This window comes from Kaistella gelatinilytica (assembly GCF_015679325.1).
In the GTDB taxonomy this organism is placed as follows: domain Bacteria; phylum Bacteroidota; class Bacteroidia; order Flavobacteriales; family Weeksellaceae; genus Kaistella; species Kaistella gelatinilytica.
In genome coordinates this window covers 1-57,671 of the sequence record NZ_JADPVI010000004.1, presented here as the reverse complement: position 1 = coordinate 57,671, position 57,671 = coordinate 1, and the positions used below count along the sequence as shown (strand labels likewise).

Genomic DNA, 57,671 nt, shown 5'->3' with positions numbered 1-57,671 from the left:
GATGTAAATCCGCCGGTTCATGCGTGGTCTACTTTCCGGGTATTCAAAATTGATGAGAAGTTAAATGGAAAACCCGACATTCCTTTTCTGGAAAGCGTTTTTCAAAAACTATTATTAAATTTCACCTGGTGGGTCAACCGAAAAGATAAGAACGGAAATAATGTTTTTGGTGGCGGTTTCCTCGGACTTGATAACATCGGCGCTTTTGACCGAAATATGGAGTTTAAAAATGGTGACCATTTAGAACAAGCCGACGGAACAAGTTGGATGGCGATGTTTGCATTAAATATGATGCGGATTTCTATGGAGCTCGCTTTATACAATCCAATTTATGAAGATATGGCGATCAAATTTTTCGAACATTATCTTTATATCGCCGAAGCCATGGAAAATCTTGGAGATCCTAGCAAAGGTTTATGGAACGACGAAGATGGTTTTTTCTACGACGTTCTTCAACTCAATAATGGTGATGCCGTTTCATTGAAATTAAGAAGCATTGTTGGTTTAATACCGATGTTCGCTGTAGAAGTGATTGAACATTCCGTATTGGAAAAACTCCCCGCTTTCACCGAAAGAATGGAATGGATCCTGAAAAACAAACCCGAACTCGCTAATTTAGTTTCACACTGGGAAGTAGAAGGTAAAAGCAGAAAACATTTGATGAGCATTCTTCGGAAAAACAGGCTGAAAAGAATTTTGGAACGAATGGTCGATGAAAACGAATTTCTCTCCGATTACGGAATTAGATCGATGTCGAAAGTTTACGAAAAAGATCCTTTTAAATTCTCAGTCGATGGCAAAGATTTCATCGTGAAATATACTCCCGCAGAAAGCGACAGCAGCATGTTTGGCGGAAACAGCAACTGGCGCGGTCCTATTTGGTTTCCCATTAATTTCCTGATTGTGGAAAGTTTGCAGCGTTTTCATTATTATTATGGTGACAGTGTTCAAATCGAATATCCGACAAACAGTGGAAAAGTGAGAAATCTGGAATTTATAGCGGATGATCTGAGTCAGCGACTCTACTCCATTTTTAGTAAAGATGAAAACGGCAACAGACCTTTCAACGGTGGAAACGAATTTTTAAATCACAATGAATTCTTCAAAAACTACATCATGTTTCACGAATATTTCAATGGTGATACGGGTGAAGGAATCGGCGCATCTCACCAAACAGGATGGACGGCGACGATTGCGAAACTTATTCAACCAAGAATGGGTTCGAGACCAAAATAAATATTTTTATAGATTTAAACGCCTACTTTCTCTCCATTCACAAAAACCTCATAATTAACCGTTACATTTGGTTCTAAAGTTTTGGAAACCGAACAGTATTTTTCAAAGGAAAGTTCTGCAGCTTTCTGGGCTTTTTTCGGATCGATTTTCCCTTCCAAAAAGAATTTTACATTGATGGTTTTAAAAGGTTTTGCTTCATCCATCTGAACTCTTTCCCCTTCGGCTTCTGCAGAAAAATTGGTAAGTTCCTGTCTTTGTTTTTTCATGATGGAAACCATGTCGATTCCGCTGCAACCGGCAACTGCCATTAATAGAGATTCCATGGGAGAAACGGCTTTTGTTCCTTCTGATTGGGAAATATTATCTAAAAGGATGGAGTTCCCAATAGAATTTTTACATTCAAATAAATAATCGTCGTTGATTCTATTGAGGGTAATTTTCATATTGTATATTTTAAAAGATGATACGTTTAAAAGTTTAATTTGAGGATTTTAATTATAAAATTCCTCTTGCTTTTATTTCCAGATACTTATTAATGACTTCCAGATTTAAATTTTCGGGAAGCGTATAAATGGTATATATCCCAAATTTCTTTAATTCCTGAATAATTAATTTCTTTTCGTACTCAAATTTCTCTGCAATAATTTCATCGTAAACTTCCTGAATATTTTCCGGATTGGTATTCATTAAACTTTGGAGTTCAGAATTTTTAAAGAAAATAATGACTAATAAATGATTCTTGGCGATTCCACGAAGATATCTCATTTGTCGGTTTACCGCATCTAAAGTTTCAAAATTGGTGAAAAGCAAGATCAAACTTCGTTGTCCAATATTAAATCTCACTTCCTGATACAATCTGCTAAAATCACTTTCGAAAAAATTGGTCTGAATATTATAAAGTGCTTGCGAAATCTTTTTCAGCTGTCCAGATTTATTATCTGCGGCGACTTTATTTTCAGCCTTTTTAGAAAAAGTCATCATTCCGGCGCGATCATTTTTTTTCAGGATAATATGACTCAAAGCCATCGTTGCATTGATGGAATAATCGAGTAGACTCAAACCATTGAAAGGCATTTGCATGGTTCTGCCAATATCGATGAGCATAAAAATTCGCTGCGATTTTTCGTCCTGAAACTGATTCACCATCAATTGATTTCTCTTCGAAGTCGCTTTCCAGTTGATCGTTCGCACATCGTCGCCGGGAACATATTCTTTGATTTGCTCAAATTCCATGGTATGTCCCAACTTTCGGATTTTTTTAATTCCGCCCAAAAGGAATTCATTTTGAAGTGCCATTAATTCATATTTTCTTAAATGAATAAATGACGGATAACTCGGTACCAAAGCATCTTTTTGAAAGGTAAAACGTCGGGAAACAAATCCTAAAGTTGATTGTGCAAAAATATTCAAATTCCCAAAACTATATTCGCCGCGTTCTTTCGGTTCTAAAATATATTCGAAAAGAACATTGTTTTTAGGTTTAATGATTCTTTCAATATTAAAATCCCTCTTTTGAAACTGAAAAGGAATTTCATCAATCACTTTGGTTTTAATTTGAAAAGGATAATTATTTTTTAGATCAATTTTTATTGAATTTTGATCGCCATTCGATAATTTTTCAGGTAAAATTCTTTGTGCCTGAACTGCATTTTTCTGATTGAATAAAAGCAAGTAATCAACGGTAAATGCTAAAAAAACTAAAATCAAAAACCCGTGCGCCACTCCCATTAAAACCGGAAAGAAAAAAGCCAGAACATAAGTAATTCCCACGCCGAAAAGTGTGAAGAAAAAACGGTTATTGAGGTATAAATTTTTCATATAGATTGCTTTAAATAATTGCTCATTACCAATTACTTATTGCTTATTTTTCTATCTCGGAATTTCAATCGCTTCCAATATTTGTCGAATGATTTCATCTGCGGTCAAACCTTCCATCTCTCGTTCAGGCGAAACCATAATTCTGTGGCGCAGAACGGCGTAACTCGCTTCTTTAATATCTTCCGGAGTTACAAAATCTCTTCCCCGAATGGCAGCAAACGATTTCGACGCCGTCAACAAAGCCAAACTTGCTCGTGGAGAAGCTCCCAAATAAAGGAATTGATTTTCTCTTGTATTAACAATGATTTTTGCAATATATTCCAGCAATTGAGGTTCTACAAGAATGTTTTTTACAATCTGCTGGTAGTTTTTGAGCTGAACACCAGAAATTACGCTGTGAACTGCATCGGTTTTATCTTCTAACCTGTTTGCGTGTTGATTTTTAATAATTTGAACTTCCTGCAAAAGATTCGGATAACCCACATTTATCTTAAAGAGAAAACGGTCGAGTTGCGCTTCCGGAAGACGATACGTTCCTTCATGCTCAATCGGATTTTGAGTTGCAACGACAAGAAAAGGCTCCTGCATTTCGTATTGCTTTCCATCCATCGTGATTTGGCGTTCTTCCATGACTTCAAACAAAGCAGACTGCGTTTTTGCAGGCGATCGGTTAATCTCATCAATCAAAATAAAACTGGAAAAAATGGGTCCTTTTTTAAATTCAAATTCAGAATTCTTGACATTAAAAATGGAAGTCCCCAAAATATCTGAAGGCATCAAATCGGGTGTAAACTGAATTCTACTGAATCCAACATCAACTGTTTTCGCTAATAATTTTGCTGTAATCGTTTTCGCAACTCCCGGAACACCTTCAATTAAAACATGTCCGTTAGATAAAAGTGCAACCAAAAGATGTTCAATCATTGATTCCTGACCGACAATTACTTTACCGATTTCAGCTTTAACAGCTTCCAGACTTTGCTGAAGTTCCGTCATATCAAGTCGCGGCTGAAATTCAGGAATTATATGCTCTGAACTTGGGTTTTCAAAATTTTCCATACTTATTTTTCGAGGTGAATTCATCGTTTTATATATAATGAATTCGTGTTTTTTTACTTTAATATTCCGTCGAGCAATCGGTTCATTTTCACCAGATCTTCTTTCATTACACTTGCATAAGGATCTTGTCCTCTTTTGATGAAATCAATTGCTTCATTAATTTTTTCAAGACTTTTTCCTGTTTTCAAATGTAAAGTTTGAGCGAATTTTTCATCTAAATTTTGCGTATCGATCATGAGATCAAGTCGTACACGATTTAGAAAATACTGTGCTTTTTTCGCCATCATATCGTGGAAATCACCTTCCTGTAAATATAGATTTCCGATGCTTTTCACAAATTCAACCGATTTATTTTTTAAAGGTTCGATGATGGGAACAATTCGCTGTTTTCTTTTCGCATTAAAAATAACAAATAATAAAAGTCCGGCCAAGAATAACCACCACGCAAATCGAAGCGCAGGTTTGGATAAAATAAATCTCAAAGGCGATTGCGATTCTGTAGACTCTTTATTAGATTCGGTAAACCAAACCGTTTCCCGTTTCGGCAGATAAGAAAACACATCTTGAACATACTTTTGGTTTTCCGGATTTAAGAGATAATAGTTGGTTACAATTAAAGGTTCGGTATGAAGATACAAATGACCTTTTCCAAAATTAACTTTAATAAAATTCACTTTTCCTCCATCGAGAACTGCTTTTCCTAAAATCTCGTGGTTTTTATCAATCCTCGAAAAACCTTGATTTGCAGGTAACTTATCAATCTTAATAGAATCTGCAGAAAATTTCTCGTCGGTAAGTTTAAACACATTCTCACTTCGAACACTTACGTAAGATGGCGTAAAGTGGTTAGAATCAGCAATTTTCGGGTGAAAACCTTCGGCAATGATCAATGCATCTGAACCTGATTTTACGGTTTCCAGTATTTTTTTCCAGGATTCAAAATCGATTTCGGATTGGATGATCAAAATATTGTGTGGCTTTTCCTTATTGGTTTTATAGTAATTATAAGGAGAAAGTTCCGTTCGTTTCACTTCATTATTGAGAAAATGATTTACTTCTTTATTAAAAACAAAAAGACCGAAAGGAGATTTCTGATTCACATCAAAATTTTTACGCCAATCCGTCACCTCCGTTTTATTGATTTCCAGCAAAGCCAAAATCAACATCACGAAGATGAAAATAATACCGTATAATTTGACTGTTTTGTTCATATTCTTTGCAAATCCTTCAGCTTAATAACTATATTTTAAATTGTAAAAACTTTTGTTTAAAGTGGTTGTAGCGCTCTTCATTTACTTCAAATTCTCCATACCAAACGTAATCGAAAATATAACTCAATTCCTGAAAACTGGTTTTCAAATCGGCAGTTTTTAATTCACCGAAATAATCTTTATTTGTTTTTTCCGGATTCCAATTGATGAGTTCTTTATCCGCTAATTTCTTTAAAACAAAAAGAAAATGATAACGGATCGCCGAACGATACTCTTTTTCCTGCTCAAATTTTTCGATGGATTCTTTAAAATTAATCTCATGAATATTCTCCTGTAAATCCTGATTCGCAATATTAAATTTCTTATTCTTCTTCCCAAAAAAGAAATTCCCGTCTTTATTCAGCAAAAATTTAAGTAACAAATAAAGCACAAAACCAATAATTACAATGGCTGAAAGTCTCAAAATAATTTCGGTGTACGAAGACGCTTTATTCGGATCAACTTCGCCAAAAATAGACTCCAGAAACTTTCTGATTCGCTTTGTAAGTTTCTGCCAGAAAGATTCTCTTGGTTTTATCGTCGTGTAATCGAAATCGGGTCCTTTATATTTTGACTGAAATTTCTCCTCAAAACTTTTAGGAAAAACAACATTATTCGTGGTAGGATTTTTTTTAAGAAGAGAATCTGCACGATATTTTGGTGAAGAAGAAACCAATGAATCAACCTTTACCGCAAACGGCGCCTCCGGAATTTTCTGAGAAATCCCGAAGAGTGAAAAATGTAAAAAAAGTAAAAATATTCTAAATTTCATTCGTACCAATCGTGTCGATTTCGGAAAGATCAAGATTCCGGTGAAGATCTGTTCTGCTGTCATAATATTGCAAACCGGAGTTCACGAAGATCACATTGATCATTAAAAAAGAAATTAATATTGAAACTCCGTAAATAGAGAAAAATAAAATTCCCATTGAACCTTCCATAATGTTTTGCGGTCCCTTTTGCGGAATTGTAACCATTGCACCTGAAATAATCATAAGTGGAATTATTGCAAACACCGAAGTTATGGTCTGAATCAGTAAATACATCACCGTTGTTGAGCCCCAATATTTCCAAAACGGAGATTTGTCGCGGCCATTTTTATAGGAAAACTGGGCTCTTACAGCATAACTGAGTGATTCGAAAAAACCTTTTTTGGTGTTGAAATAATCGAACATTAAAAAATTGACAACATTCATGATTATTGGTCCCATTAATATCAAGAGAAAAAATCCGATGACGATAATTATTAACATTGCAGAAATGCCAAAAAGAATCACGGCGAGTGGCATAACGATAAAAACCAATCCTAAAAAAAATTTAATAAATCGACCGGAATTATTTTTTAAATCACTTAAAATTTCGTCCGCTTTAATATTTTTATTTCCGGTTTCGGTCAATCTTTTCATATATAAAATCGGGTACGAATAGGAAATCATCATTACCATTAGGAAAAGAATAAACATGATCGCAGAAACTAACGTCAAAACCACACTGTTTTCCTGGAAATAAGCCTGAAAATAATAATTTTGACCCTGGATATTTGAACCCATCATTTGAGAAAATAATTCGCGGTAACCAAATACAAAAATGACTACCATCAGAATTAATAAAATCCCGTTGATCATTATATAATTTTTGAAATAGTTTTTACCGTTCTCTTTGAAAAACGTAAAAGTATCGCTAATGAACGTTCCGAAGTCGCGTTTCTGATAAAACTGCATCATTAAGGTATTTTTTTGAAATGTAATATGGATAAATAAAATAATAGGAACCAATGATTACAAAGGCACCGAAGATCATTATGAAGTTTAAAATTCCGGGCATTATCAAGGCATATCTCGTCAGATAACCTTCGATCATTCCTGCCATAATGGTAAATGGAACGGTGCTAAGAAATATTTTAAAAGCATCTTTGAAACCTAATTTAAAGGAATTAAATCTGGAAAAAGTTCTTGGGAAAAGAATGGACGCTCCTAAAATTAATCCCGCCATTGTTTCTACAACCATGCTGAAAATTTCAAAAACGCCGTGAAGCCAGATTCCTTTTGCACTGTCTTTTAAAGCGCCATGTTCGTGAAAAAAATATTGAAACGAACCAAGCATTATACAATTCTGGAGCAAAGCATACAAAGTCCCTACACCGCCGAAAACCCCATAAAGAAATAGAATGGCGCCAACTTTCAGATTATTTACGGTAATTCCAATTGTACTTCCCCAATTAGAACCTTGCTGATAAACGCCGACTGCATTGCCTTTTTTGATGTTTTCAATCGTTTTGTTTACATATTCTTCTCCCAGAATAACATTCACAAATTCCTTATCATAATACGCGGAAATAAATCCAATTAAAGTGAATAATATAAAAAAGCCAAACGCATAAAATAAATATCTGCGATACTGATAGACCAACAGCGGAACTTCAGTTTTAAAAAAATACAGGAGGCGGTTTTGTTCTGTCCGTTTCGTTTTATAAATTTTCTGAAAAATAAGGGAAGAAAGGTTGTTCAGATAAATTGTGGTTTTGCTTTTCGGATAATACGTTTGTGCAAAAGACAAATCATTCACCAGATTAATGTACAAAGAAGAGAGATCATCAGGATTTTTTTTCAATTTTTCTGCGATAACCTGCTCGATTCCCAACCATTTTTCTTTATTTTGTTTGATGAATGCCACTTCTCTCATAAGGAAGCTAAAATAATAAAAATATGTCGCTGATCGCCATAAATACTTCACAAAATGTAAATATAAATTTCAATACCGCGAGTGTTGGCGAGAGAATATTGGCTTTTGGCATCGACATGCTCATCAAAGGTGCTTATTTACTGGTCACCTATCTGATATTTTTTCGCGTTTTTAATCTTGGGGCTTTTTTTAATACGCTCGATAACTGGTCTGTCATGGCCGTGATCATCATCATTACTTTGCCCATTCATATTTATACTTTGGTTTGCGAAAGTCTTTTGGAAGGACAAACTTTCGGAAAAAAAGTGGTGCGGATCAAAGTGGTAAAGATCGATGGTTTTCAGGCTGGATTTGGGGATTATCTAATTCGGTGGTTTTTCCGCTTGGTAGATGTGTTTTCAAATTCAGGCGTGGTCGGTTTGATCACCATGATCGTATCGAAAAATAATCAGCGTTTAGGAGGAATTGCTTCCGGAACTGCCGTCATATCTTTGAAAAACCACGTTACCATTTCGCACACGATTTTAGAAAATTTAAAAGAAGATTATTTGCCTGTTTTTCCACAAGTCATCGCGCTTACCGATAATGATGTGAGAATCATCAAAGAAAATTATCAAAAGGCACTAAAAAGCGATGACAGACAGATCCTTTCAAAACTTTCGAGTAAAATTAAAGAAATTCTAAAGTTAGATATTGATCCCACGAAATTCACGGAGCGCAGATTCATCGATATCATCATTAAGGATTACAATTTTTACACAGGAAAAGATATTTAAATTTCAATTCTTTTTGGGGCAACTTCATCCATCTTCCGCTCCCAATCTTTTTTGTTTCGTCAGATGACGACCCAAAAAAGGATTTCCGCTCAAGCTGGGCTGCAACAATCGCGAAAAACAAAACGATTTATTAAATCTAAAATCCCGCTTCCATTTATTTTCCTTAAATTTAAAGTACAAAATCGAAAGAAATGAAATACACCAATGATCGATCAGGAAACGGCGGAGTTTTTAAGTTAAATAATGATGAAGACGAAGTTGGAAGATTAACTTACACCATTTTCCCGGAGGAAAATAAACTCATTATTTCCTTTGTTTTGGTTCATGCAAAATTTGAAGGTCGTGGAATGGGAAAATATTTGGTCGAAGAAGCCATTAAATTCGCTCGGGAAAACAACTGGAAAGTTTATCCACACTGTTCTTACGCAAGATCTGTAATGAACAGGATGACTGATGTGGAGGATATTTTACTGGAAGGTTAATACTTCATTAAGTAAGATGTCTTCAATATCATCTGGATAATCAACTGTAAAATGATGATGATGATCGACCCATTTTCTGATCTCTTCGGCATTTAAAATTTTGGAGGTCGGAAATCCCATTTTCTCTAAAGCAAAAGCATTACATTCTTGCTCATATTGGTTATGAATAGGAATAACAAATAACTTTTTACCCATAAACAGCGCTTCTGCCGGAGTTTCAAAACCTGCATTGCACAAAATTCCTTCGCAATTTTCGAAATATTTTAAAAACTGAATGGTATCGATGGGAAAGATCTCCAGGTTTTCTTGCCTATAATGTAATTTGCTGTCTTTCGAGAACACCTTCCATTCAACCGGAATATCCTTTAAGATCTGAATGATATTCTGGTCTGAAAAGCTGGGTAAGTAAACAAGATAATATCCTTTCCGCTGAGGATTTAAATTTCTGATCTTCTTTCTAATGACGGGTTTCTTGATCTGCGGATGATAATTTTCAAAATGAAATCCTATTTTCCGCTCGCTTGGGACGTAATAATTTAAAATCAGCTCGCCTAAAAAGTCTTTTTTTTCAGGTTTCGGAGTTTCTTTAAAACACAGGGAAGCTTGATGACTCAGTTCAATCATGGGCAAATCTCTTAATTTGCAAGCCCATCCTGTCAAAGGTTCGAAATCATTGATAATTAAATCGTAATGGGAAAGTTGCAAGTCTCTGCCGTTTTTAAAAGCCTCAACAAAACTATTCCCTGCAAATGTTTTACGGTAAGATAGCCCGCCTGTTTTATTGTATAGCAGCGAAACCCCTTTGTAGTGGAAGTTGACATCGAAATCGGCTTTCAGTTGCGATTGATGACCACTCATTAAAATATCAACTTCGACATGCTTTTTGAGAAGAGGAATAATTTCCTGCGCTCTTGCAATATGTCCGTTCCCTGTTCCCTGAAATGCGTACAGAACTTTCATCAGGAAAAGTTGGTTACCACTTTTAATAATTCCAGATGATCCATTTCCAAAATTTCTTCATGATCGTCATCCTTCAGCAAATGCTTATGATCCTCATAATGAAATATGGCCCATTTCTTATCGTTGTATTCGAGCGCTGATAAATTCTCGATCCAGTCACCAGAATTCATATAAATACAGGATCCATTCTTGTTGTGGATTTCCCGAATCTGCGGTTGATGAATGTGACCGCAAATAACATGATCATATTGATTGTCAATCGCCAATTCAGAAGCCGTTAATTCGAAGTCACCGATAAATTTTACTGCTTTTTTTACGTTGTTTTTAATTTTTTTGGAAAATGAATACTTCTCTTTCCCCATCTTTTGCAAAAACCAGTTGATAACCGTATTGATAAGAATGAGTAAATCGTATCCTTTTCCGCCTAATTTAGCGAGCCATTTGGAATGCTGCACAGAGGCATCGAAAACATCACCATGAAAAATCCAGGTTTTTTTCTCATCAATGGTAAGGCAAATTTTATTACATATTTTAAGATTTCCTAATTCGAAATCAGCAAACTTGCGAAACATCTCATCATGGTTTCCGGTCACATAGTAAACCTCAACATTTTTGGTCACGAAAGAAAGTATTTTCTTAATGACTTTCAAATGAGATTTAGGAAAATAAGACTTTTTGAATTGCCAAACATCGATGATATCTCCATTTAGAACTAACGTCTTCGGCTGAATGGAATTGAGATATCTTAATAATTCTTTTGCCTTGCAACCGTAAGTCCCGAGGTGAACATCTGAAATTACAACTAACTCAACGTTTCTTTTCATCGCTTTTGTGCAAAGAAAAGACTTGAATGTTACTTGCAGATGAACACGATATTATTTTCTTATAAAGAATTCAGTAAGGCGTCGGTTATTTCCATGTTATGATAAACATTTTGAACATCATCGTCTTCTTCAAAACGGTCGAGCATTTTCATATTAATTTTGAATTGCTCCTCCGTAACTTCTTTGCTATTGTTGGGAATTCTTTCTAATTCGGCACTTTTAACATCCATGCCCAATTCTTCCAGTTTGTGAGAAAGAGCGCCGAAATCCTCAAATGCTGTTGTGATCAACACTTCTTCATCATCGCTTTCTACATCTTCTGCACCACCATCGATCATTTCCATTTCGAAATCATCCCAATCCATTTTGATTGAAGACCTGTCAATCGAGAAAATTCCTTTTCGGTCAAAGATAAAAGCCAATTCTCCATTTTTCCCAAGACTACCATCGAATTTATTAAAAATCGCTCTTACGTTTGCCACAGTTCTCGTGGGGTTGTTTGTAGTGCATTCAACAAAAAATGCAACACCTCCTAAACCGTAACCTTCGTAAGTAATTTCCTCATAATGTTCTGCGTCAGCACCACTGGCTTTTTTAATTGCTCTTTCAACATTGTCCTTTGGCATGTTTGCCCCTTTGGCATTTTGCATACATCTCCGTAAAGAAGGATTTGAGTCCGGATCTGCACCACCTGCTTTAACGGCAAGAGCAATGTCTTTTCCTATTTTAGAGAATGTTTTGGCCATCTTGTCCCAGCGAGCCATTTTTGAGGCTTTTCTATATTCGAATGCGCGTCCCATAAATTTTAGTTATTAATATTGCAAATTTACATAAAATCACAAAAAACGCCCCCAATAATGGGAGCGTTTTTTTATGATTTAGAAATAATTTTTAATTATTTTCTTTTTTTCATTGATTTCTTTTTCATTGTTTTCTTCGCTGGTTTAGCAGATTTCTTGATAACAACTGGTAAGTCAGACTTATCCATTGCATCAAAAGCAGCTTTATCAACAGCAGTAACAACTACTTTTCTATCAGTCATTCTTTCAGCATCAGATGCTTTCTCAGAAACCACTGCGTTAGCTTCACCAACACCTTTAGATTTCAATTGAGTTGTAGATACTCCTCTTGCTTCTAAAGCATTCACTACTGCTGCAGCTCTTTCTCTAGATAATTTCAAGTTGTAAGCGTCTGAACCTTTTTTGTCAGTTTCACCTGTCAATAAGAAAGTTCCACCGTTAGAATTCTTAATTATGTCAGCAGCCATATCTAATTTAGAACTAGATTCTGGTCTGATTGTAGCTTTGTCGAAGTTAAAGAAAATTCCTTTAAGAGCTCCTGTAGCTTCGTCAGCGATTACAGTTTGTGGCTTAGGACAACCGTTGTATTCTTTCAATCCGAAAACTGTAGGACAAGCGTCATCTTTATCTAAGATTCCATCACCGTCAGTATCTGGCCAAGGACAACCTTTGTTTTCTGCTGGACCAGGAACTGTAGGACAAGCATCATCTTTGTCGATTACACCATCGCCGTCAGTATCTGGCCAAGGACAACCGTTGTTTTCAACTGGACCTGCAACATCTGGACATTGATCATCGATATCTGGAATTCCGTCTCCATCAGTATCAGGACAACCTTTGAATTCAGCTAAACCTGGAGTATCTGGACATCTATCGTCTTTATCTAAGATACCATCTTTATCTCTATCATTGTTACCGAATCTAAACAATAATGAAGCAGAAGCTTGCCAAAAGTTAGCAATATCTGACTTGTCAATTGGTGTAGAAACGTAATCACCTTGAATACCAAGACCAAAGTTTTTAGTTAACCAGAAGTTAGATCCTAAACCAGTTGAAACTGTAAAGTGATCGCTTCTTCTTTGTGTACTACGCATTCCATCAGAAAATCCAGGATAGTATTCTCCATTAATATCAGTTAAAGGAAAAGTAACACCTGTATAATCGTGTCTCATGTAGTTTGCACCAACTCTCAAATATGGATCAAACCAAGATTCTTCGTTCCAAAGACCGTTGAATTTGAATTGAAGACCTAAACCGGTCATTAGGAAAAATTCTTTTCCCATTCCAATTCTTTTGTTGTCAACGTTCCCTACGGAAGTTTGCCAGTCAAGAACCAAATATTTATTAATGTTTCTTGCTACAGTTAACTTCGAAAGTGGAGGTGTAATCGTAAAGTTGCTGATGTTATACAATTGACCGTGATCTGAACTACCGAAAGCAGTAGAGAAAACATTTCCAACTGTACCTCCTGCCGCAGCATGATTTACTCCGTGAGCACCAACACCGATTAACCACGGGTTACTGGTAGTCTGGGCGAAAACAGTAGAGGCAATCGTAAGAGCCAATGCTGAAATTCCTAATTTTAGATTTTTCATAGAATTAAATGATTAAATAATTGATAATGCAAAATAAATATAAATTTTCTTTAAAAACAAAGATTTTGGGTCTTTTTTTAACTTTTCTTTAATATTCTCTCGAGATTGCGTTTATTTTCTCTGTCTTTTATACTGTCGCGTTTGTCGAATAATTTTTTACCCCGTCCAAGTGCGATTAGAATCTTAGCTTTTCCTTTATCATTAATATATAGTTTTAAAGGAACTATGGTATTTCCAACATCTTTCAGTTTTTTTTCAAACTTTTGCAATTCCCGTTTGTGCAACAGCAACTTCCGTTCCCTTTTTGTTTTGTGATTATAAAAAGTTCCCAATTTATACTCATCTATCATCATATTAATAATATAAAGTTCTCCGTCAATGAACTGGCAAAACGCTTCGGTAATACTTGCTTTTGATGAACGTAAAGATTTAATCTCAGTTCCCGTAAGTACCATTCCTGCTTCAACTTCATCCAATAGCTCATACTCAAAACGGGCTCTTTTGTTAAAAATATTGATCGTTTTTTCTATCTTCATTTCACTTGCTTCTTTATACTTTAAAGATATGTTAAATTTATTCTATTTTAACTAAAAATTATCTTAAAAATTGCATTCAAATTTTATACCTTATTACAATCACACGAAATTGAAACTTTAAACCCAATTTCTTTTCGTAATTTTGCGCCAAATTTACAAAACTATATGTTAACAGTATCTAATTTATCACTGCAATTCGGGAAGAGAATACTTTTCGATGATGTGAACATTATGTTTACGAAAGGAAACTGCTACGGAATTATCGGTGCAAATGGTGCCGGAAAATCTACATTCCTTAAAATATTAACCGGAGATCAAGATCCAACAACGGGCAGCATATCGCTTGAGCCCGGAAAAAGAATGTCCGTTTTAGAGCAAAATCACTTCGCTTACGATAATTTCACGGTTTTAGAAACAGTACTTCGAGGCAATGAGAAGCTTTATAAAATAAAGGAAGAAATGGACGCGCTTTACGCAAAGGAAGATTTTTCTGATGCCGACGGTATAAAAGCCGGTGAACTGGGAGTAACTTACGACGAAATGGGTGGCTGGAACTCTGAATCTGATGCGATGACCATGCTTTCAAACGTTGGAGTTAAAGATGACATGCACTATCAAATGATGGGTGAACTGGAAAATCAAAATAAAGTGAAAGTTCTTTTAGCACAAGCTTTGTTTGGCAACCCAGATGTTTTAATTCTCGATGAGCCTACGAATGATCTTGATATTGAAACAATTGCCTGGTTAGAAGACTTTTTATCAACGTATGAAAATACTGTGATTGTGGTTTCTCACGACCGTCACTTTTTAGATACAGTTTGTACCAATATTGCCGATTTAGATTATTCTAAATTAAATTTATACACTGGTAACTACTCTTTCTGGTACCAAGCTTCACAATTAGCGACGCGACAAAGACAGCAAGCCAACAAGAAAGCTGAAGATAAGAAGAAGGAACTTCAGGATTTTATCGCACGGTTTTCTTCTAACGTTGCAAAAGCGAAACAGGCAACTGCCCGTAAAAAAATGATCGATAAATTAAATATTGATGACATCAAGCCAAGTTCCAGAAGATATCCTGCAATTATTTTTGATACAGAACGTGAAGCCGGAGATCAAATTTTAGAGATCAAAAATCTGGAAAAAACAAAAGATGGTGAGCTTCTATTTTCGAAGATCGATCTAAATCTGAAAAAAGGAGATAAAATCGCAGTACTTTCTAAAAACAGTTTAGCAATTACAGAGTTCTTTGAAATTCTATCTGGCAACACTAAGGCAGATAAAGGCGAATATAATTGGGGAATTACAACAAATCAATCGTATATGCCTTTAGATAACAACAGTTTTTTCGAGGAAGATATCAATCTGGTTGATTGGTTGCGTCAGTTTACAAAAAGCGATGATGAGCGTCACGAAGAATATATGCGTGGATTTTTAGGGAAGATGCTTTTCTCCGGAGATGAAGCTTTGAAATCTTGTAAAGTCCTGTCAGGTGGAGAAAAAATGCGTTGTATGTTTAGTCGAATGATGTTACAGAGAGCAAACGTTCTACTCATGGACGAACCAACAAATCACCTGGATCTGGAAAGTATCACCACTTTAAATAATTCATTGACGAACTTTAAAGGAACCATACTGCTCTCATCTCATGACCATGAAATGTTAGAAACAGTTTGTAACAGAGTAATTGAGTTGACGCCAAAAGGAATTATCGACAGACAAATGACTTACGATGAGTACTTAGATGATAAAAAAATAAAGGAACTGCAGCAGCAGATGTATTCTTAAAATAATTTAACGAGTTAAAACCGTCTTATCAATATTGATAAGACGGTTTTTTTTATTAAAGATCAAAAAAAATCCTCTCCAAATAAAATTTGAAAAGGATACTGAAAAAGAGATATATAGTTGAGTCTTTTTAAGAGATAAATATTCCTGCAATTGCAGCAGCCTGGTCTCCGGTCAATATTTCATCAAATGAAGCCGATCCAGCTGGAGCTCCAAATAATGTAGAAGTATTGTAACCAGCTTGAGTTATGTTTTCTTCTCCTGCATAAACTGCGTTGGTTGCTGCAGGCATATTTCCACCTACATTCAACTCGATCCAACCTTTGTTCATACGCATTCTTCTCACTTTCGAAGCGTGTCTCGCTTCCACAGAATGGATTTGTAAAGCTGCCTGTAAAACATCTTTATTTGAAGCAACATTTCCAGCCTGACCTTTGTAAGCACGAACTCCTGTATCTTCAAAAGCTTGCGCAAGAGTCAAAAATGTTTGATAATCGGTAAAAGGTTGAAAATTTCCACCCGCTGTAAAATCAAAATTTGGTTTCATACCTGGAGCTTCTCCTAAGGAAGTCAGTGCGCTTTTTAAGAAAGCAACGTGAGCGGTTTCGTGTTTGCTGATTTGTTGAAAGACAACTTTATCACCCGCCGGAATTAATCCCGCAGTATTAATACCTGTTCTGTAATATTCGTCTTCCAAATATTCTAAAGTCAATGCTAATTGGAGCGCACCAGTCAATGCTGAAGCTGCTGCAAAACCCATCTCTTGCGTTGTTTCAGCTTTCGCAGAAGTTGCCATAAATGATCCTAATCCTAATGGAATAGCTGCAAGTGCTGCTTTTTTTCCAAAGGCTGAAAATTGAGACAGACTCCCTAATCTTGAAGTTTCGGTTGAGAAAAATTTATCGTCCGAAAGTTTATCTAATATTGTAAGTAAGTTCATAATAAATGTTTTAAAAATTAATAAATTCTAACCGATTCCTTGTTCTTTCCAAGTGAAAGGTGTTTTGAAAAATCCACCAGCTGCTGCAACAATATCTTTTGGTTTTTTTGCTACATCTAAACCAGTCATTACATCAATTACATCATCACCAGCAAAATCCATGGATCCAGGATTTATCAGATCTCTAATTGCGGAAGCATGTCTTGCTTCAACACTTACTATTTTACCTGCAATTACTAAATAATCTAAATTTTTAATTAATCTACCTGCACCGTTATAAGCTGCAACACCTGTATCTTCCAATGCTTTGGCAGTGGCAAGAATCGAAGTTCTACTACTGAAATCGATGTTATCATATTTAAATTCTAACTTCGGTGTAGGCATTGCTCCTGCTGCAGTAATTGCTGCTTTGAAAAAGTCTCTGTGAATAACTTCGTGATTATAGATATCAATAAAAACTTGTTTTTCGGCTGCAGAAATACCAGTGTAAAAGTTATTGACCACTTTCGTGTAAAAATCAGCTTCCAGCTGTTCCAGCGCATAAGCGTAATTTAAAATTCCCACATCTCCTACTCCCAGGTCAAATATCGAATCCGGTTGCACATACTGCATATCTTCATTTCTACATCCTGCCAAAGTCAGTCCGGCTACTACGAGACCGACTCCCCCTAACTTCAGAAAATTTCTTCTGTTTGTATCCAAAGTTGCTCCTTTGTTCGATACGTGAACTGTTTTTTCCATAATAAATATTGTTTAATTGGTTCTAATATTAATTACGAGCCTTAAAAGTTTTTAGATTTAAATTATTTATAATAAAATCAAATTAATTGCTACTTCGTTGAATTAGTGCGTTTTAAATTTTATGAATTTTTACTTTCATGCATCAAATCTTCTTCTTTTTTGAATTAATGGCAATCATTAAAAGTATATATTACATTAATTTGAAAATTGAAAACGCATCTTTAATTAAATCGAAATCAAGAACAAGAGATCAAGCTTTCCATAAAAAAAATTGGAAAAAAAACTCTATTTTTGTGAGATTATGAATCAAAAATGGATTTACAATCCCGAACCCGATGAAGAAATTGTTGATGGACTAAGTACATCTCTAGGTTTCGGCACCTTTGAATCCAAGATCCTCGTCATGCGCGGAATCGACAATTATCAAAAAGCGCGGGAATTTTTCAAACCTAACCTCAACGACATCCACAATCCTTTTCTCATGAAGGATATGCAGCTTGCTGTAGATCGTATTGCAACAGCGATTGAAAATGGAGAAAAAATAATGGTCTACGGTGATTATGATGTCGACGGAACCACTGCAGTTGCCTTGATGTACCTTTACCTCAGCAAAATTGTAGATAAAAAATACCTAACTTATTATATTCCCGACCGAAATATTGAAGGTTATGGGATTTCAAATGAAGGAATCGATTTCGCAAAAGAAAACGGTTTCTCTGTAATAATTGCACTTGATTGCGGAATCAAAGCACTCGATAAAGTTGAATACGCGAATAATTTAGGCGTTGATTTTATTATTTGCGATCACCATTTACCGGGAGAAGAAATTCCTGCAGCCGTTGCAGTTTTAGACCCGAAAAGAGTTGATTGCCGATATCCTTTCAAAGAATTGTCTGGTTGCGGAGTTGGGTTCAAATTATGTCAGGGTTTAAATACCATTTATAAAATTCCGGAAGCTGAACTTTTCGAATTGACCGATTTACTTGCAATTTCTATCGCCGCAGATATTGTTTCAATGACAGGAGAAAACAGAGTTCTGGCGAAACAGGGTTTAAAAGTTTTACGAAAATCCAGAAATCTTGGTTTAAGAATGTTGATACCGGAAGATAAACTAGCAACTTTCGAGATCTCAAACATCGTTTTTGAAATCGCTCCAAAAATAAATGCTGCCGGAAGAATTTCCCACGGAAAAGCCGCAGTAGAATTAATGGTTTCCGACAACTTAAAGCAGGCGCATCAAATTGTAAGTGACATTATAACACTCAATGATTCCCGCCGGGAAATGGATACGAACAGCACTATAGAAGCACTTTTGCAAGTAGAAACAACTGGTCAACTGCAAAATTTTTCTACCGTTGTTTACGGTTCAACCTGGAACAAAGGCGTGATCGGAATCGTAGCTTCAAGATTAACTGAAACTTTTTATAAACCCACGATTGTTTTCGCAGACGGAAACAACGGCGAAATGGTCGCTTCTGCGCGGTCAATTGCTGATTTCGATGTGCATGATGCCTTAGAAAACTGTTCGGATCTTTTCTTAAAATTTGGCGGTCATCCCGCAGCAGCCGGACTTTCCATGGAAAAAGACAAGTTTGAACTATTCAAAGAAAAGTTCGAAAAAGTAGTTGCTCAAAAAATTCAAGATCATCAAAAAGAACCAAGCATAAAAATTGATTCCGATGTTACGATCGATGATCTGGATAAAGATTTCTTCAACTTCCACCGTAAATTAGCTCCATTTGGTCCGAACAATATGAAACCCGTTCTGGTCTTAAAAAATCAAAAAGTTTCGGGTTATGTGAAAACGATGGGGAAAGATAATAATCATTTAAAATTCTTCATCAAACAAGATTCTACAGGAAAAAATATCGAATGTGTAGGTTTTAAACTGGGAAAATTTGCTGATGATTTTCGACAAAAAACATTTGACATCGCCTTTACCGCCGAAGAAAATCACTGGAAAGGAAATGTGACCTACTACTTGAATATTCGAGATGTAAAATTTAATTAAAGCTCAGATTAAGTATTTAATTAAAAATTTCTACAAAACCGGATGCCTTTCAAACTCCTTCTCTCGATCAAAAAGATAACGATACGTCGCTAATTTACGCGTCACTTCAGTTTCTAAATTCTCCGCGATCTTCATCATTTTTGGATTAAAATCACCGATCCACTGCATTTCGTAATCTTCAAAATCGGTGGTTTTTCTAAAATGCCTCGTTCCTTCCCAGATCATAAAACCGTCGATGCCTTTTTTCTGCCATTCCGGAACGATCCCAAAAACCAAACCTACCATTTTCTTATTTTTTCTCAACTTCTTGACGAAAAGAAATTTCAGTTTCTGCCAAAGTCCAAACTTTCCATCCAGATATTTAAACCATTGATTAAGATCTGGAATATTCATCCACATAGCGATGGGTTTTTCATTTTCGTAAATAAACCAGGAAATATGGTCGTTAATAACAGGTTTCAAAGTGAGAAAAAGTTTCAGCGTTTGCGCATTAGTAAGTTGTTTTCCTTCACCATGATTTGCCCAGGCTTTATTGTAAATTTCCGTAAAATCGACCGCAAATTTTTCCAGATTTTTAACTTTCATTCTTTTTGCAGAAATCGTCTTGACTTTTGAAATTCTTTGGTGCATCTCCAGAAAATTTTCAGCAACCGGATCATGAATTTTTCGACCGAAACACAATTGATTAAAATAAATCTGAAATCCATAATTCTCAAAAAGTTCTTTATAATAAGGAGGATTATAATTCATCCCGAAAAGTGGTTCGGAAAAACCTTCGATCAAAAGTCCCCAAAACCGATCCCTTTCCCCGAAATTAATCGGTCCATCCATCGCTTCCATCCCTTTTTCCTGAACCCGATCCTTCGCAAAATCAAAAATAAAATTGGCTGTTTCCTGATCATTAATGCAGTCAAAAAAACCAATCCCACCAGTTGGTTGATCCTGTTCATACTTCTTATTAATGAAGACTGCAATTTTCCCGACCGTTTCTTTTTTATCATTTAAAAAGAGAAAACGTTCACATTCGCCAAAGCGAAAAAATTTATTTTTTTTAGTATCAAAAACATTCTCAATATCTTTATCAAGCGGACGAATATAATTTGAATCATCAGAAAACAAACGTGCCGAAAACTCTGTAAATTCCTTGTTATGTTCTTTAGAAACCACTTTTTCTACCTTCATATTTCAAAAATAGTCAATTTATTTTTTCAATAAAATTGTAATTTTTGTTTTTTTTCAGTATTTTTAAAAAAATCGTAGATCTTGAAGAAAACCCTTGTCATTTTTGCACATCCTTATTTTGAATATTCTACTTCCAACGTAGAGTTAGTAAAAATATATGATGGTGTTGAAAATTTGGTTTTCAAAGATTTGTATGAAGAATATCCTGATTTTCACGTTCAGGCTTTCAAAGAGAGAAAAAGAATCAGAGACTACGAGCGACTCATTTTTCATTTTCCCCTGATCTGGTTTTCGATTCCACCGCTTCTTAAACTTTGGATCGACGAGGTTTTCGACATGACGTGGACGATGGAAAAAAACCATCCGCTTCAAAATAAAGATGCAATTATCATCGTAACTGTAGGCGGAAAAGCAGAACATTACACGCCGGAAGGAATGTATGAAACCACGATCGAAGAACTATTAAAATCGCTTACTCTATCATTAAAAGTAAATCAAATCGAAGTAAAAGAATTAATCGCAGTTCATAATTCAGACGATCTAACCAAAGAAGAACTTTTGGATATTTCCGGAAAAATAAAAAAAACCCTCAACATTAAATAATGGAGAATTCACTTGCAATGACCGCGCTCATTTTTTTAGGTGCAGCCATCATCATGGTTCCATTGGTCCGAAAACTGGGTTTGAGTTCGGTGATCGGATTTATTCTGGGCGGAATTATTATTGGTCCCTTTGTTTTAAAATTAACAGGTCGCGGTTCCGAAGACATCATGAACACTACAGAATTTGGAGTGATCATGTTGCTTTTCCTAATAGGCTTAGAAGTTGAACCCAAAAAATTCTGGCGCATCAGAAAGAAAATTTTCGGCATGGGTTTGAGTCAGATGTTGATCACAGTGACCTTACTTTTCCTCATATTTTATGTAGCAAAATGGCGTCCTGATCAAGCTTTGGTTGCAGCTTTGTGTTTCGCATTATCCTCTACGGCGATCGTGTTGCAGACTTTAAAAGAGAAAGATATTTTCCGCACAGAAGTCGGTGAATCTTCCTTCTCGATCCTTCTGTTCCAGGATATTGCCGTGATTCCGATTTTGGCTTTATTGCCGGTTTTAGCTTCAAGACCCGCAGATAAAGAACAAATGATCTTGCTGCAATATTTACCCGATTGGTTGCAACCGTTTTCGATTATTCTGGGAGTTTTGCTTTTGATTTTTTTAGGCCGTTATATTTTTGTGCCGTTTCTGAGATACGTTTCGCGGTCGGGTATGAATGAATTATTGACCGCTTCTTCCCTATTTCTCGTCATTGGAGTTTCAGAATTGATGAATGCTGTCGGATTATCGCCGGCTCTTGGAGCTTTTATCGCCGGAGTAATGTTGGCTACGAGTGAATTTCGTCATGAACTTGAAAGTCAGATCGAACCATTTAAAGGATTGCTGCTCGCAGTGTTCTTCGTGAGTGTGGGAGCAACCATCAATTTCTTTGTCATCATGGAAGATCCGATGTTTATTTTCACTACCACAATTGTAGTTTTAGCCGTGAAATTCGGAGTTCTCTTTGGCGTTGGAAAATTTTTCAAGTTAAAGATGGATCAAAATTTCATGGTGGCTTTTGCCTTATCTCAGATTGGAGAATTTGCTTTTGTCCTCATTAATTATTCCACAAATTTATATCTACTCGATCCAAAATTGAATGCACAACTCCTCGCCATTACAGCTATTACGATGTGCGTCACACCAATTCTTCTAATCATTAATGACAAATTCATTGAACCAAGATGGCCAAAACCTGAAAATACTGATGATGAAATAATCGAACAGATAAAACAACAGAAAATAATTATCGTCGGATTCGGTCATTTTGGAAGTACCGTTGGGAGATTACTCCGTGTTAATGGCGTTAAAGCAACAGTTTTGGACAATGATCCGGAGCGTGTAAATATTTTAAGAAAAAATGGATTCAAAGTTTATTTTGGAGACGCTGCGAAACCCGGGATTTTACGTTCAGCCGGTGCGGAAACTGCAGATCTGCTCATCCTTTGTTTAGACAGCCCGGAGAAAAATAAATTTATTCTGCAATATGCCAGAGAAAAATTCCCGCAACTGCAATTTTTTGTTCGTTCAAAAAACCGTCTTGATGCCTATGACTTCATTAATAATGGCGTTGACAATATTTACCGGGAAACATTGGGAACCGCAGTGAACATGGCCGTTGATATTTTAAAAGCTACAGGAATGCGCGCTTATGCAGCGAGAAGACTTGGACAACGGTTTATGCTCATCGATAAAGCGGTGACGAGACGATTAGCCAAAGAAAAAAGCAACGATACTGTGACTTTTACGATGAAGGAATACTTGGAACGTGAAGCTGAACTTCTAGCGCAGGACAGCCATTCTTTCGACGAATCGCAGTGGAGTGAAAACGAAGAATTTTAAATTAGTAATTGGGACAATCTTGCGCTGTAATATTGGCTATAACAACTTTTTTATCGTTAAGCATCACCTTTACTTCCGGGAAATTACCTTCTACACAATCATCTTTTTCGTCTTTAAAATCACCATTCGCAGCTTCAATTTCTACTCCTCTTCCGGAAATTGAGTAGTTGTTTTCAGTAAAGTTAAAGGTGTTCAAAGGATAATCTTTCCCATCAATTCTTATATTTCCTTCGTTGGAATTTTGATCAAAATAAAAGAGTACGTTTCCGTTTTGCTTAAAAATTGCTCGTCCTTTTTGGCTTGTAATATTTTGAGGTAGGATTTTAAAAGCAACAGATTCTTCCCCATTTTGAAAAGCTGGAATTTGCATACTGTCAAGAACTGATTTCGTGGAATCTGTATTATTTTGCACAACACTTTCTTTGTCTTTCTTACAGGAAAGGACCGCAGAGAATATCATTAATAAAAGAATCTTTTTCATATTTAAATTTTTCTACATTTTTTAAGCAATAATTATTCCTTCACCAAAACCATATAAGACCACGGTTCCAGTTTTAAATTTATCTTTTCTTTGATATTGAAAATTTTTCCGCTGAAAAGTTCCTTATAATTTCCCTGGTAATATTTGGTATCCAAATTAACATTGACAATTTTATCGGAAAAATTCAGGATCGGTAAAACTGCATCAGTATTTTTTTCTCTGTAAAAGGAAATTACTTTATCCTGTTGATCGTTCACAACGCGAATCATTTCCCCGCCATACTTTCCGTTCCACAAAGCTTGATTATCGTGTTTTAAATGGAATAGTTTGGTAAATAAAACTGCATTTTCATCATCTTTCCATTCGATAGGATCTTTTTCAAAAAATTTCAGACTTCGATTCAGACCAGCTTCCTGACCGCTGTAGCAAAGCATCATACCATTTACAACTCCCGTCATTACAATCGCAGTTTTCAAGCCGGGACCAAAATTCAAGTAAGGATTTCCTTCCCACGAATTTTTGTCGTGATTATCGGTGAAAGTCATTCGATACGCATTTCTTGGGACGGTATTTACATCGTGAGAAAGGTATTCGACCAAACCTGATAATTTCTGCTGGTTTGTCGCAACCCGGAGTTGATCCCACAAACTCCAGGAATACGTCATGTCGAAAGATTTTTTATACAGATCGCGACTTTCCCATTCCGCCAGCATAAAAACCGGCTTTATCTGATCCAGTTCCTGTCGCGCATTTTCCCAGAAATCGGTGGGAATAAACCCCGCAACATCGGCGCGGTAACCATCGATATTGGTTTCTTTTACCCAATATTTCAGAGCGTCGGTCATGTATTTTCGGAAATCCGGGTTGTCATAATCAAAATCGATCACATCATCCCAATCGTACCACGGCGTTGGCTGAAAATTTCCTTCCCGCGTTTTCGTGTACCAATCCGGATGCTGCGTTGCGAGCGGATTATCCCAGGCTGAATGATTCCCGACCCAATCAATGATCACGTACATTCCCATCGAATGAATTTTATCGACCAAATGCTGAAAATCTTTTCCGCTCCCAAACTCTTGATTGATCCCATAAAAATCTTTCACAGAATAATAACTTCCCAAAGTTCCTTTTCTATTTTTCACTCCGATCGGATGGATCGGCATGAGCCAGATAATATCGACGCCCATTTTTTTGAGCCGTGGCAGGTGATTCTCAAAAGCTTTGAAAGTTCCTTCCGGCGTATATTGACGAATATTCACTTCGTAGATCGTTGCATTTTTCGACCATTCCGGATGGGTGATTTCTACATATTCTTTCGGTTGATAACGCGGATCTTTGGTTTGACTTTTAAACAAAAAATTTCCTGAAAAAACGAATAAGAATACCAGAATAAAATTTTTCATGCCGTTATTTTATTAAATAATAAAACTTGCAATTGCGAGCGAATATCCATTCAAACCAAAACCACTGATAATACCGTCTGCATTTACAGCGGTTACCGATTTCTGGCGAAACTCTTCTCTTTTGTAAATATTACTAATGTGAACTTCAATTTTTGGTTGAGAAATATTTTTCAGACAATCAGCAATTGCATAAGAATAATGCGTAAAAGCTCCGGGATTTATGATCAAGGCTTCAAAATCATCCTCCTGTAAGCGATTGATGATTTCGCCCTCAACATTCGATTGATAATATGAAATCTCGTGTTTTGGGTACGCTTTTTGTAACAGTTCTAAATGCTTTTCCATGGAAACTGTGCCGTATATTTCGGGTTCGCGAGTTCCTAAAAGATTGAGATTAGGACCGTTTAATATTAGAATTTTCATCTTCAAATTTTTACAAATATAGGTAGTTTGCCTAAAATTATTAATTTTGAGGCTTAAAATTATTATGTTAAAATCTGTTCAGATTTTAATCTGTCCGGAAAAGCTATAATATTATTACATTTTTAATACATTAAAGTCAACCGTAATGTATTTTTTTTGTAAATTTTAATCCATCTAATTTGAATAAGTGAATATCTACAAAAAGATTTTAAAATACACCGGAATTGTCATCGCATGTTTGCTCGTGTTGGTGATTGCGTTGGTTTTAAGTTTACAATTACCTGCTGTACAAAACTTTGCGAAAGGAAAGCTGGTCAATTATCTGCAAGAAAAAATTCACACAACCGTAACTCTCGATCGAGTTTACATCGATTTTCCGAACAGTCTTGTTATGGAAAACCTTTATTTAAAAGGTCAAAAAGTTGATACGCTTTTGTTTGCTCGAAAACTAGATGTTGGTTTAAACATTCCTAAACTTCTCAATAACACCGCCGATATTACATCCATTGATTTAGAAGGCGTAAAAGCAAATGTTGTTCGAAACCCAAACGGAACTTTCAATTTTGATTATATTATTGATGCTTTCGCGACAAAAGACGAAGAAAAAACTCCTTCAAAACCTTTTATAATTTCTCTGGATAAAATTAATTTAAAAGATATCGGGATCTCATTTATCGATCAACAATCCCGAAATGACATCAATGTTTATTTCAAATCTTTTGACACCCGTGTAAAAACTTTTGATCTTCAAAACAATTCTTACGCAGCCAACGACATCAATATGGATGGACTTCGCCTGAAATTGAAGCAGGATCTCATTGAGGAAGTCGCAACTAAAGTTGTTAAAAAAGTCGATTCTTTGAATAAACAAAAACCTATGAAATTAGGTTTGAATAAGATTAATCTTACCAATTTCAATATCGATTACGGCGACGATAATTCAAAGACTTTTGCGAAAGTTATTTTTAAAGAACTCAGTACCAAAATCAACAAACTCGATTTAGATAAGAGCGATTTTGGAGTTGAAAATGTTTATTTAAAAGGAGCAGATATTAATGCAAAATTATTTTTGCCTGCGAAAAACGCGAATCCAAAACCATCTGGAGACGGTAAAGCTGCGACAGATAAATCGCTCGCGCTTCTGCTGAAGACATTTATTTTCGATGACGTAAAAGTGGTTTACGACAATACCGCAATTGCTCCAACGAAAAGCGGAATCGATTTTAATCATCTGAATTTCTCCAAAATGGATTTGGAAGTCCGGAATTTTAAAATGAAAGACGGCACTTTTGCAGGAACCGTTAATTCAGCAGAAATTAAGGAAAGTCGCGGCTTAAATATCCAGAAATTCCAAACCGATTTCGTTTATGAAGACAAACAGGCTTACTTGAAAGACCTGTATCTGCAAACGCCGAAAACCATTTTGCGTGATGAAGTTGTTTTGAATTATAATTCAATCGAGCAACTTTCAGCAAATCCGGGTGCGGTCAAAATTTTAGCCAATATCAAAAATTCTAAAGTAGGATTCAGCGATATTTTAATGTTGGTTCCTTCTTTGCGAAACACGGCGCCTTTTAATAAATATCCGAATTCTACTTTAAATGTAAATACGCGATTAAAAGGAACATTGAATGATTTAACGATTCAAAATCTAGAACTTTCCGGTCTGGATAAATTAATCGTCAATGCTTCCGGAACCATCAAAAACGCGATGGATCCGAAGAATTTATATTACGATCTGAATATCCGCGAATTGTCATCTACCGCAAAAACGATCTTTAATTTAGTTCCAAAAAATACGATACCAAGCAATATTTCTCTGCCTTCTTATTTTAAAATTGCGGGAACGGCGAAAGGAACAACGCAAATTGTAAATGCTAATCTAAAACTGACTTCCACTTTAGGAAATGCCGCAGTTCGAGCTTCTGTCAACATGAAACAGAAAGGTCAGGAGAAGTATGATGTTTTGGCAAATCTGCAAAATTTACAAATTGGATCGATCATTCAAAATAAAGATCTAGGTTCGATTACAGGACAAATTGCAGTGAAAGGTCAAAGTTTCGATCCGAAAAAGGCGAATGCAGATATCAAAGGAAACATTACTTCGGTTTATTATAATGGTTATACGTACCGAAATATGGCGTTGAACGGTAAAATTAACCGCGGGAATTATGTCATCAATTTGGATTCTAAAGACCCAAATGCCAATCTGAAAATTTTAGCTTCCGGGAATTTTACGGATAAGAATCCGACCGTAAAAGTAAACGGCAGGATCAATAAATTAGATCTAAATAAATTAGGTTTTTATAAGGATCAAATGATTCTTGCGGGAGATATCGATGGTGATTTCTCCAGTTTAAATCCTGACGCACCCAATGGATATTTAAACTTAAAGAATTTTGCAATTTCTGATACGAAAGATGTTTTTCCTTTGCAGGAAGTTTATTTGAAAGCGGTTTCAACTTTAGACAGCAACCGAATTGAGTTGAAATCTCAGATTGCAGATATCGATTTAAAGGGGAAATATAAATTAACTCAAATTTTTGGCTCTTTGCAGCAAACCATTAATCAATATTATCAGTTTCAAAAACCTGGAACAAAAACGGTTAAAGTTGATGCTAAACAATATTTCAGCTTTAATGCAAAAGTAAAAGACGATAAATTACTACGAAAATTTGTACCTGAACTCACGAGTTTTGAACCAATTACTTTCAGCGGAAATTACGATGCAGATTCTAAAAAACTGGAGGTTAACGGACAAATTCCGGAAGTTACTTATGGAAAAAATATCGTTAGAAATGGAACTTTAACCATCAATAATTTGAATGACGCCTTAGTTTACGACGTTAATCTGGGGCAATTCAATAATGAAAGTATTGCTTTGATGAAAGTTCGTTTGAATGGTGATGTTAAAGACAACCTCATCACGTACAATGCTTCGACGAAAGATGAAAAAGATGCAACGAAATTTTTGATCGCCGGAAATGTTGAAAAAATGGGTGATCTGACGAAAATCAAATTAAATCCGGATGGTTTAAAATTAAATTATACCGATTGGCAAGTGACGCCCGACAATTTCATTCAGTTGAGCAGTCGTGGAATTTTGGCGAACAATTTCGGAATTTCCAATGCAGGAAGTGAAATTCGGGTTCAGTCAGAAAATAATGTTCCAAACAGTCCGCTCAACATTACGCTGAAAGATTTTAAAATTGAAACCTTGACCGAATTAGTAAAAAAAGATTCTCTTCTCGCAAAAGGGAATATTAATGGTACGGCACAACTTCGCGATTTGAAAAATAATATGACGTTTACTTCCGATTTAAAAATTACTGATCTATTCTTTTATGGAAGTCCGGTCGGGAATTTAGATGTAAAAGCAAACAACCAAACTTCGGAATTAATTCGTGCAGACATCGCACTTTCCGGCTTTAATAATGATGTGAAATTGGCGGGAACGTACAACACTAAATCGAGCGGATTAGATATGAATTTGAATATGAACCAACTTCAAATGAAAACGGTTCAAGGATTTTCTATGAACGCGATCGAAAATGCCGAAGGTTATCTTTCCGGGAATTTAAAAATCGGTGGAAATACAAAAGCGCCGAATGTTTTAGGAGGAGTTAAATTTAATGACGTCGGTTTAGGAATTGTACAGTTAGGAAGTAAATTCAAAAATATCAACGATGAAATTAAATTTACAAACCGTGGAATTGATTTCAATGATTTCAAAATTAAAGACGAATCTGGAAATGCAATTGTAATTGATGGTTCCGTTCTGACCAAAACTTATAAAGATTTTGCCTTTAACTTAGATGTGAATGCAAAAAATTTCAAAGTTGTAGATTCTGAAAAAAACAACGACAGAATCATGTACGGCGTTTTGGCAGTTGACGCTGGATTAAGAATTCGTGGAGATCTGGATCTGCCAAAAGTTGATGGGAATTTATCTATAACCGATAAAACCGATTTTACTTTTGTCCTGCCGCAATCTTCGCCTGGTTTACAGGAAAGAGAAGGGATTGTAGAATTTATCGATCAAGACCAAATTGCTTTGCAGAAAACCATTAAAGCAGATTCTCTAACGAACCAAAGTGAGATCAAAGGAATGGATGTGAATGTGAATATCGACGTAAATAAAGAAGCTAAAATTTCTTTAATTATCGATAAAGCAAACGGTGATTTTGTGAAACTTCAAGGAGAAGCGCAATTAACAGGAGGAATTGATCCGTCCGGAAAAACAACGTTGGTCGGCGTTTATTCGGTGGAAAAGGGAGCTTACGAAATGTCGGTAAGTTTGTTGAAGAGAAAATTTGAAATTCAAAAAGGAAGCACAATTACCTGGACTGGCGAACCGATGACGGCAAATCTCGATATCACGGCGATCTATAAAACCGACGCTGCACCACTCGATCTATTGCAACAACAATTAACGGGAGTTTCCGGCGCAGAGTTGAATCAGTATAAACAGAGAATTCCTTTCAATACTTTATTGATCATGAAAGGCGAACTCATGAAACCAATTATCACTTTCGATATTACAACAGCGGAAGAAAATAATTCAGTTTCGGCAACAGTTTTAGACAATACAAAAGCCAAGCTGGATCAGTTGCGAAGAGAAGAATCTGAAATCAACAAACAGGTTTTTGCTTTGTTATTGCTGAACAGATTTATCGGGGAAAATCCTTTCCAAAGTGAAACAGGTTTATCTGCTTCAACGCTGGCAAAACAAAGTGTAAGTCGAATTTTATCGGAACAGCTGAACAATTTAGCGAAAGATTTAATCGGCGGTGTAGAACTGAATTTTGATTTAAATTCTACAGAAGATTATTCAACCGGAAGTAAAAACGAAAGAACCGATCTGAATGTTGGTTTGACGAAAAGATTATTTGATGATCGATTAAAAGTAACGGTTGGAAATAACTTCGCCCTCGAAGGCGATGCTCGACAAAATGAGCAGATGACGAATATTGCAGGCGACATTACTTTGGATTACAGTTTGTCAAAAGACGGACGGTATATGTTGAGAGCCTATCGTAAAAATGATTATCAGGTAGCTTTGCAGGGACAGATCATCGAAACCGGCGTCGGATTTATCATCACTTTGGATTACGACAAATTTCGGGAGATCTTTGAAAGAGCCAAGAAAAATAAAGAATTTAGAAAACAAAATACGTCTTCAAAATAATGATAAAATTGAAAACATCTTATTATAAAATATTCGCTGCATTTACATTAATGTTAATCATCTCCTCGTGTAGCAATACTAAATTTTTGCAGGAAGGACAAATGTTGTACACCGGAGCAAAAATCACCATTAAAAATGATACGCTCAAAAAGAAAGAAAAATCAAGTTTAAAAGAAGCGCTTCAGGAGCAATTGCGACCGAAACCTAATTCTTCTTTTCTAGGTTTAAGACCACGTCTTTACATTTATAACATCACATCAGAACCAAAAAAACAAAAAGGAATTAAATACTGGCTCAAATATAAAATTGGAGAAAAACCGGTTTTATTAGGCGATGTTGATCGGGAATTCAATAAAAAAATTATTGTAAACTATTCTGAGAACAAAGGTTTCTTTAATGCTAAAGCTTCTTCTGATACGATCTCTAAAAACAGAAAAGCTTCCGTTCTTTATACTGTAAAACCTGGAGCGAGATATCTGATCAGCAAAGTTAATTTTCCTGAAGATTCTACGATGATTAATTCTGAAATTCAAAATATTAAAGACAAAACCTTCTTGAAAGTTGGGAATCCTTTTGATCTGGATGTCATTAAAGCCGAAAGAGAACGAATTAATGAGCATTTGAAAAACCGAGGATTTTACTATTTCAGTCCAGACAATATTATTGTTCAGGCCGATTCTACCGTTCAGAAAGAACCCAAAGTTGAGCTTTTTGTAAAACTGAAAAAAAATACGCCGCAAATTTCAAAGGAACAATTTACCATTGATAAAACGATCGTTTTTGCAGATTACAACATCGCAGATATAAAACTTGGAAAATATGGCATTCCTTATAATACAGATTCTGTAAAAGTTTACAACAACCTCTATATCATCGATCCGCAAAATAAATTTAAGCCGAAAATTTTCGACCGAACGCTTTATTTTGAAAAAGGTGATTTATACAATCGAACAGATCATAATTTATCGTTGAACCGGTTGATCAGTTTGGGTGTTTTTAAATTTGTAAAAAATGAATTTATTGTTTCAGATTCTTTGAACCATAAATTTGATGCCTATTATTTATTGACACCGCGACCATTTCAATCATTACGCCTGGAGACTTTAGGGAAAACAAATTCCGCCAATTACACGGGTGGCGAAATAAACCTGAACTGGACGAACCGAAATTTTTTCAGAGGTGCTGAGCAAATAAAAGGTGCTATTTATGGTGCTTTTGATGTGCAGGTTGGTGGTCCAAAAGATGCGAACAACATCATTAGATTTGGTGCAAATGCGCAACTTTCTATTCCGAGAATTGTGGCACCGTTTAAATTTCATTCTTCGAGTGCTTATGTTCCGCGAACGAATTTCAACATTGGTTATGAATTTTTGAGTCGCACCGCATTGTACACTTTACATAATTTCAATACTTCTTTCGGATATCTCTGGAAAGAAAATGAAAGAAAAGAACACGATTTAAAAGTTTTGGATGTGACTTTGGTTGCACCTCAAAATGTAACTGAAAAATATCTGACTCAAATAAGAGGTGATGATTCTGATCCGAACAATATTATTCCACCAAATCCTTCTCTGCAAAGAGTTGTAGATAAACAGTTAATTTTCGGTCCGGCTTATAGTTATACTTATACGAATACCATGCTTCCGAAGAAAAACACCTTCTATTATAAAGGGAGTGTAGATATTGCAGGTACAATCGCAGGTTTGGTGAGTGGCGCTGATGCAAAAGCGGGGAAACAGAAAGAGCTTTTCGGCATTCCGTTCAGCCAATACGCGAAGATGGAACACGATTTCCGATATTATAGAAAAGTAAATACCAAAAGTTCGATTGCAACCAGAGCGATTGTGGGAATTGGTTTCCCGTACGGGAATTCCGTTTATATGCCTTATGTAAAACAATTTTATGTGGGTGGAAGCAATAGTATTCGAGCTTTCCGTGCCAGAACTTTAGGACCCGGAAGTTATGATCCGAGAGTTCAAAATGCAACCTTCTTTTTTGATCAATCCGGAGATATTAAGCTGGAAGTTAATGCAGAATACCGCGCGAATATTTACAAATTTTTGAATGTTGCTGCTTTTGCAGATGCGGGAAATGTTTGGCTCGTTAATGAAGATCCAACCAGACCAGGTGGAAAATTCTCAAAAGATTTCGCAAAAGAAATCGCCGTTGGAGCCGGTGTTGGACTTCGCTTAGATTTTTCTATCCTTATTTTGAGATTAGATTTGGCAATGCCGCTACGAATTCCTTATTATGAAGAAGGAAAAAGATGGACTTTTGATCAAATAAATTTTGGAAGTGGCGCCTGGAGAAAAGACAATTTGATCCTAAACATCGCAATTGGATATCCGTTTTAATTAAAGAAGATCATTCATGAAGAAATTAAAATTTTTCTGGGAAACTTTAAAAGAGACTTTTACGGAGTGGAACAATTCTTCTGCCACGAAAGATTCTGCGAGTTTAGCCTATTACGCGATATTTTCGATCCCGGGATTATTAATAATTATCATCTGGATCGCGGGAAACTTTTTCGGACAGGAAGCTATTCAGGGACAGATCAGCAGTCAAATTAATTCGATGATGGGCGAAGATGCTGCGAAAAGCGTCGAAGGTATTATTGCAGGAGCACTTATCGACAAGCACAATATATTTATGAAAACGGTGGGCGTTTTTGCACTTGTATTTGGAGCAACCACTGTTTTTTTCCAACTGCAGAAAGCTTTGAATGACATTTGGGATGTAGAATCTGCACCCAAAAAAGCGGTGATCAAATTCTTGCTGGATCGCGCGAACTCCCTCGGAATGATCTTGGTTATCGGTTTTTTATTGATGATCACCATGATCCTTTCTTCCGCCATCAGTTTAATGAATCATTATATCACTTCAAGATTAGGTTTAGAAACTTACCTATTAATGGAGGTTGTGAATTTCTCTGTAGGATTTATTTTAGTCGTGCTGGTTTTTGCCTTTATGTTTAAAGTTCTGCCCGATGCGGAGATTTCCTGGAGAGCCGTTTGGTCCGGAGCATTTCTTACCGCAATCCTTTTTACGATCGGAAAATTTTTGCTGAGTCTTTATTTTTCTGAATTAAAGCCAACTTCAGCATTCGGAACAGCGGGAACTGTTGTTTTAATTATGATCTGGATCAACTATTCCTGTATGCTGATTTTCTTCGGTGCTGAATTTACGAAGGTTTATTCTCAACGGAAAGGTTACAAAATAGTTCCATCGCGACATGCAAAATGGAGTGCTAAAAAGCTTTACGCAGAATCATTGTTGACGAAAGAAGCTGTTCCGGAAAATAAATCGTAACCTAAACTTTAAAAATATTTATTAAACTCCTGAACTTTTTCAGGAGTTTTTTTTATTTAACAGGTCACTAAGATCTTCGCTGAGAATTCGAAGGTTTTCAACATTCACTCAAAATACTTCAAAGAGCATTCTTAATTCTTCAAAATCTCATCACGGTAATTCACAACCTGGGAAAAATTCCTTCCATTAGAATTCGTACTAATTCTGAGTTCGAAATAAAGATATTTGTGATACTTCTCTATTTCTCTCAGAGAAAATTTAGAAAACCATTTTCCCACTTTTAAAACTGAAATTTTTTAAAATATACCCAATTCTGGGTATATCAATTTTTTAGAGGTCTTATACCTTTGGTTTACATCAAACAATAGATTGAGATTGTAAGTATCGATCAAAAATCTTAAAAATAATTAATAACTATTAAATACTTAAAAAATGATCACGAAAAACTACTTTAAGAAAATTGCAATAGCTGCAATGAGTTTGTTTGCAATCAGTACGCAGGCAAACAACGTTCAAATTACAGGAACATCGGTCGACACAGCCACCGGCAAAGTTACCTTCAACATTAAATGGGATAACAGCTGGAAAACCACGATTGCTCCCGCAAACTTCGATGCAGTCTGGGTATTTATCAAATATCAGGATTGTGCAGATAAATTATGGAGACAGGCTGATCTGAGCATGGCGTCCGGAGATCACACTTCGGGAACATTGCTAAAAGTTGATGCAGTTACCGATGGTAAAGGAGTTTTTGTACACAGAAATGCTGACGGTGGTGGAAATATTCCTTCAACATCAGTAACTCTAAAAATGAATATCGCAGCTGCCAATTACGAGAATTATAACTTCAAAGTTTTCGGCGTAGAAATGGTCAATATCCCACAAACTACTTCTTATTGGATTGGTGATGGTACTTCAACGGGAGCTTTTACGAAATACGAAATTACAGGAAACAGCTCCATTAGTTCTGCAGCAATCGGAACGGGAAATTCTGCGCCAGGTGCTTTTCCTAAAGGATGGGCAAGCTTTTATTCTATGAAATACGAAATCTCTCAGGAACAGTATGTAGAATTTTTGAACAGTCTTACTTATGGGCAACAGGCAAGAAGAACGGTAACCAGTCCAAATTCTCCGGCAGCGACATTTGCTTTTGACAATACTTACAGGAACGGAGTGAAAATAAAAGTCCCGGGAAGCAATGCAGCAATTCCAGCAGTTTATGGATGCGACTTGACTCCCGGAGATTTTGATGACCTCAACGATGGACAAAATATTGCGATGAGTCAGTTGAGTTGGAATGATGTTTCTGCTTACCTGGATTGGGCCGCTTTGAGACCAATGAGTGAAATAGAATTTGAGAAGATCTGCCGTGGTCCTTTGGTGCCGGTAGCGAACGAATTTGCCTGGGGAACAATAGATTTGGCATCGATCACTGCCGCAGGAGTTGTAAATGCAGGATCCCCAAACGAAGGCTCCAATGCAGTTGCTAACGGTAGAGCAAATTACGGAACTACAGGACCGAGCTATCAGCAACTTCTTTATGCAGGACCGGTGAAAGTCGGCTTTACCGCAACAGGAGCTTCAGGACGTTTATCTGCATCAGCAGCATATTACGGTGCTATGGAAATGAGCGGAAATGTTTCTGAATTAGCAGTTGCAGCCAAAACTGCGGGTGGTAGTACTTATACCGGCGTTTTAGGAGATGGGGAATTATCTACTAATGCAGCGACCGACGGAGATTCTAATCAACTGAACTGGCCGGATAATACTGGAATGATCGCAAGAGGAGGTCATTTTTTAGCTCCTGGTTACAATACCGACAGCAGTCCGAGAATGAGAATTTCGGACAGAAGTGAAACTGTTATTGCTACAAGAGTCGGAGATTACGGTGGTAGAGGAGTAAGATAATCTATTCTAATTTGAAACGAAAGGCAACTTTCAACAAAATTATTTTAACAATTAAATCAAATTAGAAGATGAAAACAATTATAACCAAAATACAGGTTTTAAGTCTCATCTTTCTTTTCCAGACAATTATGATCGCCCAGACTTTTGAAGAATATGCTTTTAGAGGTGGGAATTCAGACGGGTTTGCAACGGAAAAGGTAGAGAATCTATCCTGTGGAACTCCATTTAATCAGTTTGCCTATTTTGGCGGAAATGCAGATGGAGCAGCTGTAGAAACAATTGCTGACAATGCAAGTTGCGGCACCCCTTTTAATCAGTTTGCCTACTTTGGTGGGATCAATGATGGCGCGGCGGTAGAAACTTTGATGAGCTTATCTTGTGCGACACCCTATCATTTCTTTGCTTACTTTGGCGGAACTGGTGATGGGTTTTCAGTGGGAAAAACGGCAGATACTTGTCCGATCCTTGCACCTGTTGCTGATTTTACAGCCGATCAAACCACAACTTGTGTAGGTCGTCCTGTTAAATTTACTGACACCTCTACAAATAAACCAACGGGTTGGACGTGGACCTTCCAGGGAGGAACACCAGCAACAGCTTCTACCAAAACGGTAGATGTAACGTATAATGCTCCGGGAACTTATCAGGTAAAATTAGTTGCGGCTAATTATATCGGTAACGACACGAAGATAAAAATGGGATATATTACAGTACTTGCAGATTGCACCACATTAACAACCACTGCGCTGACGAAAACCAAGATGCAGATCTATCCTAATCCTACGAAAAGTATGCTTTATTTAAAATCACCTCAAAATGTTTTAAATATCGAGATATACGATGGTACCGGAAGAAAGGTGATGGAAACAAAACCTAATCAGAAAGATCCTTCAATCAACTTAGAAACATTGAGTGCCGGAATGTACATGATGAAAACCCGAACAACGGAAGGAGAAGAAGTATACAAAATAATCAAGAAAGATTAGAAAAGCGTAACACTATTCTCAGAGATAATTAGAACACAAATGATGAAAGGGACCGAAGTAGAAATTATTCTGCTTCGGTTTTTTTATTGAAGAACTCTACATTAAAATCTCTTTAATTGTGCGGTACGGAAGACAACAGAGTTTATGATTGATCATTTAATGAATTAAAAAAATATAGATATCCATATATAACAAAAACTTCCGAAAAATTAATTTCGGAAGTTAAGTAGCCCGTAGGGGAGTCGAACCCCTCTTACCAGGATGAAAACCTGAGGTCCTAACCGATAGACGAACGGGCCAGAGCGTCTTTGAATTTTATAAAATTACGCTAATTTATTAACGTGCTTTGTCAACTTACTTTTAAGGTTTGCAGCCTTATTTTTGTGGATGATGTTTTTCTTCACCAATTTATCCAACAATGAGATTACTAAAGGCAACTGAATTGCAGCAGCAGCTTTATCTTCTTCACTTCTCAATACTTTCAAAACTGTTCTGGCAGTTTTGTGGTAGTATCTGTTTCTTAATCTTTTCTTTTCGCTTTGTCTGATTCTTTTCAGAGCTGATTTATGATTTGCCATATCTTTCTAAAAACTTGGGTGCAAAGATAATAATCTTTTTTTGATTACAAAATATTATTTATAAAACTTTTCAAAACTTTCAATAAAAGTAGCCTATAAGGGAATCGAACCCCTGTTGCAAGACTGAAAATCTTGAGTCCTTACCACTAGACGAATAGGCCTTTGCTTTGAGGACTGCAAAAATATCAATTATGTTTTGATTCTGCAACAATCTTGCGTTCTTATTTGAAAACTTTTTGAACGACGGTATTTTTTACGCCTTTTTCCTCCAGCTCTTTTTGAGTTTTTATGGCTTCTTCTAGGCTGTAAAACTTACCATAGGTGTAGTAAAACTTACCGTTTTCTTTATCGCGGTTCACGTCTTTCAATGAATTGAGTATATAGGAATTAGAACTTAATTTCTGATCAGTTACTGCGATCTCTAAGGTGTAAAAGCCCATTCCCAACTTCTGATTCGGCACAAAGGAAATTGATGTTGCATTATTGAAACCGGCATCTCTGGCCGTTTTTAAATTGGCATCCCGTACCGAAGCTAAATTGGTCGTGCCGTAATAATATTTGTAAAATCCGTTTTCTTTAACAGGAAGAATGTAATTTAATCCTTTTAATGCAGGATCACCAGCGCCGTATTTTGAAGGAGATGACATCAGCAAAATCCTGAAATCATTCTTCAATGGTTTCTCTTCTGGCTTTTCTGCAAGTTTAGGATGTCCTTTTTCTCCACCGTTTCGTTCCAGCGCCTTTTTAAATTTTTGGATCGCATCAAAAATACTGTTTGCAATATCATTTTGCCCTTTCTCTGAAGACAGATAACTTGCATCTTCATAATTGTTCACAAAACCTGTTTCGATAAGAACGGAAGGCATCGCATTCATCCGCAAGACGTGCAGATCGGCTTGTTTTATACCACGCGAAAATCTTTTGTCTTTTCCTGAAAAGTTTTCTTCTACTAAACTTCCGATCAGTAAACTGCTTTCTAAATATTTACTCTGTTGAATTTTTAGCGCAATTAAAGATTCCGGAGACTTTGGATCATAGGAAGCAAACATTTCCCTATCTTTTTCATCCAGATAAATTACGTCGTTTTCCGCTTTGGCAACTTCTAAATTGGTTCGGTTCTGATTAGGTCCCTGAATGAAAGTTTCCGTTCCATTAGTTTCTGTAGAAGACGATGGTGATGCGTTTACATGGATCGACAAAAACAGATCTGCTTTGCTGCGGTTTGCCAAAGTTGTTCGTTCTGAAAGTGAAGGATATTCATCGAATTTACGCGTGTAAATCACTTTATAATCCTTGTCCTTTTCAAGCATTTTGCCAAGCTTCAACACGATCGCTAAGGTGATATCTTTCTCCCGAACAGTCCCTAGATCGCTGTATTTTCGGTTGGTCCCGATATCTGTTCCGCCGTGACCTGCATCCAGAACAATGGTAAATTTTTTCTGTGCGCCACTCAACGTGAATAACAGTACGAAAAATAATAAAAAATATCTTTTAATAGAAAAACTGTGGGTAATCATCTTTAAATTTTAAAAATTGTATTAATTTTGACCACAAATTACAGAAAAAATCGCTTTGGTCAAAACCGGCTCCAAAAATATATCACTAATTCTAATTATCCTAATTTTTAACAATTTTTTAGCACAATTGAATGCTCAAAAATTGCCTGAAAATAAGATAGTTACTGCTCCTGTCCGCAAATCTGATACCATTAAGGTAAAAAAAGAACAACTGGAAGCAGTTGTAGAAACCAAAGCCGACAATATTCGCAACGATATTCCTAAAAAAATGACTTACCTCAACAAAAAGGCGGAAGTCAAATATCAGGATATGAAAATTGAGGCTGATTACATTTCTATCGATTGGGATAAATCTTTGATCTTCGCCCGCGGAGAATTAGATTCTTTGGGGAAAGTAAAAGTCCCTGTAGTAACGACACAAGGAGGAAAAACGTACGAAACCGATCAGTTTTCCTACAATCTGAAAACGAAGCAGGCAATTGCTTTCAACGCCAGAACCGAAGAAAGTGAAGGCGTGATCGTGGCTGAAAAGACAAAAAAATACAATGATTCTGTCTTTTTCATGAGACGTGGAAAATACACCACCGACGAATATTTCATCAAGAAAAAAGACACGATCGCAGATTATTATTTGCTTGCTCCCAACATTAAACTTATCAAAGGAAAAAATAAATCACAGGTAATAACAGGTCCAATTCAATTGTATATTGAGCAGGTTCCGACTCCATTGATCATGCCTTTCGCCATTTTACCTTTTTCTGATAAAAGGAGTGCCGGTATTTTAATTCCAAGTTTTGGAGAACGGGAAGATGTCGGATTTTTCCTGAATTCCCTCGGTTATTATCAACCGATCGGCGAACATTTCGATTTGAAAATTCTCACCGATATTTACACGAAAGGAAGCTGGAATCTTCGGCCAGAAATGAATTATAAGAAAAACTACAGATATACCGGAAGTTTTTCGGCAGATATTGGAACCACTATTCGAGGGATTAAGGGTCTTTCTGACTACTCCAAAACCGGAACTTACAGAATTGCATGGCGACATCAACAGGACAGCAAGGCGAACCCTTTCCTGACCTTCGCAGCGTCGGTAGATGTGGTAAGTAATAAGTTTTATAACAACACCGTAAATAACAACTACGCCTTTAACCAGAATAATCTAAACGCCCAGCAAAATTCCAGCGTAAGTGTAGTGAAAAGGTTTCTTACTTTACCGATCACCATTACAGGAACTTCTTCATACTCCCAAAATTTCTCTACAGGATTAGCCGATCTGAAGCTACCGGTTTTAAATGTTGCCATCAATCAGTTTTATTTATTCAAGCCTAAAACCGGAATTCGCGAAGGACTTCTGGAAAACATTACTGTAAACACCGGGTTCAATTTTAATAATTATGTTCAGACCAATGAAGGCGAGCTTTTCACGAAAGCTATGTTTGATAAACTCCAGACAGGTTTGAAAAACAACATCGCACTTGGAACCAACACCACGGTTGCTAAATATTTCACTTTTTCACTTTCTGCCAATATTGATAATGCTTTAACAACGAAAACGGTAACCCGATTTTACAATCCGGTAAGCAACCAGGTGGAAGATGTTTTGAATAAAAAAATTGCAGGTTACTCTTCTTTCTCTACAAGTGCAAGTTTGCAAACTGTACTTTATGGCATGCTGAATTTCAAAAAAGGTTCTGCGATCCAGGCGATTCGCCACATGATGACGCCTCAAATTGGATTCAATTATTCCCCTGATTTTTCTTCTCCAGGTTTTGGATATTATAAAAATTATTACAGTGACCGCGGTGAATTAACGCCCTATTCTATTTTTGACCGAGGAATTATCGGTTCGCCAAATTCATCTTTGGTTGAAGCTTTAAGTTTTGCCATCAATAACAATCTGGAGATGAAAGTGAAATCGAAAAAAGATTCTACCGGCGTTAGAAAAATCAAGATTTTCGAAAGTTTAAATTTCAACACCAATTATAATTTTGCAGCACCAAAGTACAAATGGTCTATTTTCAGTTTTAATGGTCAAACCACTTTATTCGATAAATTAAATTTAAACACGAGTTTGACGTTGGAACCTTATCAAATTATTTTTGCACCAGGTTCAGACACCGGAATTCGGACCGAAAATTTCGGAAACTTCAGTATTCAGGGATTTAATGCACAATTCTCCTACCCTTTGAGTAGCGAAACATTCAGTGGAAAAGAAAAAAAGGACCTCTCTAAAAAATACACTAAAAAAGGAGAAATCCGGAATGAAAATTATTATTTTGACGATGATGATTACGCCCGGTTTACGCAACCCTGGACTTTAAATATCAACGCACAATACAGTTATACCCGAAGTCTAACGCGTTTCGGAAACAAAATGGCTTCAGTTGGTTTAGATGGAAGTTTAAAATTAACGCCGTTTTGGAGTCTTAGTGGAAACCTTTATTACGACGTAATTTCAAAACAAATTGCTAACACAAGACTTGGTTTCTCCCGTGATCAAAGAAGTTTTACCATCAACTTTAACTGGATCCCGTATGGCCAATATAAAGTTTACGATTTCTTCATCGGGATCAAGGCCAATATTTTACGGGATGCTTTGAAATATAAAGACCGAAGTTTCACACAACCGAACGCACCTTTCTAAAATCAATTTTAAATACTAAAACATAAGTTTTATATTTGCCCAATAATGTCATTATGAAAAAACTCATTTCTACCTCGAAAGCTCCTGCCGCAATCGGACCCTATTCACAGGCAAATTTCGCCAGTGGAATCCTTTACATTTCCGGACAGATTCCTTTGAATTCAGAGACTGGCAAGCTTGTAGAAGGCATTGAGAAAGGTACGCATCAGGTAATGAAAAACCTGGAAGCGATTTTAACAGAAGGCGGAATGACTTTTAAAAATGTCGTAAAAGCAACCATTTTTCTAAAAAATATGGATGATTTCGCGGTAATGAATGATATTTACGCATCATATCTTGATCAGGAAAGTTTTCCGGCAAGAGAAACGGTACAGGTTTCCTGTTTGCCAAAAAATGTTGATATAGAAATTTCAATGATTGCACATCAATTTTAAATGAATTTCCTTCGAAATACTTTTGCAGTTCTGGTGGGTCTTACCGTAGCGGGGATCCTGATTTCTTTGGGTGTAAGATTAAATTCAGCCTGGATCACCTATGAAGAATACGCGCCCTTCAAGCATTGGAAAAGTCTGCTCCAGTCCATGGAACACAAACCTTATTTCTTCGTAGCGCTCCTTATTTCCTCCGGAATTGGCGCAACGATCGGTGGTGTTGTAACTGCAGTACTCGTGAAATATGCCAAAGTTGCCTACGCGATCTTAATTGGATTTATTTTGCTTTTTATCGCCATGCTCGATATTATTATTTATCCATACCACCCTACTTTTTACAAAATACTGATCTTCCTCACCTTTTTTCCCTGCGCATGGATGGGCGGAAAGATCACCGAAATCATTTACAAACGGAAGAAGAGAAAATTGCAGAGACTTGCCAATAAGAAATAGAAATACTTTTTCTTTTAGGAGCACCAGGATTTTCGCTTCTCCCAAAAACCTTAACCGCTTTCCACTCTATCTTTTCCTTTTTTTTCCTAAAAAAAAGAAAAAGGATGCCGTTGCAACCGGGGCTAGAACAACGAGTGTTTCTTTGTTACCACATCGTTTTTCATATTCTAACATCAGTTTCGCGCCGTTTTATTTTCTCGTTTAAAAAGTAAAAAAGAATAGACTGCCGGAACGACCGTTATAATTCCTGTGATGATTAAAAACACAACACCATTCAACTTCTCCTCTATAAACAGGGCGGAAATAATGACCATTAAACCACCGATAAGCCAGAGTTTTCCACCGAGCAAGTGTGTTTCTTTCCAGATCGATTCACTTTCCAAAGTCCACGGTGTTCTGATCCCAATAAAATAGTTGGCTTTGATGGTTTTAAAATAATTCCCCAAAACCACGTATAAAACACCAATGAATAAAAAGATAATATTGGGACTCGCTGAAGTTTTGCTCTGGCTTGAATAAATGATGAATAAAGCTAAACCGGACATTAAAGTAGTTAAAAGAAATTTTAAAGTCTGCAACTTATTTCCCATATTATTCAGTTTCTTTTTGGGATCAATTTTCGGGATTACCAGGAATATCACATAAATCAACAACGGCAGCAAAATCGGAATGAGAAGAATTTCTATTTTTTCCCCATACCGATCAATCTCACCCTCAAAGTTCCAGTGCACCGGAATCTTCTCCGGTAATTTATTCCATATCAGAGCGATATAAACAAAAGGCAACAGCACAATTGCGATCAGCGGAAGTTCTTTTTTAAGGTTCATGGTTTATTTTTTTAAGGTGAGTATCCAGGTTAATAAATCTTCTAAAATGCTTGTGTTCAGGGAATATTCGACAAACTGTCCTTTTTTCTCACTCGTAATCAGATCGGCCTGTTTCAAAATATCGAGATGGTGAGAAATACTGGGTTTGGAAATATTAAAATGCGCTGCAATTTCTCCGGCATTCATATCCTTCTCTTTTAAGAGATCTACAATTTGTCTGCGCGTTTCATCATTGAGAGCCTTAAAGAGCGAATTCATTTATTTAGTTATTTAGACAAATGTCTAAATATTATTTTATATATGCAACTGTTTTATGGCAGAATTCTTTGAGAACAATTTCTTTAATAATTATCTATTCCCGAATCACAGAATGAGTAAGAATTTGCAGTGATTAATTCGTTTTTTGCAATTAAAAAGAGTTTGAAAATTCAACTTATCTTAAATTTTACAATCAATTTTAAAATTTATTTAATCAGCAAAACCGCACCAAATCTCAAAAATTAAAAATAAATCAAATTATTTTACCAATGTACTTTGTTATGCTATGTATTTTGTTATACATTTGTAAAATGAATGAGACATTTGTTACGAACTGGAAATCACAAGTCAAAAAAGGTACGCTTACTTTTATTGTGCTGAACATTCTGAAAAACAATGAATATTACGGTTATGAACTCATTGAACAAATAAGAACCCATACCGAAATTGAAGTTGCAGAAGGAACGCTTTATCCCTTAATGAACCGCCTGAAAACGGAAAATTTGGTGGAATCAAAATGGGTAGAACAGGAAACAGGAATCCCTCGAAAATACTATTCGCTCACAGAAATTGGCGTAATAACACTTCAGCAGATGAATACGTACTGGACGGATCTAGAAAACGCAATAAAAAAAATAGTACAATGAAAACAGCCAGCATAAAATTCTCCGAAGCCGCTTCCAAAAGAGTGTACGATGATTATATGAAGAGGATCAGGAAAGCAACAAATTCTTTATCAACTCAAAATCAGGACGACATTTATATGGAATTTAACAGCCATATTTTCGAAGCTCTCAATCACAACAAAGAAGGAAAAGAAATTGATAATTTGTTGGATATTCTGGAAAAATTGGGAACTCCGGAAGAAGTTTTAAAACCTTTAGTAGCTGATAAAAAACTGGAACAGGCAACCCGAACTTTTAATCCGGTTCATATTTTTAAAGCCCTCGTTTTAAATTTCACGAACGGCATTTCCTACATCATTTTCTTTATTTTATATGTGATGCTTTTCGCCTTTGTTTTCATGATCGGTGCGAAAATACTGAACCCCACAGAAATTGGAATGTTCTACAAAAATAACTCGTTTCTGCTTTTAGGGATGTCAAATGATTCTGATCGCACTGCAATTACGGAAGTATTAGGCAACTGGTTTATTCCCGTGATGCTACTGTCAATCATTCTTTTTTATCTCCTTATCACTTTACTTCTAAAATTTAAAAAATCCATTAACAAAAAAAAATAAAACCATGAAAAAATTAATAGTTCTCCTTTTGGTAACGGTCTTTAGCACCACTTTCTTTGCGCAGAAATTGGATAGAGATAAACTGGATCTATATTTCCAGACCTTAGAAAACAACAATAAATTTATGGGAAGTGTTGCTCTTTCTGAAAACGGAATTATTTACACCAGATCTGTTGGATATTCCGACGTAGAAACCAAAGCCAAACCCAATGAAACCACGAAATACCGGATCGGCTCCATTTCAAAATCTTTTACAAGTGCTTTGATTTTAAAAGCCATGGAAGAAAATAAACTTTCATTGGATACAAAAATTGATCAATATTTTCCTTCCATTAAAAATGCAAACAAGATCTCCATCAGCAATTTATTGAACCACAGAAGCGGAATTCATAATTTCACAAGCTCGGAAGATTATCTAAAATGGAACACGCAGAAAAAATCTGAAAAGGAACTTCTGGAAATTATAGAAAAAGGCGGAATTGATTTTGAGCCAGATTCCAAAGCTGATTACAGCAATTCAAACTACGTTCTGCTAAGTTTCATTTTGGAGAAAGTGTATAAAAAACCCTATTCAGAAATTTTGACCGATAAAATTATCAAACCAGTTGGATTAAAAAACACCTATTTCGGCCGGAAAATAAATCTAAAAAACAATGAAGCCAATTCTTACCATTACGAAAATGAATGGAAAAAAGAACCGGAGACCGACATGAGCATTCCGCTTGGAGCCGGAGCAATTGTTTCCACACCAAGCGATCTACTTCAGTTTGCAGATGCACTTTTTGGCGGAAAAATTATTTCAGAAAAAAGTTTGAAACTCATGGAAACATTGAAAGACAATTACGGTTACGGACTATTTCAGATGCCATTTGGAACGAAGAAAGCTTTTGGTCACACCGGTGGAATAGATGGATTTACTTCAAATTACGGTTATTTCCCGGCAGAAAAAGTTTCATTTGCGTTTACTTCAAACGGAAGTAATTACACCAACAATAACATTGCAATCGCATTATTAAGCGCTGTTTTTAATCAGCCTTATGAAATTCCAACCTTTAAAAATATCGATTTAAAAACGGAAGATCTGGATCAATATCTAGGGAATTACTCCAGCAAAGACATTCCATTGAAAGTTACAGTCACCAAAAGTGACACAACATTAATGGCTCAAGCGACGGGACAATCTGCTTTTCCACTGGAAGCAACAGATAAAAATATTTTCAAATTCGATCAGGCAGGAATTGTTTTAGAATTTAAACCAGCTGAGAAAAAAATGATTCTGAATCAAGGAGGTAAAATTTATAATTTCGATAAAGAGTAGAAAAAAATCTCCAGTTCATAAAAAAACGCAACCGTAAAAGTTGCGTTTTTTCTTTCAATAATTTATAATTTCCTAAGGCATTTTAAAACCTCTTGTTGTAATTCTTCCATATTCATCTACATATTTTACCTGTACATTTCCATTGTAACCCTGTAAGATTTTCTCAACATCTTTCTGAGAATTGACGGGTTTACCATTTACTTCAATGACGATGTAATTATCAACGATCCCAATTTTAGACATTTCATTACCATCGACAACATTTTTGGCGATCACACCACTGGTTAAGCCGTAATCGGTTTTGAATTTATCACTCAGTGGTTCGAAGTCTGAGCCAATTTTTTCAGTTACCGAAAGATCAGCTTTACTTCTTGTGGAAGTGCCATTTTTTTGATCTTTTAGCGTAACATTTACTGTATTTTCTTTACCATTTCTGGTATAAGTAACGGCAACTTTATCTCCGGGTCTTTTACTTCCTACCGCAAATGATAGGTCGTAATAACTTGAAATAACTACGTTGTCAACTTTAGTAATAACATCGCCACTTCTTAAACCAGCATCTTCTGCACCTCCTTTCGCAGCAACATCTATCAAATAAACGCCGTCACCGGTTTTAATATTGGTTTTTTTCTGCTGATTGTAAGCTGCAATTTGTCTCTGATCAGAAAGATCTAAAGGAACTACACCTAAGAAACCTCTTTGAACCAAACCAAACTGTTTGATATCCTCCACAACCTTTCTGGCTAAATTTGAAGGAACTGCAAAACCGTAACCTTCATAATATCCTGTTTTAGAAGAAATCGCGGCATTAATTCCAATCAATTCTCCATTTGGATTTACCAGAGCACCACCGGAATTTCCGGGATTAATGGCGGCATCGGTTTGAATAAAACTCTCAATCGGAGTTCTGGATTGCTGGCTTAATAGGTCAATGCTTCTTCCTTTTGCAGAAACAATTCCTGCGGTTACAGTTGAGTTTAAGCCCATCGGATTTCCAACGGCTAAAACCCATTGACCAACTTCTACATTATCAGAATTTGCAAAATTTAAATAAGGCAAACCTTTCTCTTCGATTTTCAAAAGAGCGATATCTGTAGTAGGATCGGTTCCTACAAGATTAGCAATATATGATTTTTTGTTAGAAAGTACCACCTCCAATTTTGTGGCACCAGCAATTACGTGATTGTTGGAAATGATATAACCGTCTGGCGAAATAATTACACCAGAACCCATTCCTGTTGGCATATCTTTAGGCGGTTGCTGCTGTTGTTGCTTGGGTTGATTGTTTCCGAAAGGGTTTCCGAAAAACAGGTCAAACATATCCTGTTCACTTCTTCCTGCAGTTTTGTTAGAGTAATTCTTTATACTCACTACAGCCGGAACCGTTATTTTTGAAGCTTTGACGAAATCGTCGCCGACTCCGGTCATATTAAAGGATGCATATTTTGCATCGCTTGTTTTAGGTGCGAAATAAGAAAAATCTGAATTTCCTTTAATTCCATTAAAATAATTGATCGCTCCGAAAGTGGTCGCTCCGGAGATTACCCCTACAAAAGCAAAAGGTATTAGTTTTTTGAGAGTATTCTTCATCGTCATATAATTTAAAAAACTTTGTTAATAATAGGAGAACAAATTTAATGCTAGATAGGTATTCGGAAGAAATGCTTTGTTTCAATTTTAACGAAAGATTAACAAGATTTATAATATTTTAATGATATTGAGCAATTCTTAGGTTTTTATTCATAAAATAAAGGAAGAGCAATTGTCATTTTGTCACATTGTGTATATTATGTGACGACCATAAATTTTTGTTCCTTATTAATAAAATTTTCGCAACTCGATTGCTTTGTTTAAATTTGACACAATCACTTATTTATGAATCTCAACATCACCAACGAAACTGGAAAATTAAAATCTGTAGTACTCGGAATGCCTAATTCAATGGGCCATCCTCATTCTTTAGAAGACAGCTATGACGCAAAAAGTTATCACTCTCTTTCAAATGGGATTTATCCGACAGAAGAAGGGATCGTTCATGAAATGTCGGAATTTGAAAAAGTGTTGCGAAAACATGATGTTGAAGTTTACCGACCAGGTTTAATTAATGATTACAACCAGGTTTTTGCGCGTGATGTGGCTTTTGTGATCGATGATAAAATGATCATTTCAAATATCATCCAGGACCGATATGATGAACAGGATGCTTACCGGAAAATCTTCGCAAGAGTTGGCTGGAAAAAAATCATCAATCTTCCCGATACGGCTCATATCGAAGGCGGCGACGTGATCGTATGGAATGATTTTCTATTTATTGGAACCTGTTTTTCTGAAGATTACAGGAATTTTAAAACAGCAAGAACCAACGAATACGCTATTGAAATCTTAAAAGAATATTTTCCAAAAAAGAGAATCATCGATCTGGAATTAAAAAAGAACGACACCGATCCTTTCAAAGGAATTCTTCATTTAGACTGTACTTTTAACCCGATCGGAAAAGATAAATGCATTATTTACAAAGACGGTTTTGTAGATGAAAGTGATTATAGATTGCTTCTGGACATTTTCGGTGAAGAAAACTGTTTCCACGTAACGCAACAGGAAATGTTTGAAATGAATCCAAATATTTTTTCTATTTCTCCGGAGATCGTCGTTTCTGATTCATCTTTTACGCGAATGAATGATCACCTCAGAAATGAGTGGGGAATGACGGTTGAAGAAATTCCGTATCGTGAGATCTCGAAAATGGGTGGTTTGCTGAGATGTTCTACTCTGCCTTTGGTGAGAGAATAATTTCCATTCACAGAAAAACGCACAGATTACACAACTTCACTTCAAAAATTACGGCCGCGAAAGCTTTTCGCTTTAAGAAAGCGATTTTTAATCGCAGCTTTTATTGAAGTTATTGGATAAAAAATCTGATGTTTAGTAAGAAAAAATTCTAAGAACAACCCTGTTTCAATTTTTTAATTTCACCTTCTGTTACAAATGTATCGTATTTTAAAATTGCGGAGGAATGAAAACTTGTTCCGCCCGTAAATTCTTTTAATTCCGAAATATTATCCGAACGAACGCCGCCACCGATCAAAATTTCTATTTGATCAGAATACTTTTGAACCAAATTTTTCAGATTTTCTTTACCTTTCATAGCATCAGATTTCCCACCGGAAGTCAGAACGGTTTTGAATCCTAATTTAATTAAAGTTTTGATGGATTTTTCTAGATCTGAAGTTCTGTCAAAAGCACGGTGAAAAGTACACGGGATTTCGCCTGCAAGTTCCAGAAGTTCTAAATTTTTCGCTTCGTCAATTTCGTTGTGCGAATCTAAAATTCCAAAGACAAATCCATCTGCGCCGGCTTCTTTAAAAATGATTATGCTGCTTTTCATTTGAATAAATTCTTCCGCAGAATAAAAAAACGGACCACCTTTCGGGCGGATAATCACATAAACAGGAGTTTTTGAAGTACGTTTCAAATGTAAAAACTCATAAAAATCGGGGGTTGTTCCACCGAGTTCGAAGTTATCACAGAACTCTATTCGATCAGCCATTGATTTCATGGCAGTTTCAGCAGAAGTAATTTCAAAACAAGCAATTTCTAACATCTATTTTTTATTATCTATAAATTTAAGTATTTTTGTTCAATAGCAACTCAATGCTGATTAAAACTTATATTTCATGCAAACAGCCAGTACCGTTTTGATGGTAGAACCGATTGCTTTCGGTTATAATTCCCAAACTGCCGAAAATAATTATTTTCAAAAAGAACAAAAAGAAACAGATATTCAGGAAAAAGCACTTCAGGAATTCAACAATTTCGCAGACAAATTGCGCAAGAAAGGCGTGAATGTGATCACGGTAAAAGATACTTTGAATCCACATTCGCCTGATTCTATTTTCCCAAATAACTGGGTGAGTTTTCACGAAGATGGAACAGTTGCTCTTTACCCAATGTTTGCCTTGAACAGAAGAGTTGAGCGTCGTCCGGAAATTTTAGAAACAATTGAAAAAGAAGGTTTCAAAATTGATGAAGTCGACGATTTCTCCCATTTTGAGCACGAAGAAAAATATCTGGAAGGAACCGGAAGTATGATTTTCGATCACGATTATAAAATCGCTTACGGCTCAGTTTCCCTTCGTTTAGACGAGGAATTATTTAGAAAATTCTGTGATAAATTTAATTTTACACCTGTCGTTTTTCATTCTTATCAAAATGTTAATGATCAGCGATTACCCATTTATCATACCAATGTGATGATGTGCGTTGCAGAACAATTTGTGGTAATTTGTCTGGATTGTATTGATGACGAAATGGAAAGAGAAAAAGTTCAGGAAGTCATTAAATCAACCAATAAAGAATTGATCGAAATCTCTGAAGATCAGCTTCAACAGTTTGCAGGTAATATGCTGCAGGTTCAGAATGAAGAAGGCACGCAGTTTTTGGTAATGAGTGAAACGGCTTACAAATCTTTAACTAAAGAACAAGTTGAACGAATTGAAAAGCATTGCGAAATTATTTATGCAGATTTAAATACAATTGAAGTAAATGGTGGCGGAAGTGCAAGATGCATGTTGGCAGAAGTTTTCTTACCGAAAAATTAATTATAACAGACCTTGTCAAGGTTTTGATCCTTGACAAGGTTGAACAAAACATCAAAAATCTACAATATCATTATTGTGGATTTTTTTTGAAAAACATAATTTAATAGTGTCAATTCTTATTTCGTTCTGTTCTTAATACATTCGTCTGCAAGATTCACCCAAGTAAATGGTTAATATTAAATCATCTACCAAATCAGCTATTTTTCTATTTTCTAAAATTTGTACATTTGTTATTATATTTATCAAAATGAAAACACAAGATATTTTTATTTTAGAGCCAAACACTTCTGAAGAAGCAAATGCTGTGATAGCGTTTGCAAAAGCTTTAAAAATTAAATTCGAAGTAAAAGAAAAACCTTATAATCCTGAATTCGTAGCTAAAATTCTGGAAAGCCAGAAACAAGCTAAAGACGGGAAAGTAACTCGAGTAAAAAAAGAAAACTTGAAAGAATTTTTAGGATTATAGCATGTCCTATTATTTAGATTTTACCACCAAAGCAAAAGAAGACATTACCTTACATAAAAAGGCAGGAAATAAAGTGGTACTAAATAAGATGTTATCGTTTCTAGAAGAACTCACAGTTCATCCTTACACAGGCACAGGAAAACCCGAAGCTTTGAAACACAGTCTCTCGGTTTTTTGTCACGAAGACTTAATAAAGAACACCGACTTATTTACGAAGTAGAAAATGAAACCGTCCTTATTCTTTCTGCTTACGGACATTATCTAAAATAAAGATAAATATCCTCAAAATTAAATCAAAAATCCACAACTTTAAGCTGTGGATTTTTTGATAACAATATATCTAGTATGAAAAAATTCAGTTTATCTGGTTCTGTTTTTAATTTCTTTGTCGGCACTATCGATATCTCTTACTTTTTTCACTTTTTGGTTTCCAAAATTATAAACCATCGTCAGTTTTACACCTCTTGTAAATCGATTCTGTGTGATATTGTTGAAGTTTCCATTCTCTTGGTTGTCGGTAATGGAGATCAACTGAGTGTTTAAAAAATCATCTAGATCTACAGAGAAAGTCCAGTTGTTCCAAAGTTTTTTCACGGTGAAATCTAAACTCATCAATTTTCCAAGCTCTCCTAATTCGATAGTTTGTTTGTCAATGTAGAAATAATTTACGCCTAAAAACCAAGTTTTTTTCTTGTCTAACTGAAGATTATTGCTGGTTTGAATTGTAAAACTTGTTGAATTTCTGCGGTTTTCATAAAGTGGAAATAGATCTCCTGTTAATGGATCCTGGTTCAAACTTCCGTTATTTCTGTTATGCTGAATTCCAACATTGAAGTTTGAAGATAAATATCCTTTGAAAAAGCTTTTCTGCATTCCGAGCATGGCGCCAAATTCCTGATTTGTGCCGAAATTCGTTCTGATATATCTCACCTGATTTACCCCATCGATTACTCCTTGCAAAGGAACTTCCGTAATATTATCTTTCACCAAAGCATGATTCAGAATTAAAAAATAAGAATTTTTGTACATGTAAGTCAATTCTTGTTTATAGACAGAAGAAGCTTTTACGAAAGGATTATTTTGGGTATAATTAACATCTGTCAATAATGTTTTCACCGGATTTAATTCCCAAAAACTCGGTCTTTTCATCCGACTTGAAAAAGCGTAAGAAATATTATTGTTCTCGTTTATTGCATAATTCAGACTCAAATAAGGTAAAATCTCATTGTAATTTCTTTTAATGCTTCTCAATCTTTCATCTTGGGCATTGTCAGAATTTCCTTCACTTTGCGTCAGTTCATATCGAGCACCAATTTTACCGGAAAATTTCGGAGAAAGTGATTTCTCAAGGGTTACATAGGCACCATAAATATTTTCATCGTAGAGAAAATGATTTGGCATTTGCACGGAAGTATCCGTACGGAAATCGAAAGCATCATATTTTGTATCATTATCGGTTTTCGTTTTGTTAAAATTTCCACCAACTGAAATCTTCAAATCATTTTTAAACTTTTTAATATAATCTGCCGTTGCCGAAAAGTTGTTGATGATTTGCGGTTGATTTTGCATAATTCCCAAAGTCTGCGACATTTGATTTCGATTGATATCCGATGCAAAGGTAGAATTAGTTGAAGATTGAAATCTTCTGTAAAGCAATGCAGCTGCGTTCAAATTTAATTTACTTCCCAAAGAATCTGTCTTTAATTCATAGTTTAAGTTGATAGAATTATTATAAGAACGGGCGTTTTCGCTACTTTTAGTTAAAGAATATTTTGTTTCGTCTTTCACTAAATCGATCGTTGTATTAAAGAAATCGATGGTAGAATCATAACTTCTATTTGCACGGGAATTGTAAGTTAAAGCTAAACTACTATTATCGTTTAACTGATAATCTACGTTTAAATAACCGCCCAAATTTTTGTTGGGATCATTAATTGGACCTTCAGAACGCGTACTTCCTTTCTGATTTCCGTTATTAACAACGTACTCTTTTCGCTCAATATTTTCGCTGGTATTTACATTTCCACTAATGCCCAGTTTATCTTTTCTGTAATTCAAACTTACTCCGGCTGCAGTTGCATTATAATAATACTGTTCGTTAGACAATCTCAAATTTCCATTCAAACCATCTGTGGTTTTCCTTTTCAAAATAATATTGATGATTCCGTCTGTAGATTCAACTTTAAACTCACTTCCAGGCATTGTAATTACTTCGATTTTCTGAATGTTTTCTGCGGGCATATTCTTTAGAAATTGCTCCAAACCATCTGCATCCATTTGCGTTACTCTTCCATTGATATAAATAACGGCGTTTGATTTTCCTGCAATTTTTAAAGTTTTATCGTCCGTAGAAGAAACAAGTGGAGTTTCTTTTAACAATCCAAAAGCAGTATTTCCTTTTGCAACGGGAGACGCTGCAACATCATAAACGAACCGATCGCTTTCTTTTTTGAAAACTTTTTTCGTCATTACAACTTCCTCTATTTTTTGAACTTTAACAGAATCTGTTTTTTGATTTCCTTGTGCGAAAGCAACAAATCCAGACAGTAGCGAGAGGGTGACAATTAGTTTTTTCATGGTTTAAGTTTTAAAAATAAAAAAAGGAAGCGCTATTATTAGTTTTAGTGAAGGTTATTAGTTTCGGTTATTAGTTTTTTGCTTCCTTCTTTTCTTTGATGATTAGTTTTTTTAGTAGTATTACAATGCAAAGATATGTGAATATATTAGTATTATGCAATACAAAGTAGTAAAATAATATTTTATATATTACTAATGAATTGATAATCAGTTCGAAAACTTTCAAACAACTACCCTTCTTTTTAATAAAACATCTGAAACTTACAAAGTATTACATATAAAAAACAAAAAAAGAGTGGAAAATTTCCACTCTTAGATTTTTATATAGGCTTATTATTACATCAAGAATTACTCCCGGTCAAAACGGGCCAGTTTTTTCTCTACCCAAATTGTCGCAAAAGGAAAAAACGCCGAGATAACTGCAAAGACGGTATCTTCATCATCCCATTTGAAAATTTTTCTTGCAGAAGTTAACAGTAAAAGATAAAGGCTGAAAAAGAGCCCATGAATATTTCCCACGATAATAATATAAATGGTAGGTAGAAGTGCATCCCGCTCATACCGGATCCAGATCATTGCACTGAAAAGGAAACACCAGGAAACTGCTTCTGCAAAACAAATTTGATGAAACCATTTTGTGAGTTTTTCTTCGGAATATTTTGAAAAGAATTTTTCTATGAATTGCATGGAGAATGATTAAACTATTTCTGAGATAGACGACTGCAAATCTAAGGATTTAAAAAGGGAATAGCTTGGTCATTACTTATAAAAACTGCTTCCATCCAGATATTCAAAAACTTCTGGCGGCAACATTGGCCGAACATTTTTTCCGTCTTTGATCATCTTTCGGATTTCGGTCGCAGAAATCTCGACAACCGGTGCATTGATCAGGGAAATATTTTCGTGCTGCAAATACTCGTTATCTTTCTTCTCTCCCTCAAAGGTTCTGGGATAAACAATGATCTGTTGATTTTTAATTAAAGTTTCCGAATTCTTCCATTTCGAAAGTCCACCCAAATTATCTTCACCCATGATCAAAGCGAAAGAATAATCGGGGTGTTTCTCATGCAGATAAGTTAATGTATCAATTGTATAACTCGGTTTAGGCAAAGAAAACTCTACATTCGACGCCCGCATTTTCGGATAATTTTTGAGGGAAACTTGAACCATATCTAAACGGTTATGATCTTTCAGCAGGGATTTTTTATCTTTAAAAGGATTTTGTGGACTTACAACAAACCATAGTTCTTCCATATCGGAATTCTCCAAAATATAATTGGCTAAAATTAAATGACCAATATGAATGGGATTAAAACTGCCGAAAAACAAACCTATTTTTTTCATCTATTTTTAAATTTAAACACTCTAAATCCGGAAGGAGTTTAGTGACCTTTAATAATTGTTTAAAGATAAAAAATTAATCCTCATCTTCCGAAAAATCGCAATTTGAACATCTGTTTCTTATTTAAATTCACAACATTTGAAATCATTTTACCAAAAAATAAATTTTAAAATATAATAAACTTGCGTAAATTGAGTTCCAATTAAGAATCTGTTTGTTGAAAATTTTATACCCCATATTTCTCCTCTTCTTCTGTGTTTTTTTTAAAGCTCAGCAAAAACAATATCAGTTGATCGATGTTGAAAATAATAAGAAAACAACTGTAAAAGATTCCGTTTCTGCAGTCAAATTTTTAGATTCTCTCTCCCAAAACAGCTATTATTTCACTCAGGTTAAGAATGTGAAAAAGGAAGGAAATGTTACCTCGATCTATTTTGTTAAAGGAAAGAATTTTAACGAGGCAAACATCACTATTCCAGCCGAAGCGGCAAAATTATCTAAATTAAAAACCGAATTCTTTACTAAAAACCTGGACTCTTTAAAAAAAGAAATAAGTGAGAAATACCGCAATCAGGGATTCGCTTTTAATCGCGTGAAATCTAAATTCACCGGAATTAAAAATAATATTCCACAGGTTGAAATCTCCGTTGTCGAAGGGAATCAAAGAAAAATAGATGCTTTCGTCATCAAAGGATATGAGAAAGTACCAACGCGATTTATTAAAAATTTAGAAAAAGAATTTAAAGGCAAGACCTATGATGACAGAAACTTAGTCGCCATCAATCAATCCCTACAAAATCATCCTTTCGTACTTTTAGATAAACCACCACAAACTCTGTTTACCAAAGATTCAACGCAGGTATTTTTATTTCTAAGAAAAAAGAGATCCAACAGTTTCGATGGAGTCATTGGTTTTGGGAACGATAAAACCAATAAATTTACTTTTAATGGAAGCTTAAATGTCAACTTCCGAAATATGTTTAACCGCTTTGAAACCGTAAACGTATTTTGGCAGAGAAATCCTGATAAAGGTCAAACCTTCGATCTACAAGCAGATATTCCTTACCTTTTCAAATCAAATGTCGGTACCAACATCAATGTGAATATTTTTAGGCAAGATTCTACGTATGCCACTGTAAAATTTTTACCGAGTATCTACCTTCATTTAAGCAGCAGACAAAAATTAGGACTTCGCGGAAGGTTTGAAAGTTCGGCAATTATCGATACATTGTACACACAGGGAAAAGATTTTACAAAGCAAGGAATCGGTGTTTGGTATGAGTTTACAGAACCTTCCGAGGTCGGACTTTTTCTCTATAAAACGCGCATCAGAGGTGAAGCTGATTATATTTCGACAAACTATAATAAAGAAAATGCCACGGTAACACAAAATAATTTTCTCTTTTCAGCCGAACGGAATTTTCATATTTCAGGTAACAATTATTTAAATTTAAGAGGCGAAACTGCCTTATTGAATTCAAAAAATGAGTTTGCTGCCAATGAATTATTACGTTTTGGCGGTTGGAATTCTTTTCGGGGGTTTAATGAGAATTCGCTTTATGCCGATCTATATTATTATGGCACCGCTGAATACCGATATCTTGTCGGCGAGCAGGCATTTTTTGATGTTTTTGGACAGTATGGAGAATTCAATAATAAAAGTTTGAACTTAAAACCAAAAATTTACAGTTTTGGACTGGGCTTCAATTTCGTGCTCCCGATCGGTTTGATGAGTTTCCAGATTTCAAATGGAAATGAGTTCGGAAATCCCATCAAATTTGGCGACACCAAGATCCACTGGGGTATTCTGAGCAGGTTCTAGGATTGTTAGGAGCAACAAGATCTTTTCATCTTTCGAATCGTAAAACCCGCTGTCCGCTATATCTTTTTTGCTTACAATTTTTTTGATCATAATAAAATCAGCACCAGCAAAAAAGGATGCCGCTCCCATCGTGGCTATAATCAAATGTTGTTCTTCTTCCCAAAAAATAATAATTCCTCCTTCTACAAAATACAAAAGTTATTAAGACCGATTAATTTGCTGAATAAAAATGAGACCTATATCCAGATAATTCACTCCGATGAAATTAATGTGATAAAATTTATAGATAATCATATTTATCTATTATTTATTAGAAAAGGAGTAAAACACAACTTTCATTAATCAAAAAATTATAGGTGAATCATACACGGACTATATCAATTATATTAAAATTTCCCTCCTAAATTCTTAATACCCTATCACTTCTTTTATTTAATTAAATAAGATTTGATATATGAGTGTTGGTATTTATAATGATTCTTTGCAATGTTTCACTGTTATTTGCAGTTTTAACCTATGGTCTTGTGTCAATTATCTCCTCTCACTATTTTTTAGTCTATGATTTCATTGTCTATTTTTTCAATCTAATAAAATAGATTGACCATAAATCTTTACTCATTACAGCTTTCTAGATTTACAACAAAAAAAAGCTCATCAAAAAAATTGATGAGCTTTTAAAAAAACTGGCGGCGACCTACTCTCCCGCTTACGCAGTACCATCGGCGCTAGAGGGCTTAACTTCTGTGTTCGGAATGGGAACAGGTGAGCCCCTCTGCTAAAA

The 57,671-nt window shown here is 35.6% G+C and carries 49 protein-coding genes, 2 tRNA genes, 1 rRNA gene and 1 pseudogene (1 of these 53 running past the window's edge); 23 read left to right on the top strand and 30 right to left on the bottom strand.

Translation table 11 applies throughout. From position 1 onward, the window contains the following. Positions 1 to 1,236, top strand: partial view of an MGH1-like glycoside hydrolase domain-containing protein gene (locus IV494_RS12945; RefSeq protein WP_196080556.1) — the 3' portion only. The gene continues 1,386 nt to the left of window position 1, outside the view; 1,236 of the gene's 2,622 nt are visible here — the last part of the coding sequence; its start codon lies beyond the left edge, outside the window; its stop codon occupies positions 1,234 to 1,236. Between the two features lie 14 nt (positions 1,237 to 1,250). On the opposite strand, the gene IV494_RS12940 is transcribed toward IV494_RS12945, so the two are convergent. Genes IV494_RS12940 through IV494_RS12910 form a run of 7 tightly spaced genes read right to left on the bottom strand, consistent with a single transcriptional unit; the run spans position 1,251 to position 8,045 of the window. After that, entirely contained in the window at positions 1,251 to 1,679 is a 429-nt protein-coding gene (locus IV494_RS12940) for an OsmC family protein (protein WP_196080555.1), read from the bottom strand. Positions 1,680 to 1,731: 52 nt separating this feature from the next. Then, positions 1,732 to 3,054 (bottom strand): DUF58 domain-containing protein, encoded by a 1,323-nt coding sequence (locus tag IV494_RS12935; protein ID WP_196080554.1) that lies wholly within the window; start codon positions 3,052 to 3,054, stop codon positions 1,732 to 1,734. Positions 3,055 to 3,105: 51 nt separating this feature from the next. Beyond that, positions 3,106 to 4,113, bottom strand: a complete 1,008-nt coding sequence (locus tag IV494_RS12930) for an AAA family ATPase (RefSeq protein WP_196080792.1) — start codon at positions 4,111 to 4,113, stop codon at positions 3,106 to 3,108. 53 nt (positions 4,114 to 4,166) lie between these two features. Next, positions 4,167 to 5,324 (bottom strand): DUF4350 domain-containing protein, encoded by a 1,158-nt coding sequence (locus tag IV494_RS12925; RefSeq protein ID WP_196080553.1) that lies wholly within the window; start codon positions 5,322 to 5,324, stop codon positions 4,167 to 4,169. A 28-nt stretch (positions 5,325 to 5,352) separates the two neighbouring features. Further along, positions 5,353 to 6,135 carry a DUF4129 domain-containing protein gene (locus IV494_RS12920; protein ID WP_196080552.1) on the bottom strand — a complete coding sequence of 261 codons (783 nt, stop codon included), beginning with the start codon at positions 6,133 to 6,135 and terminating at the stop codon, positions 5,353 to 5,355. Beyond that, complete coding sequence (locus IV494_RS12915) at positions 6,125 to 7,087, bottom strand: DUF4013 domain-containing protein (RefSeq protein WP_196080551.1); 963 nt, start codon at positions 7,085 to 7,087, stop codon at positions 6,125 to 6,127. Before IV494_RS12915 ends, IV494_RS12920 begins: the two co-directional genes overlap by 11 nt. After that, entirely contained in the window at positions 7,044 to 8,045 is a 1,002-nt protein-coding gene (locus IV494_RS12910; RefSeq protein ID WP_196080550.1) for a stage II sporulation protein M, read from the bottom strand. Before IV494_RS12910 ends, IV494_RS12915 begins: the two co-directional genes overlap by 44 nt. 23 nt (positions 8,046 to 8,068) lie before the next feature. Here IV494_RS12910 and IV494_RS12905 point away from each other — a divergent pair, with 23 nt between their 5' ends. Both IV494_RS12905 and IV494_RS12900 read left to right on the top strand, forming a co-directional pair. Further along, entirely contained in the window at positions 8,069 to 8,821 is a 753-nt protein-coding gene (locus IV494_RS12905) for an RDD family protein (RefSeq protein WP_196080549.1), read from the top strand. Positions 8,822 to 9,012: 191 nt separating this feature from the next. Then, positions 9,013 to 9,303 (top strand): GNAT family N-acetyltransferase, encoded by a 291-nt coding sequence (locus tag IV494_RS12900; RefSeq protein WP_039349318.1) that lies wholly within the window; start codon positions 9,013 to 9,015, stop codon positions 9,301 to 9,303. Here the strand turns inward: IV494_RS12900 and IV494_RS12895 are convergent. The 5 genes from IV494_RS12895 to smpB all read right to left on the bottom strand — a co-directional run bounded on the left by IV494_RS12895 (position 9,289) and on the right by smpB (position 14,018). Next, a complete protein-coding gene (locus IV494_RS12895) occupies positions 9,289 to 10,263 on the bottom strand; it encodes a glycosyltransferase family protein (RefSeq protein WP_196080548.1) in 975 nt (324 codons plus the stop codon). The two genes, IV494_RS12900 and IV494_RS12895, sit on opposite strands and share 15 nt — an antisense overlap. Further along, positions 10,263 to 11,087, bottom strand: a complete 825-nt coding sequence (locus IV494_RS12890; RefSeq protein ID WP_196080547.1) for a UDP-2,3-diacylglucosamine diphosphatase — start codon at positions 11,085 to 11,087, stop codon at positions 10,263 to 10,265. The genes IV494_RS12895 and IV494_RS12890 overlap by 1 nt, the downstream gene beginning before the upstream one ends. A 59-nt stretch (positions 11,088 to 11,146) precedes the next feature. Beyond that, positions 11,147 to 11,887: a YebC/PmpR family DNA-binding transcriptional regulator gene (locus IV494_RS12885; protein ID WP_196080546.1), complete on the bottom strand. Its 741-nt coding sequence runs from the start codon at positions 11,885 to 11,887 to the stop codon at positions 11,147 to 11,149. Between the two features lie 95 nt (positions 11,888 to 11,982). Next, entirely contained in the window at positions 11,983 to 13,482 is a 1,500-nt protein-coding gene (locus tag IV494_RS12880; RefSeq protein WP_196080545.1) for an OmpA family protein, read from the bottom strand. Positions 13,483 to 13,559: 77 nt separating this feature from the next. Further along, entirely contained in the window at positions 13,560 to 14,018 is a 459-nt protein-coding gene (gene smpB, locus IV494_RS12875) for an SsrA-binding protein SmpB (protein WP_196080544.1), read from the bottom strand. A 165-nt stretch (positions 14,019 to 14,183) separates the two neighbouring features. Between smpB and IV494_RS12870 the strand changes: the two genes are divergently transcribed. Beyond that, complete coding sequence (locus IV494_RS12870; protein WP_196080543.1) at positions 14,184 to 15,806, top strand: ABC-F family ATP-binding cassette domain-containing protein; 1,623 nt, start codon at positions 14,184 to 14,186, stop codon at positions 15,804 to 15,806. Positions 15,807 to 15,936: 130 nt separating this feature from the next. Here IV494_RS12870 and IV494_RS12865 read toward each other — a convergent pair whose 3' ends face one another. Both IV494_RS12865 and IV494_RS12860 read right to left on the bottom strand, forming a co-directional pair. Then, positions 15,937 to 16,746 carry a ferritin-like domain-containing protein gene (locus IV494_RS12865; protein ID WP_196080542.1) on the bottom strand — a complete coding sequence of 270 codons (810 nt, stop codon included), beginning with the start codon at positions 16,744 to 16,746 and terminating at the stop codon, positions 15,937 to 15,939. Between the two features lie 27 nt (positions 16,747 to 16,773). Then, complete coding sequence (locus tag IV494_RS12860; RefSeq protein WP_196080541.1) at positions 16,774 to 17,487, bottom strand: ferritin-like domain-containing protein; 714 nt, start codon at positions 17,485 to 17,487, stop codon at positions 16,774 to 16,776. Between the two features lie 301 nt (positions 17,488 to 17,788). On the opposite strand from IV494_RS12860, the gene recJ reads away from it, so the two are divergent. Continuing rightward, positions 17,789 to 19,498, top strand: coding sequence for a single-stranded-DNA-specific exonuclease RecJ (gene recJ / locus IV494_RS12855; RefSeq protein WP_196080791.1), 1,710 nt, complete (start codon positions 17,789 to 17,791; stop codon positions 19,496 to 19,498). Positions 19,499 to 19,528: 30 nt separating this feature from the next. On the opposite strand, the gene IV494_RS12850 is transcribed toward recJ, so the two are convergent. After that, positions 19,529 to 20,680: a hypothetical protein gene (locus IV494_RS12850; protein ID WP_196080540.1), complete on the bottom strand. Its 1,152-nt coding sequence runs from the start codon at positions 20,678 to 20,680 to the stop codon at positions 19,529 to 19,531. Positions 20,681 to 20,761: 81 nt separating this feature from the next. On the opposite strand from IV494_RS12850, the gene IV494_RS12845 reads away from it, so the two are divergent. Then, a complete protein-coding gene (locus tag IV494_RS12845) occupies positions 20,762 to 21,283 on the top strand; it encodes an NAD(P)H-dependent oxidoreductase (protein ID WP_196080539.1) in 522 nt (173 codons plus the stop codon). Then, a complete protein-coding gene (locus IV494_RS12840) occupies positions 21,283 to 23,115 on the top strand; it encodes a monovalent cation:proton antiporter-2 (CPA2) family protein (protein ID WP_196080538.1) in 1,833 nt (610 codons plus the stop codon). The genes IV494_RS12845 and IV494_RS12840 overlap by 1 nt, the downstream gene beginning before the upstream one ends. Position 23,116: 1 nt before the next feature. Here IV494_RS12840 and IV494_RS12835 read toward each other — a convergent pair whose 3' ends face one another. The 3 genes from IV494_RS12835 to IV494_RS12825 are packed head-to-tail and all read right to left on the bottom strand — an operon-like array spanning position 23,117 to position 25,422. Next, a complete protein-coding gene (locus IV494_RS12835; RefSeq protein WP_196080537.1) occupies positions 23,117 to 23,596 on the bottom strand; it encodes a hypothetical protein in 480 nt (159 codons plus the stop codon). 32 nt (positions 23,597 to 23,628) lie between these two features. Then, the gene (locus IV494_RS12830) at positions 23,629 to 24,999 is read right to left on the bottom strand and encodes an alpha-amylase family glycosyl hydrolase (RefSeq protein WP_196080536.1); all 1,371 of its coding nucleotides are present in this window, start codon (positions 24,997 to 24,999) and stop codon (positions 23,629 to 23,631) included. A gap of 12 nt (positions 25,000 to 25,011) precedes the next feature. Further along, positions 25,012 to 25,422, bottom strand: a complete 411-nt coding sequence (locus IV494_RS12825) for a type II 3-dehydroquinate dehydratase (RefSeq protein WP_196080535.1) — start codon at positions 25,420 to 25,422, stop codon at positions 25,012 to 25,014. Positions 25,423 to 25,615: 193 nt separating this feature from the next. Between IV494_RS12825 and IV494_RS12820 the strand changes: the two genes are divergently transcribed. The 5 genes from IV494_RS12820 (at position 25,616) to IV494_RS12800 (ending at position 36,813) form a co-directional block, all read left to right on the top strand. Further along, complete coding sequence (locus IV494_RS12820) at positions 25,616 to 30,610, top strand: translocation/assembly module TamB domain-containing protein (protein WP_449554202.1); 4,995 nt, start codon at positions 25,616 to 25,618, stop codon at positions 30,608 to 30,610. After that, positions 30,610 to 32,964 carry a translocation and assembly module lipoprotein TamL gene (gene tamL, locus IV494_RS12815; RefSeq protein ID WP_196080534.1) on the top strand — a complete coding sequence of 785 codons (2,355 nt, stop codon included), beginning with the start codon at positions 30,610 to 30,612 and terminating at the stop codon, positions 32,962 to 32,964. Before IV494_RS12820 ends, tamL begins: the two co-directional genes overlap by 1 nt. 16 nt (positions 32,965 to 32,980) lie before the next feature. Continuing rightward, entirely contained in the window at positions 32,981 to 33,919 is a 939-nt protein-coding gene (locus IV494_RS12810) for a YihY/virulence factor BrkB family protein (protein WP_196080533.1), read from the top strand. Between the two features lie 432 nt (positions 33,920 to 34,351). Continuing rightward, positions 34,352 to 35,827: an SUMF1/EgtB/PvdO family nonheme iron enzyme gene (locus IV494_RS12805; RefSeq protein WP_196080532.1), complete on the top strand. Its 1,476-nt coding sequence runs from the start codon at positions 34,352 to 34,354 to the stop codon at positions 35,825 to 35,827. A 68-nt stretch (positions 35,828 to 35,895) separates the two neighbouring features. Continuing rightward, a complete protein-coding gene (locus IV494_RS12800; RefSeq protein WP_196080531.1) occupies positions 35,896 to 36,813 on the top strand; it encodes a T9SS type A sorting domain-containing protein in 918 nt (305 codons plus the stop codon). Between the two features lie 227 nt (positions 36,814 to 37,040). Here the strand turns inward: IV494_RS12800 and IV494_RS12795 are convergent. From IV494_RS12795 to IV494_RS12780, 4 genes are all read right to left on the bottom strand, one after another. After that, a tRNA-Glu gene (locus tag IV494_RS12795) sits at positions 37,041 to 37,112 on the bottom strand. A gap of 24 nt (positions 37,113 to 37,136) precedes the next feature. Further along, entirely contained in the window at positions 37,137 to 37,391 is a 255-nt protein-coding gene (gene rpsT, locus IV494_RS12790) for a 30S ribosomal protein S20 (protein WP_039349375.1), read from the bottom strand. Between the two features lie 89 nt (positions 37,392 to 37,480). Then, positions 37,481 to 37,552 (bottom strand) — tRNA-Glu (locus IV494_RS12785). 60 nt (positions 37,553 to 37,612) lie between these two features. Continuing rightward, on the bottom strand, positions 37,613 to 38,908 hold the full coding sequence (locus tag IV494_RS12780; protein ID WP_196080530.1) for an N-acetylmuramoyl-L-alanine amidase family protein: 1,296 nt from the start codon (positions 38,906 to 38,908) through the stop codon (positions 37,613 to 37,615). 55 nt (positions 38,909 to 38,963) lie between these two features. Here IV494_RS12780 and IV494_RS12775 point away from each other — a divergent pair, with 55 nt between their 5' ends. The 3 genes from IV494_RS12775 to IV494_RS14970 are packed head-to-tail and all read left to right on the top strand — an operon-like array spanning position 38,964 to position 42,439. Next, positions 38,964 to 41,555, top strand: coding sequence for a putative LPS assembly protein LptD (locus tag IV494_RS12775; RefSeq protein WP_196080529.1), 2,592 nt, complete (start codon positions 38,964 to 38,966; stop codon positions 41,553 to 41,555). Between the two features lie 53 nt (positions 41,556 to 41,608). Next, positions 41,609 to 41,989: a RidA family protein gene (locus IV494_RS12770; protein ID WP_196080528.1), complete on the top strand. Its 381-nt coding sequence runs from the start codon at positions 41,609 to 41,611 to the stop codon at positions 41,987 to 41,989. After that, on the top strand, positions 41,990 to 42,439 hold the full coding sequence (locus IV494_RS14970) for a hypothetical protein (RefSeq protein ID WP_230380157.1): 450 nt from the start codon (positions 41,990 to 41,992) through the stop codon (positions 42,437 to 42,439). Positions 42,440 to 42,612: 173 nt separating this feature from the next. Here the strand turns inward: IV494_RS14970 and IV494_RS12760 are convergent, their stop codons facing one another. Together IV494_RS12760 and IV494_RS12755 are read right to left on the bottom strand one after the other, a co-directional pair. After that, positions 42,613 to 43,266 (bottom strand): SdpI family protein, encoded by a 654-nt coding sequence (locus IV494_RS12760; protein ID WP_196080527.1) that lies wholly within the window; start codon positions 43,264 to 43,266, stop codon positions 42,613 to 42,615. A 3-nt stretch (positions 43,267 to 43,269) separates the two neighbouring features. Beyond that, complete coding sequence (locus IV494_RS12755; RefSeq protein ID WP_196080526.1) at positions 43,270 to 43,524, bottom strand: autorepressor SdpR family transcription factor; 255 nt, start codon at positions 43,522 to 43,524, stop codon at positions 43,270 to 43,272. A gap of 311 nt (positions 43,525 to 43,835) precedes the next feature. Between IV494_RS12755 and IV494_RS12750 the strand changes: the two genes are divergently transcribed. The 3 genes from IV494_RS12750 to IV494_RS12740 are packed head-to-tail and all read left to right on the top strand — an operon-like array spanning position 43,836 to position 46,085. Next, positions 43,836 to 44,171, top strand: coding sequence for a PadR family transcriptional regulator (locus IV494_RS12750; RefSeq protein ID WP_196080525.1), 336 nt, complete (start codon positions 43,836 to 43,838; stop codon positions 44,169 to 44,171). Next, entirely contained in the window at positions 44,168 to 44,767 is a 600-nt protein-coding gene (locus tag IV494_RS12745; protein ID WP_196080524.1) for an HAAS signaling domain-containing protein, read from the top strand. The genes IV494_RS12750 and IV494_RS12745 overlap by 4 nt, the downstream gene beginning before the upstream one ends. A 4-nt stretch (positions 44,768 to 44,771) precedes the next feature. After that, positions 44,772 to 46,085, top strand: a complete 1,314-nt coding sequence (locus IV494_RS12740; RefSeq protein ID WP_196080523.1) for a serine hydrolase domain-containing protein — start codon at positions 44,772 to 44,774, stop codon at positions 46,083 to 46,085. Positions 46,086 to 46,157: 72 nt separating this feature from the next. Here the strand turns inward: IV494_RS12740 and IV494_RS12735 are convergent, their stop codons facing one another. After that, the gene (locus IV494_RS12735) at positions 46,158 to 47,675 is read right to left on the bottom strand and encodes a trypsin-like peptidase domain-containing protein (protein WP_196080522.1); all 1,518 of its coding nucleotides are present in this window, start codon (positions 47,673 to 47,675) and stop codon (positions 46,158 to 46,160) included. Positions 47,676 to 47,960: 285 nt separating this feature from the next. Between IV494_RS12735 and IV494_RS12730 the strand changes: the two genes are divergently transcribed. Beyond that, positions 47,961 to 48,875, top strand: coding sequence for a dimethylarginine dimethylaminohydrolase family protein (locus tag IV494_RS12730; RefSeq protein WP_196080521.1), 915 nt, complete (start codon positions 47,961 to 47,963; stop codon positions 48,873 to 48,875). Positions 48,876 to 49,023: 148 nt separating this feature from the next. Here the strand turns inward: IV494_RS12730 and IV494_RS12725 are convergent, their stop codons facing one another. Continuing rightward, complete coding sequence (locus tag IV494_RS12725) at positions 49,024 to 49,686, bottom strand: copper homeostasis protein CutC (protein WP_196080520.1); 663 nt, start codon at positions 49,684 to 49,686, stop codon at positions 49,024 to 49,026. A gap of 73 nt (positions 49,687 to 49,759) precedes the next feature. On the opposite strand from IV494_RS12725, the gene ctlX reads away from it, so the two are divergent. The 3 genes and pseudogenes from ctlX (at position 49,760) to IV494_RS12710 (ending at position 51,419) form a co-directional block, all read left to right on the top strand. Then, on the top strand, positions 49,760 to 50,683 hold the full coding sequence (gene ctlX / locus IV494_RS12720; protein WP_196080519.1) for a citrulline utilization hydrolase CtlX: 924 nt from the start codon (positions 49,760 to 49,762) through the stop codon (positions 50,681 to 50,683). A gap of 247 nt (positions 50,684 to 50,930) precedes the next feature. Beyond that, a complete protein-coding gene (locus tag IV494_RS12715) occupies positions 50,931 to 51,149 on the top strand; it encodes a DUF2683 family protein (RefSeq protein WP_196080518.1) in 219 nt (72 codons plus the stop codon). Position 51,150: 1 nt separating this feature from the next. Continuing rightward, positions 51,151 to 51,419, top strand: a pseudogene (locus tag IV494_RS12710) (Txe/YoeB family addiction module toxin). Positions 51,420 to 51,509: 90 nt separating this feature from the next. Here the strand turns inward: IV494_RS12710 and IV494_RS12705 are convergent. From IV494_RS12705 to nadD, 3 genes are all read right to left on the bottom strand, one after another. Then, positions 51,510 to 53,726: a TonB-dependent receptor domain-containing protein gene (locus tag IV494_RS12705; protein WP_196080517.1), complete on the bottom strand. Its 2,217-nt coding sequence runs from the start codon at positions 53,724 to 53,726 to the stop codon at positions 51,510 to 51,512. A 348-nt stretch (positions 53,727 to 54,074) separates the two neighbouring features. Beyond that, the gene (locus tag IV494_RS12700; protein ID WP_196080516.1) at positions 54,075 to 54,413 is read right to left on the bottom strand and encodes a DUF3817 domain-containing protein; all 339 of its coding nucleotides are present in this window, start codon (positions 54,411 to 54,413) and stop codon (positions 54,075 to 54,077) included. Between the two features lie 72 nt (positions 54,414 to 54,485). After that, positions 54,486 to 55,070, bottom strand: a complete 585-nt coding sequence (gene nadD / locus IV494_RS12695; protein WP_196080515.1) for a nicotinate (nicotinamide) nucleotide adenylyltransferase — start codon at positions 55,068 to 55,070, stop codon at positions 54,486 to 54,488. A gap of 215 nt (positions 55,071 to 55,285) precedes the next feature. On the opposite strand from nadD, the gene IV494_RS12690 reads away from it, so the two are divergent. After that, positions 55,286 to 56,890: a BamA/TamA family outer membrane protein gene (locus IV494_RS12690; protein ID WP_196080514.1), complete on the top strand. Its 1,605-nt coding sequence runs from the start codon at positions 55,286 to 55,288 to the stop codon at positions 56,888 to 56,890. A gap of 681 nt (positions 56,891 to 57,571) precedes the next feature. Here the strand turns inward: IV494_RS12690 and rrf are convergent. Beyond that, positions 57,572 to 57,671 (bottom strand): 5S ribosomal RNA (gene rrf / locus IV494_RS12685); the annotation flags it as partial.

What these genes read in the sequence shown, in the direction of transcription:
- IV494_RS12870 (WP_196080543.1), top strand. Translation starts at nt 14,184, where the DNA reads ATGTTAACAGTATCTAATTTATCACTGCAATTCGGGAAGAGAATACTT.
- IV494_RS12755 (WP_196080526.1), bottom strand. Translation starts at nt 43,524, where the DNA reads ATGAATTCGCTCTTTAAGGCTCTCAATGATGAAACGCGCAGACAAATT.
- IV494_RS12715 (WP_196080518.1), top strand. Translation starts at nt 50,931, where the DNA reads ATGAAAACACAAGATATTTTTATTTTAGAGCCAAACACTTCTGAAGAA.
- smpB (WP_196080544.1), bottom strand. Translation starts at nt 14,018, where the DNA reads ATGAAGATAGAAAAAACGATCAATATTTTTAACAAAAGAGCCCGTTTT.
- IV494_RS14970 (WP_230380157.1), top strand. Translation starts at nt 41,990, where the DNA reads ATGAATTTCCTTCGAAATACTTTTGCAGTTCTGGTGGGTCTTACCGTA.
- IV494_RS12740 (WP_196080523.1), top strand. Translation starts at nt 44,772, where the DNA reads ATGAAAAAATTAATAGTTCTCCTTTTGGTAACGGTCTTTAGCACCACT.
- IV494_RS12805 (WP_196080532.1), top strand. Translation starts at nt 34,352, where the DNA reads ATGATCACGAAAAACTACTTTAAGAAAATTGCAATAGCTGCAATGAGT.
- IV494_RS12935 (WP_196080554.1), bottom strand. Translation starts at nt 3,054, where the DNA reads ATGAAAAATTTATACCTCAATAACCGTTTTTTCTTCACACTTTTCGGC.
- IV494_RS12915 (WP_196080551.1), bottom strand. Translation starts at nt 7,087, where the DNA reads ATGATGCAGTTTTATCAGAAACGCGACTTCGGAACGTTCATTAGCGAT.
- IV494_RS12930 (WP_196080792.1), bottom strand. Translation starts at nt 4,113, where the DNA reads ATGGAAAATTTTGAAAACCCAAGTTCAGAGCATATAATTCCTGAATTT.
- IV494_RS12825 (WP_196080535.1), bottom strand. Translation starts at nt 25,422, where the DNA reads ATGAAAATTCTAATATTAAACGGTCCTAATCTCAATCTTTTAGGAACT.
- IV494_RS12750 (WP_196080525.1), top strand. Translation starts at nt 43,836, where the DNA reads ATGAATGAGACATTTGTTACGAACTGGAAATCACAAGTCAAAAAAGGT.
- IV494_RS12830 (WP_196080536.1), bottom strand. Translation starts at nt 24,999, where the DNA reads ATGAAAAATTTTATTCTGGTATTCTTATTCGTTTTTTCAGGAAATTTT.
- IV494_RS12910 (WP_196080550.1), bottom strand. Translation starts at nt 8,045, where the DNA reads ATGAGAGAAGTGGCATTCATCAAACAAAATAAAGAAAAATGGTTGGGA.
- tamL (WP_196080534.1), top strand. Translation starts at nt 30,610, where the DNA reads ATGATAAAATTGAAAACATCTTATTATAAAATATTCGCTGCATTTACA.
- IV494_RS12900 (WP_039349318.1), top strand. Translation starts at nt 9,013, where the DNA reads ATGAAATACACCAATGATCGATCAGGAAACGGCGGAGTTTTTAAGTTA.
- IV494_RS12940 (WP_196080555.1), bottom strand. Translation starts at nt 1,679, where the DNA reads ATGAAAATTACCCTCAATAGAATCAACGACGATTATTTATTTGAATGT.
- IV494_RS12905 (WP_196080549.1), top strand. Translation starts at nt 8,069, where the DNA reads ATGTCGCTGATCGCCATAAATACTTCACAAAATGTAAATATAAATTTC.
- IV494_RS12885 (WP_196080546.1), bottom strand. Translation starts at nt 11,887, where the DNA reads ATGGGACGCGCATTCGAATATAGAAAAGCCTCAAAAATGGCTCGCTGG.
- IV494_RS12705 (WP_196080517.1), bottom strand. Translation starts at nt 53,726, where the DNA reads ATGAAAAAACTAATTGTCACCCTCTCGCTACTGTCTGGATTTGTTGCT.
- IV494_RS12730 (WP_196080521.1), top strand. Translation starts at nt 47,961, where the DNA reads ATGAATCTCAACATCACCAACGAAACTGGAAAATTAAAATCTGTAGTA.
- IV494_RS12735 (WP_196080522.1), bottom strand. Translation starts at nt 47,675, where the DNA reads ATGAAGAATACTCTCAAAAAACTAATACCTTTTGCTTTTGTAGGGGTA.
- IV494_RS12920 (WP_196080552.1), bottom strand. Translation starts at nt 6,135, where the DNA reads ATGAAATTTAGAATATTTTTACTTTTTTTACATTTTTCACTCTTCGGG.
- rpsT (WP_039349375.1), bottom strand. Translation starts at nt 37,391, where the DNA reads ATGGCAAATCATAAATCAGCTCTGAAAAGAATCAGACAAAGCGAAAAG.
- nadD (WP_196080515.1), bottom strand. Translation starts at nt 55,070, where the DNA reads ATGAAAAAAATAGGTTTGTTTTTCGGCAGTTTTAATCCCATTCATATT.
- IV494_RS12780 (WP_196080530.1), bottom strand. Translation starts at nt 38,908, where the DNA reads ATGATTACCCACAGTTTTTCTATTAAAAGATATTTTTTATTATTTTTC.
- IV494_RS12860 (WP_196080541.1), bottom strand. Translation starts at nt 17,487, where the DNA reads ATGGAAAAAACAGTTCACGTATCGAACAAAGGAGCAACTTTGGATACA.
- IV494_RS12850 (WP_196080540.1), bottom strand. Translation starts at nt 20,680, where the DNA reads ATGAAGGTAGAAAAAGTGGTTTCTAAAGAACATAACAAGGAATTTACA.
- IV494_RS12810 (WP_196080533.1), top strand. Translation starts at nt 32,981, where the DNA reads ATGAAGAAATTAAAATTTTTCTGGGAAACTTTAAAAGAGACTTTTACG.
- ctlX (WP_196080519.1), top strand. Translation starts at nt 49,760, where the DNA reads ATGCAAACAGCCAGTACCGTTTTGATGGTAGAACCGATTGCTTTCGGT.
- IV494_RS12865 (WP_196080542.1), bottom strand. Translation starts at nt 16,746, where the DNA reads ATGAACTTACTTACAATATTAGATAAACTTTCGGACGATAAATTTTTC.
- IV494_RS12840 (WP_196080538.1), top strand. Translation starts at nt 21,283, where the DNA reads ATGGAGAATTCACTTGCAATGACCGCGCTCATTTTTTTAGGTGCAGCC.
- IV494_RS12895 (WP_196080548.1), bottom strand. Translation starts at nt 10,263, where the DNA reads ATGAAAGTTCTGTACGCATTTCAGGGAACAGGGAACGGACATATTGCA.
- recJ (WP_196080791.1), top strand. Translation starts at nt 17,789, where the DNA reads ATGAATCAAAAATGGATTTACAATCCCGAACCCGATGAAGAAATTGTT.
- IV494_RS12880 (WP_196080545.1), bottom strand. Translation starts at nt 13,482, where the DNA reads ATGAAAAATCTAAAATTAGGAATTTCAGCATTGGCTCTTACGATTGCC.
- IV494_RS12800 (WP_196080531.1), top strand. Translation starts at nt 35,896, where the DNA reads ATGAAAACAATTATAACCAAAATACAGGTTTTAAGTCTCATCTTTCTT.
- IV494_RS12725 (WP_196080520.1), bottom strand. Translation starts at nt 49,686, where the DNA reads ATGTTAGAAATTGCTTGTTTTGAAATTACTTCTGCTGAAACTGCCATG.
- IV494_RS12745 (WP_196080524.1), top strand. Translation starts at nt 44,168, where the DNA reads ATGAAAACAGCCAGCATAAAATTCTCCGAAGCCGCTTCCAAAAGAGTG.
- IV494_RS12835 (WP_196080537.1), bottom strand. Translation starts at nt 23,596, where the DNA reads ATGAAAAAGATTCTTTTATTAATGATATTCTCTGCGGTCCTTTCCTGT.
- IV494_RS12760 (WP_196080527.1), bottom strand. Translation starts at nt 43,266, where the DNA reads ATGAACCTTAAAAAAGAACTTCCGCTGATCGCAATTGTGCTGTTGCCT.
- IV494_RS12890 (WP_196080547.1), bottom strand. Translation starts at nt 11,087, where the DNA reads ATGAAAAGAAACGTTGAGTTAGTTGTAATTTCAGATGTTCACCTCGGG.
- IV494_RS12700 (WP_196080516.1), bottom strand. Translation starts at nt 54,413, where the DNA reads ATGCAATTCATAGAAAAATTCTTTTCAAAATATTCCGAAGAAAAACTC.
- IV494_RS12770 (WP_196080528.1), top strand. Translation starts at nt 41,609, where the DNA reads ATGAAAAAACTCATTTCTACCTCGAAAGCTCCTGCCGCAATCGGACCC.
- IV494_RS12925 (WP_196080553.1), bottom strand. Translation starts at nt 5,324, where the DNA reads ATGAACAAAACAGTCAAATTATACGGTATTATTTTCATCTTCGTGATG.